Source organism: Geodermatophilus poikilotrophus, assembly GCF_900111455.1.
Taxonomy (GTDB): domain Bacteria; phylum Actinomycetota; class Actinomycetes; order Mycobacteriales; family Geodermatophilaceae; genus Geodermatophilus; species Geodermatophilus poikilotrophus.
The window spans coordinates 117,790-175,460 of sequence record NZ_FOIE01000007.1 but is presented as its reverse complement, the minus strand read 5'-3'; the positions used below and the strand labels follow the sequence as shown (position 1 = coordinate 175,460).

The window sequence follows — 57,671 nt, the reverse complement described above, 5'->3', positions numbered from 1 at the left end:
GGCTCGACGAGGTCACCGCGGCCGTGCAGACCGGCACCTATGTCGACCCTAAGCGGGCCAGGACGACCGTGGGTGAGCTGGCGGACGTCTGGCTCGCCGGGAAGATCAACCTCAAGCCCACCAGTCGCGCCCGCTACGCCGACGTCCTCAAGACACACGTCCTGCCGCGCTGGGGGAGGGTCGCCCTCATCCGGGTGACCCACGGCGACGTACAGGCCTGGCTGTCCGAGCTCTCCGACCGGGGGCTGGCCGGTGCTTCGGTTCGCAAGGCGCAGGGCGTGCTGTCCGGCATCCTCGGGCTCGCGGTGCGGGACCGGCGCCTGGCGGTCAACCCCGCGCTCGGTGTGGCCCTGCCGCCGATGCAGGAGAAGCGCCGCCGGTGCCTGACCGCCGAGCAGCTCGAGGCGCTCGCCGACGCCGCCGGGCCCGGCCGGGTCGCCGTCCTGGTGCTCGGCTACTGCGGGCTGCGCTGGTCCGAGCTGGCGGCGCTGCGGGTGCAGCACTTCGACCTGCTGCGCCGGCGGGTGCTGGTCGAGGAGGCGGTCACCGAGGTCGACGGCTCGCGCTTGGTGTGGGGCACCCCCAAGACCCACGGCCGCCGCTCGGTGCCGCTGCCGCGGTTCCTGGTCGACGAACTCGCCCGCACGGTGGTGAACCGCCCCGCCGGCGAGTTGGCCTTCCCCTCGCCGCAGGGCGCGGTGCTGCGCAACAGGAACGCCCGGTCCGCCTGGTTCGATGCCGCGGCCCGGGCCATCGGGGAGCCCGGCCTCACGCCGCACGAACTCCGGCACACCGCGGCCTCGCTGGCGATCAAGGCCGGGGCGAACGTCAAGGCGGTGCAGCGGATGCTCGGGCACGCCTCGGCGGCCATGACCCTGGACCGCTACGCCGACCTGTTCGACGACGACCTGGACGACGTGGCCGACCGGCTGGACACCTTGCGCGCCGCGTCCCGCGGACGAGTTGCGGACATTTTGCGGACTGAGCCCCCGCCGGAGGGCCCGCCCGAGCCCCTCACGGAGGTGAATCCGCAGGTCAAGCGAGTGGAGACGAGGGGAATCGAACCCCTAACCCCCGCCTTGCAAAGGCGGTGCTCTGCCAATTGAGCTACGTCCCCGGGGAGGGGAGGTGGGACCTCCCGGTGGGTCAGCGGGCCGTGGGCGTGCTGACCGCCTGGGGCCCGCGGGTGGCCTCGGCCCAGAGGTCGGCCTCGGCCCTGCCGCCCGACCGTCTGCGGACGGCCGCGAGGGCGCCGGCGGCGGCTGCCGCGAAGACCAGCTTCCTGAGCACGCGGAGTACCTCCTCGAGGGAGTCCCCCTCCTCCGGAGGGGGCCGGGAGCCCGACCCCGGGAGCGGGGTGGGCCGGTGACGCCGGGACACGGGTGGGCCTGGGAGGACTTGAACCTCCGGCCTCATCCTTATCAGGGATGCGCTCTAACCGCCTGAGCTACAGGCCCGTGGACCTCGACCAGCGTACCCGGCCCGGACGCGTCGTCCGCAGGGGGGTCATCCGCCCAGCACGGCGGGCGGACCCGTGCCCTGCGGCGTGACCGGGCCCGCAGGGTGCCGGGAGTCCTGGTTCCCCGCAGTCGGCGCCCGAACGCGCACAGGCGCCCCCTCCGTCGTCGGGAGGGGGCGCCTGCGTGCACTCGTGGGTGGGGCGGGCTCAGTCCCGCTCGGAGAGGGTGACCTCGAGGCCGCCGACCAGGTCGGAGCACATGTTGTAGATGAAGGCCGCGACCGTGCACAGCGCGGTCATCAGCACGATGTTGATGGCCCCGATGACCGCGGCCCCGCCGAAGACGATGCCCGGGGTGATGACCTCACTGCCGCCGTCGCCGCCGGAGGCACTGCCGAGCTGGCCGAACAGGTCGTTGAGGGTCTCGAAGACGCCGAGGCCGGACAGCACGCCGTAGAGCACGCCGACCGCGACCATCCAGATGAAGAACATCGCGATGGACAGGACCAGCGAGATCTTCAGCGCGGAGAACGTGTCGATGTGCCGCAGCTGCAGGCGGGCGCGGCGCGGGCCGCGGGCCGCCTTGCCGGGGGAGGCCTTCGCGGCGGCGCCGGCCGGCGAGGCACCGGCCGCAGCGGGAGCGCCGGTGGCGGACTGCGTACCGGCGGCGGGCTGGGCACCGGTGACCGGGGGGACGGCGGTCTGCGTGCCGGACGCCGGACCGGCAGCAGCCGGGGCGCTGCCGTCGGAGGAGGGCGCCTGGGCCTGGGTCCGGGCGGTGTTCGCGCCGGGGATGGACTGGGTGGCCCCCACGGACGGGGCGCCGTCCGTCGCGGGCTGCTGACCGGTCGCCGTGCCCTGTGCCGGGGCGGAATCCCCCGTGCGGGACCCGGTGCGCACCGAACCCTGTGTCCGGTCGCTCATGCGAGTCTCCCGTTCCCCAGCGGCCCTCGCCGCTGCCTCCCACCCGGGCTACCCGGCACGCGGCCGGGAGCACCCGGGCGCCGGTCAGATCCCTGGTGGCGGTGACGGAGGAGGGGGCCGCACCCGGGAGTGCGGACGCCCCACCCCGCCGTCATCGCCCTCAGCCTAGGCCGCAGGCTCGTCGTTGTCCGTCGTCCGAGCGATGGCCACGATCGACACGTCTTCCGGCAAGTTCATGAGCTTGACACCCATGGTGGCGCGGTCCTTGTTGTGCCGGACGCCGTTGACCGGGGTGCGGATGACACCGCCGCCGGAGGTGATGGCGTAGAGCTCGTCCCCGAGCCGCACCGACAGCGCCCCGACCAGGTTGCCCTTGCGCGCCTTCGGGTCGGCGGTCAGCACGCCCTTGCCGCCGCGTCCCTGGGCCGGGTAGTTCTCGATCCCGGTCCGCTTGGCGAAGCCGCGCTCGGTGGCGACGAGGACGTCGACACCCTCCTCGACCACGATCATCGACAGCAGCGAGTCGTCCGGGGACAGCGCGATGCCGCGCACGCCCTCGGTGGCCCGGCCCATCGGCCGCAGGGTCGCGTCGTCGGCCTTGAAGCGGATCGACATCGCCTTGCGGGTGACCAGCAGCAGGTCCTGGTCCGGGTCGATGAGCGCGGCGCCCACCAGCTCGTCGGTCTCCCGCAGGTTGATCGCGATGACGCCGCCGCTGCGCGGGGAGTCGAAGTCGGTCAGCCGAGTCTTCTTCACCTGCCCGTTCGCCGTGGCCAGGACCAGGTACGGGGCGACCCCGTAGTCCTTGATCTGCATGACCTGGGCGATCTTCTCGTCGGGCTGGAAGGCCAGGATGTTGGCCACGTGGGCGCCGCGGGCGGTGCGGTTGGCCTCGGGCAGCTCGTAGGCCTTGGCGCGGTACACCCGGCCCTTGTTGGTGAAGAAGAGGATCCAGTCGTGGGTGGAGCCCACGAAGAAGTGGTCGACGATGTCGTCCTGCTTCAGCGCCGCACCCATGACACCCTTGCCGCCGCGGCGCTGCGACCGGTAGAGGTCGCTCTTGGTCCGCTTGGCGTAGCCGGTGCGGGTGATGGTGACGACGACCTCCTCCTCGGCGATGAGGTCCTCCATCGACACGTCGCCGTCGTTGGCCACGAACTTCGTGCGCCGGTCGTCGCCGTACTTCTCCACGATCTCGGCGAGCTCGTCGCGGATGATCTGCCGCTGCCGCTCGGGCGAGTCGAGGATCGCCTGCAGGTCGGCGATGCGGGCCTCGAGCTCGGCGAGCTCGTCGAGGATCCGCTGCCGCTCGAGGGCGGCCAGCCGGCGCAGCTGCATGTCCAGGATCGCGGTCGCCTGGATCTCGTCGATGTCCAGCAGCTCCATCAGGCCGCTGCGGGCCGCGTCGGCCGAGGCGCTGGACCGGATGAGGGCGATGACCGCGTCGAGCTGGTCGAGTGCCTTGGCCAGACCGCGCAGGATGTGCGCGCGCTCCTCGGCCTTGCGCAGCCGGTAGCGGGTCCGCCGCTGGATGACCTCGATCTGGTGCAGCACGTAGTAGCGGATCAGCTCGTCGAGGCGCAGCGTGCGGGGGACGCCGTCGACGATGGAGAGCATGTTGCAGCCGAACGTCGTCTGCAGCTGGGTGTGCTTGTAGAGGTTGTTCAGCACGACCTTGGCCACGGCGTCCCGCCGCAGCGTGATGACCAGCCGGCGGCCGACGCGGTCGCTGGACTCGTCGGCGATCTCGCTGATGCCCTGCAGCCGGCCGTCCTTGACCGCCTCGGCGATCGCCTCGGCCAGGTTGTCGGGGTTGACCTGGTACGGCAGCTCGGTGACGACCAGCTGCACCCGGCCCCTGGCGTCCTCCTCGACGGTGACGACCGCGCGCATGCGCACCGAGCCGCGGCCGGTGCGGTAGGCCTCCTCGATGCCCTCGCGGCCGACGATCAGGCCGTGGGTCGGGAAGTCGGGCCCCTTGACCCGCTGCATGCAGGCGGTCAGCGCCTCCTCGTGCTCGGCCTCGGGGTGGTCGAGCATCCAGAAGACCGCGTCCGCGACCTCGCGGAGGTTGTGCGGCGGCATGTTGGTGGCCATGCCGACGGCGATGCCGGCCGAGCCGTTGACCAGCAGGTTGGGGATGCGCCCCGGCAGGACCAGCGGCTCCTGGTTCTTGCCGTCGTAGTTGGGCTGGAAGTCGACGGTCTCCTCGTCGATGTTGGCCAGCATCTCCATGGCCAGCGGCGTCAGCCGGGCCTCGGTGTAGCGCATGGCCGCCGCCGGGTCGTTGCCCGGGGAGCCGAAGTTGCCCTGGCCGTCGATCAACGGGTAGCGCATCGACCAGGGCTGGGCCAGCCGCACGAGGGCGTCGTAGATCGCCGAGTCGCCGTGCGGGTGGTAGTTACCCATGACCTCGCCGACGACGCGGGCGCACTTGACGTAGCTCCGGTCGGGGCGGAAGCCCTGGTCGTACATGGCGTACAGCACGCGGCGGTGCACCGGCTTGAGGCCGTCGCGGACCTCCGGCAGCGCGCGGCCGACGATGACCGACATCGCGTAGTCGATGTAGCTGCGCTGCATCTCCTGCTGGAGGTCGACCGGCTCGATGCGGTCGCGGGCGGGGGTCTCGGTCACGGTTCAGATCTCCACGGGTGAAGGACCCCGTCCTCCCCACCCTCCGCAGGCTCGGGGTGGGACCCGGGACGGGGCCGGGGTCGTGCAGGGGGGCGCACAGGAGGTGGACGGGGTCGCGGGTCAGCGGGCCGGCCCCCGGCTGCGTCCCGCCGCCGGCCCCGTCCCGAGGCTCACCCGAGCGTGCGAGGGGTGAGGGGGACGGGGCGCTTCCGCGGCGGGCCGGGGGCCTGTCTCAGACGTCGAGGAAGCGGACGTCCTTGGCGTTGCGGGTGATGAAGCTGCGGCGGGCGTCGACGTCCTCGCCCATGAGGACGCTGAACAGCTCGTCGGCGGTCGCGGCGTCCTCGAGGGTCACCTGCAGCAGGACCCGGGTCTCCGGGTTCATCGTGGTCTCCCAGAGCTCGGTGGCGTTCATCTCACCGAGGCCCTTGAACCGCTGGATCGCGTCGTCCTTGATCCTGCGGCCGGCCTCGGCACCGAGCCTGAGGGCGCCTTCCTTCTCCTTGTCGGTGTAGACGTACTCGTCTCCGACCTTGCCGCCCCATTTGATCTTGTAGAGCGGGGGCTGGGCCAGGTACACGTGCCCGGCCTCGACCAGCGGCCGCATGAAGCGGAACAGCAGGGTCAGCAGCAGCGTGCGGATGTGCTGGCCGTCGACGTCGGCGTCGGCCATCAGCACGATCTTGTGGTACCGGAGCTTCGACAGGTCGAACTCGTCGTGGATGCCGGTGCCGAAGGCCGTGATCATCGACTGGACCTCGGTGTTCTTCAGCACCCGGTCGATGCGGGCCTTCTCGACGTTGATGATCTTCCCGCGGATCGGCAGGATCGCCTGGAACATCGAGTCGCGGCCGGACTTGGCCGAGCCGCCGGCCGAGTCGCCCTCGACGATGTAGACCTCGGAGTTGCGTGGGTCCGTCGAGCGGCAGTCGGCCAGCTTGCCGGGCAGGCCGGTCGAGTTCAGCGGGTTCTTCCGGGCCAGTTGGCGGGCCTGCTGCGCGGCCCGGCGGGCGCGCGCGGCCGAGCTGGCCTTGGTGATGATCTGCTTGGCCTCGGCCGGGTTGGCCTCGAACCAGTGCCCGATCTGCTCGTTGCAGACCCGCTGCACGAAGCCCTTGACCTCGGTGTTGCCCAGCTTGGTCTTGGTCTGCCCCTCGAACTGCGGGTCGCCGAGCTTGACCGAGACGATCGCGGCCAGGCCCTCGCGGATGTCCTCGCCGGTGAGCTTCTCGTCCTTGCTCTTGAAGAGCTTCTTGTCCTCCGCGTAGCGGTTGACGATCGAGGTCAGCGCCGCGCGGAAGCCCTCCTCGTGGGTGCCGCCCTCGTGGGTGTTGATGGTGTTGGCGAAGGTGTGCACCGACTCGGAGTAGGCCTCCGACCACTGCATGGCGATGTCGACGGACATGGCCATGTCGTTCTTGCCGGTGCCCTCGGCCGAGAAGCCGACGACCGAACGGTGGATGGCGGTCTTGGTCCGGTTGATGTGGGCGACGAAGTCTCGCAGGCCGTCCTCGTAGAGGTACGTGATCTCGGTGGGCTCGAAGGCCGGCGCCTCGGCCTGCGGGGCCGGGGCCTCCTCGGCGAGCGAGATCTCCTCGGCCATGCCGGTCTCGGCCTTGCTCTGACCGGGCCGCTCGTCGCGCAGGACGATCTTCAGGCCCTGGTTGAGAAAGGCCATCTCCTGCAGCCGGCGGCTGATCGTGTCGAACGAGTAGGTCGTCGTCTCGAAGATCCCCGGGTCGGCCCAAAAGGTGATCTGGGTGCCCCGCTTGGTCGTCGGGCCGATCTTCTCCAGCGGGCCGGGCTCGCTGGCGGTGTAGTGCTGGTGCCACTCCGTGCCGTCACGCCAGATGCGGACGTCGAGCTCGGTGGACAGCGCGTTGACGACGGTGACGCCGACGCCGTGCAGACCACCGGAGACGGCGTAGCTCTTGCCGTCGAACTTGCCGCCCGCGTGCAGGATGGTCATGACGACCTCGACGGTCGGCCGCTTCTCCACCGGGTGCATGTCGACCGGGATGCCGCGGCCGTTGTCCTCCACCCGGACGCCGCCGTCGGGGAGCAGGGTGACCCGGACGGTGTCGCAGTGGCCGGCGAGGGCCTCGTCGACGGAGTTGTCGACGACCTCCCACACCATGTGGTGCAGACCCCGCTCACCGGTCGAGCCGATGTACATGCCGGGACGCTTGCGGACGGCCTCGAGACCCTCGAGGACGGTGATGGAGCTGCCGGAGTAGGCGTCAGCCTGGGCGTCGGTCTTCGGTCGAGCGACCACGTGGGGCCCTTCTGTCGCGCACCCGGCGGCGGGCACCCCGATCGCGGACAGGGGCGCAGAACGGCTCTCAGCCGGATGCTGGCGGTTTCTGTCCTCCACGATACCGGGTGATACGACAGGAATGCCGCCGTCCCGGCCCTCACGTCGTGTCTGCGCCACTCGCAGCACGTCTGCCACCACAGGTGTTGGCCCCAGGGGCGACACGCCGTCCCCGGGGCGCCTGGCGGCCCCGTCCCGGTGACGTCCTGGAACGGCCCCTCCGCAGGGTCGCACCGCGAGCCTCGTGAGGTGCCGGAACGGCCACCCTCAGGGCCCGCGCCGAGCCGGTGAGGTGCTGGAACGGCCACCCTCAGGGCCCGCGCCGAGCCGGTGAGGTGCTGGAACGGCCACCCTCAGGGGCCCGCGCCGAGCCCGCGAGGCGTGGGGGGAGGGTGGTCCTTCCTCAGTTGTGCGGACCCGTCGGGCCCTCGCCGGTCAGGTGCGCCGGGTCGAACCGGGGGACCTGGGCGCCGGTCCGCCTGTTGACGAGGACCGTCACGCTCCAGAGCACGACGCCGATCGCGAGCAGGACCCCGGCGATCCGGTACTGCTCGACCGGCCGCCCGGCCCACGGGGTGGCGAGGAAGGCGCAGGCCAGCGCGCCGACGACGGGCAGCACGGTGGGCGTGCGGAAGTGGTCGGCGTCCACCCGGTCCCTGCGCAGCACGAGGACGGCGACGTTGACCACGGTGAAGACGATCAGCAGCAGCAGCGCGGTGGTGCCGCCCAGGGCCGGCACGGCGCCCACGAACGTGATCAGCCCGAAGGCCAGCGCGGTGGTGAACAGGATCGCGGTCGTCGGCGTGCGCCGGCGGTGGTGCACCCGGCCCAGCAGCGCCGGCAGCACCCGCTCCCTGCTCAGGCCGTAGACCAGCCGGCTGGCCATCAGCATGTTGATCAGGGCGGAGTTGGCGACGGCGAACATCGTGATGACGCCGAACAGGCCCAGCGGGAAGCCGGGCGCGCCGGCCTCCACCACCTGCAGCAGCGGGGTGTCGCCCTGGCTGAGCTGCTCCGCGGGCACCAGCGCGATCGCCGAGATGGACACCAGCACGTAGATGAGCCCGGTGGCGGCCAGCCCGGCCAGCAGCACCTTGGGGAAGATCCGCCGCGGCTCCTTGCACTCCTCGGCCATGTTGACCGAGTCCTCGAAGCCGACCATCGCGAAGAAGGCCAGCCCGGTGGCGGCGATGACCCCGCCGACGACGGAGCGCTCACCAGTGTCGAACTCGGTCACCCGGGAGAAGTCGCCGCCCCCACCGCCCAGCGCCCACACGCCGACGCCGATGACGATCAGCAGGCCGGTCAGCTCCACGCAGGTGAGGACGACGTTGGCCTTGACGCTCTCGCCGACCCCGCGGAGGTTGACCAGCGCGACCAGCGTCATGAAGGCCAGCCCGACCAGGGTGATGCCGATCCCCTCGCCGAGGCCCAGGCCGGTGACGCTGACGAAGTTGGCGCTGAACGCCCGGGCGGCCGTCGAGGCGGAGGTGATGCCCGAGCTCATCACCGCGAAGGCGACCAGGAACGTCACGAAGTGGATGCCGAAGGCCTTGTGCGTGTACAGCGCGGCGCCGGCCGCCTGCGGGTACTTGGTGACCAGCTCCAGGTAGCTGAACGCGGTGACGAGGGCGACGAGGAACGCGACCAGGAAGGGCAGCCAGACCACGCCGCCCACCTGCGCGGCGACCTGGCCGGTCAGCGCGTAGATCCCGGTGCCGAGGACGTCGCCGACGATGAACAGCAGCAGCAGACCCGGGCCCATCACCCGCTTGAGCGCGGGCTGGCCGTCGGACGTGCGGTCGGTTGCAGCGGTGGTGTCGGCCATGGTGGACCCCCTGCTCGACCGGTGCCGGTGGACGCGACGCCGAAGGCCTGCGGTGACCCCGCCGATGGTGGCGGGTGGACCGGGTGTCCCGCGACCCGAGCGAGCGCGGCGATACCGCCGGACACTCGGGGCATGGCCGAGACCGACGGCACCACCAGCACCCCACCGGCGAAGACCTGCCTCGTGACGGGGGCCACCGGCTACATCGGCGGGCGGCTCGTGCCCGTGCTGCTCGCCGCCGGGCACCGGGTGCGGGTGATGACGCGCGCACCCGAGCGGCTGCGCGACCACCCCTGGGCGGGGCAGGTCGAGATCGTCCGGGCCGACGCCGGCGACGCCGAGGCGGTCGCTGCGGCGTGCGCCGGGGCCGACGTCGTCTACTACCTGATCCACGCGCTGGGCACCGGCGAGGAGTTCGAGGAGACCGACCGGCGGACGGCGCGGGTGATGGCGCGCGCCGCGCGGGAGGCGGGCGTGGGCCGGCTGGTCTACCTCGGCGGCCTGGAACCCCAGGGCGAGGAGCTGTCCCCGCACCTGCGCTCGCGGGCCGAGGTCGGCGAGATCCTGCTCGGCTCCGGCGTCCCGACCGCCGTCCTGCGGGCCGCGGTGGTGCTGGGCTCCGGGTCGGCGTCGTTCGAGATGCTGCGCTACCTGACCGAGCGGCTGCCGGTCATGGTCACGCCGCGCTGGGTGCACAGCCGCATCCAGCCGATCGCCATCCGCGACGTGCTGCGCTACCTGGTCGGCTGCGCCACGCTGCCGCGGCAGGTGCACCGGTGCTTCGACATCGGCGGCCCCGACGTCATGACCTACCTCGAGATGATGCAGCGCTTCGCCGCGGTGGCCGGGCTGTCGAGGCGACGGATCCTCCCGGTCCCGGTGCTGAGCCCGGGGCTGTCCAGCCACTGGGTGGGGCTGATCACCCCGGTGCCGGCGTCCATCGCGCGCCCGCTGGTGGAGTCGCTGCGCAACACCGTCGTCTGCACCGAGCACGACATCGCCGAGTACGTGCCCGACCCGCCCGAGGGGTTGCTGGGCTTCGACGAGGCGGTCCGGCTGGCGGTCCAGCGGGTCAAGGACGCCACCGTGGCCACCCGCTGGTCGTCGGCGTCCACACCCGGTGCGCCGTCGGACCCGCTGCCCACCGACCCCGCCTGGGCCGGCGGCACCCTCTACCTCGACGAGAAGAGCCGGGAGACCGCTGCGTCACCGGAGGCGCTGTGGCGGGTGGTCGAGGGGATCGGTGGGGAGACCGGCTGGTACTCGTTCCCGCTGGCCTGGGAGGTGCGCGGCTGGATGGACCGCGCGGTCGGCGGGGTGGGGCTGCGCCGCGGACGACGGTCGCCGTCGGACCTCTACGTCGGTGACGCCCTCGACTTCTGGCGGGTCGAGGAGCTGGAGGAGGGCCGGCTGCTGCGGCTGCGCGCCGAGATGCGGCTGCCCGGGCTGGCCTGGCTGGAGTTCCACGTGGAACAGGAGGACGGGCGCACCCGGCTGCGGCAGAAGGCGACGTTCAAGCCGAGCGGCCTCTTCGGCCACCTGTACTGGCGGGTGCTGGTGCCCTTCCACGGCCCCATCTTCGGCGGCATGGTGCGCAACATCTGCCGCGCCGCGGAGGAGGGGACCGCAGCCGCCGCGGGCCAGAGACGCACCCGCGCGGCCTGAGGGAGGACTCCGTGCCCATGGACGGAGCCACGGGCACGACCTGGAGCACTCACGGTCACACCAGCAGCTGGGCGGCGGCGAGCTCGCGGTAGAGGGGGCTGGTCTCCACCAGCTCCTCGTGGGTGCCGGCAGCGACCACCCGGCCGCCGTCGAGCACCACGATCCGGTCGCTGTCGAGCACGGTGGACAGCCGGTGCGCCACCACCAGCAGCGCCCGGTCGGCGGCCGCGGCGGCCAGGGTCTCGCGCAGCAGCGCCTCGTTGCGGGCGTCGAGGCTGGCGGTCGGCTCGTCGAGCAGCAGCAACGCCGGGCGGGCCAGCAGGGACCGGGCGATCGCCAGCCGCTGGCGCTCGCCGCCGGACAGCAGGACGCCGTCGTCCCCCACCGGGACGTCGAGTCCGCGCGGCGAGCGCTGCACCACCTCGGTCAGCCCGACGTCGGCCAGCACCGCCCACAGCTCCGGGTCGGTGGCCTGCGGCGCGGCCAGCAGCAGGTTGTCGCGCACCGACCCGGCGAGCACCGGCGCCTCCTGCTCGACGTAGCCCAGCCGGGCGCGCAGGCCGGCCCGCGGCAGGTCCCGGACGTCGGTGCCGGCCCACCGCACCGCCCCGCCTGTCAGCGGGTAGAAGCCCTCGACCAGCGCCAGCACGGTCGACTTGCCCGCCCCTGACGGCCCGACCAGCGCCACCCGGTTGCCGACCGGCACGCTCAGCGAGACCCCGCGCAGCACGTCGGTGCCGTTCGGGTAGCGGAACGAGACGTCGTCCAGCTCCAGCAGCGGGACCTCGGCGGACGGCGACGACGCGGGGACGGCGACGACCGCGCCACCCCGCTCGGGCCGCGCGTCGTCCTCCGGCTCGAGCGCGAGCACCTCCTGGACCCGCGCCAGCGCGCCGAGCCCGCTCTGCAGCTGGGTCCACGCCCCGATCGCCTGGCCCAGCGGCATGACCAGCAGGAACAGGTACAGGATGAACGCGACCAGGTCGGCGACGGCGATCGAGCCGGTCGCCACCCGGTAGCCGCCCAGCCCCAGGACAGCCAGGAAGGCCCCCTGGACGGCGACCGACCCCGCGGGGCTGACCAGCGCCTCCAGCCGGGCCACCCGCACCCCGGCCTCGTACGCCCGGCCGGCGCTGGCCGCGACGACGTCCACCTCCCGCGCCGTCGCGCCGCTGGCCCGGATGGTCCGCACGGCCGACAGCGCCCGCTCGACCGCGGCGGTCATCGCGCCGACCTCCTCCTGGGCCTGCCGGGAGAGCCGCTGCACGCCGCGGGCGACCGAGACGACCACCGCGAGGCCGACGGCGACCGAGCCCACGGTGACCAGCAGCAGCCACCCGTCGACCAGCGCCATCGCCACGACCGCGCCCACCGCGACCACCGCCGACCCGGCGACCTCGACGACCCCGGAGGTCACCGTGGCCCGCAGCAGGGTGGTGTCCGCACCGACCCGCGACATGAGGTCGCCGGTGCGCCGCCGGTCGTACTCGGCGACCGGGAGCCGGAGCAGCCGGTCGGCCAGCGTCCGCCGGGTGGAGAGGACGACGCCCTCGGCGGTGCGCTGCAGCAGGTACTCCTGCACCGCACCCAGCGCCGAGGACGCCAGCAGGACGACGACGAGCAGGCCGACGGCGGGCAGCAGCGCCCGGCCGGCGCCGACGGCCTCGATGACCCGGGCGACCAGCGCCGGCTGGGCCAGCGCGCCGGCGGCCGCGACCAGCGAGAGGACGGCGGCCGCAGCCAGGGGGCGGCGGTGCGGCCGGACCAGGGGCCACAGCTGCCGCAGTGTCGCGCGAGCCGCGGTGTCCGCGGGGGTGCTCACCTCGGCTCCGGACGGCGCGGTCTCAGAGGGCGGGGGCGAGGGCGCCGACGATCGCGGTCAGCAGCCGGGCGTGGTGCTCGATCAGCTGCGGCCGGTGGCCGTCCGGCCGGATGGCGGCCAGGTGACCTGCCGCCGTCCAGAACTCGTCGCCGTCGTCGGTACCGAGCAGCAGCCCGCGCACCGTGGCGTCCCCGACCAGCGCGCGGGCGGCCGGGCCGTCCTCGGCGGCGAGCAGCACCCAGCGGGCGTCGAAGTCGGGATCGCCGCTGGGGACCTGCACCAGTCCGCCGGTGCGGTGCTTCCAGAAACGGGCCGGGGACAGGCGCAGCGGCGGCAGCGCGCCGAGCACCGGGGCGGCGGTGACGGCGTACTCGGGGACCGCGTAGCGCCCGGAGGCGTAGAGGACGTCGAAGGCGACCAGGTCCAGCGTGCCGTAGCGGCCGCGCATCACCCCGGCCGGCCGGTGGTCCTTCGTCGCCCGGACCGGGGCGGTGCGCACCAGCTCGGCGAGGACGGCGTCCTCCGGGGCGGTGCCGTCGGAGATGGCCCAGCCCTGCTGGACCGCCCAGCCCTGGGCGCCGACGGCGTCGCCCTGGTAGGCGAAGACCTGCTCGAGCTCACTGGGCTGCCGGGGCCGCCGGCCGCCGAGGAACCCGCCGCCGACCAGGTGCTCGCCGGCGGTCTGCGGGCCGGCTGCCGGGGACTGCGCCGGGCGGTCGGGCTCGGCAGGCGGCAGGTCCCAGCCCGGCGGCTGCCACGCGGTGCTGCCGCCCGTGTCGCCCTGGGCCGGCCAGTCGGCGGGCGGCTGCTCGGCGGGCGGCTGCTCGGCCGGTGGCTGCTCCGCCCCGGACCGGTCGCCGTCCCCGCCGAGGTGGCCGGGCTCGCGCCAGCCGCTGCCCTCGTCGGGGCGCTGCTCGAAACCGTCGCGGTCGCGCGGGCTGCTCATCGCTGCATCGTCCTCCCGGAGCACCCGCACCCGGCGGGCCCTCCTATCCGTACGTGTCCCGCGGCCCGCGTCCGCGGACCGAGCGGGGGCCCTTCTTCCAGCTCGGGGCCGTCGGACCGACAACGCGCAGCCGGCTCACGACGTCCCCGCCGACCGTGGCGTGCAGCTTCGCGAGGATCGTCGGCGCCAGCAGCCGCAGCTGGGTGGCCCACGCGGTGGACTCCGCGACGACGAGCAGCTCGCCCTCGGTGAGCGTCTGCGGCGTGCAGTGCGCGGCGATCTCCGGTCCGACCAGGGCCGACCAGCGGCCGAAGACGGCGCCCACCTTGGTGTGCTCGGTCCAGTCCTGCGTCCTCACCAGCGAGTCGACCAGGCGGGCCAGCGGCTGCGGGTCGTCGTCCCCGGGCCGCGGGCCGCTCCAGGTGCGCTTCGGCCCGGCGATCCGCCGCCGGGTGGGGCGCGGCCGGGACGCCGAGGCCGCGCGGGCGGCCTCCAGCGCCGCACGGGCGATGTCGCTGGGCCGGCCGGGGCGTTCCTCGTTCACCTGACCTCCTCCCGCACTGCCCCATCCTCGGCGGCCTCCGGGTCGAGCGGTACCGCCTGCCCGCCGGCGACCTGCACCACCGTGCTCCGCAGCTCCGCGGGGACGTCGTCGAGCACGGCCGCGGTGACCAGCGACTGCTCCGCGGAGCGGGCCACGGTCGCCAGGGCCGCGCGGCGGTCGGTGTCCAGGGTGGCGAAGACGTCGTCCAGCACGAGGATCGGCTCGTCCCCGTCGGCGCGCAGCAGCGCGAAGCAGCCCAGCTTCAGCGCCAGGGCCAGCGACCAGGACTCCCCGTGGCTGGCGAACCCCTTCGCCGGCATCGACCCCAGCGAGACCACCAGGTCGTCGCGGTGCGGGCCGACCAGCGTCATGCCGCGGTCGACCTCGTCGCCGCGGCGCTCGGCCACCCGCTCGCGCAGCGCCGCGGACAGCTCGGCGGCGTCCGGCAGCGCCGTCCCCTCGGGGACCGGCTTCCCGTCGCCGGCCAGCGGCACGGTGCTGGCGTAGCCGAGCGCCGCGACGGCGGCGTCCGCGCCGGCCACCCCGGCGTAGGCGCGGGTGACGTGAGGTGCCAGGTCGGCGACCAGCCGGAGCCGGGCGGCCAGCAGCTGCCCGCCGAGGTCGACCAGGTGCCCGTCCCAGACGTCGAGCGTGGCCAGCGCGTCGCCACGGGCCATCCGGGCGGTCTTGAGCAGGGCGTTGCGCTGCTTGAGCACCCGGTCGTAGTCGCTGCGCACGCCGGCCAGCCGCGGGGTGCGGCTGACCAGCAGGTCGTCGAGGAAGCGCCGCCGCTCCGCGGGGTCGCCGCGGACCAGCACCAGGTCCTCCGGCGCGAACAGCACGGACTTGACCAGCCCGAGCAGCTCGCGGGGCCGCGGCAGCGGCGCGCGGTTGACCCGGACCCGGTTGGCCCGCCCCGGGTTGATCTCGATCTCGACGAGCAGCTCGCGGTCCTCCCGGCGCAGCGCCGCGCGGACCACCGCCTGGGACGCGCCCTGCCGGACCAGCGGGGCGTCGCCCGCGACCCGGTGACTGCCCATCGTGGCCAGGTAGCCGACCGCCTCGACCAGGTTGGTCTTGCCCTCGCCGTTGCGGCCGACGAAGACGGTCGGCCCCGGGCGCAGGGCCAGGTCCACCCGGTCCCAGTTGCGGAACGAGCCCAGCTGCAGGTGTCGCAGGTACACCCTCAGCATCCCCGCGGTGGGGTACCGGAACGGCTCCCCGGTGACCGGGTGTAACGGCCCCCTTGCAGCCGAAGGACCCCGTCCTCCCCACCCTTCGCAGGCTCAGGGCGGGACCCGGGACGGGGCCGGCGAGCCTGCGGGTGGGGGTCCTCCATCATGCGGGGCGCTCGGCCTCCTGCTCGCGGACGGCGTGCACCGCGTGGCCGCCGAACTGCTGGCGCAGCGCCGCGACGGCCTTCATGGTCGGGGAGTCCTCCTGCCGGGAGGAGAAGCGCGCGAACAGCGAGGCGGCGATGGCCGGCATGGGGACGGCGTTCTCGATGGCCTGCTCGACGGTCCACCGGCCCTCGCCGGAGTCCTCCGCGTAGCCGCTGATCTTCTCGAGGGACGGGTCCTCCTCGAGCGCCCGCACCAGCAGGTCCAGCAGCCAGGAGCGGATGACGGTGCCCTGGGTCCAGGACTTCACGACGCCGGGGACGTCCTCGATCAGGTCGACGGCGGCCAGCAGCTCGTAGCCCTCGCCGTAGGCCTGCATCATCGCGTACTCGATGCCGTTGTGGACCATCTTGGAGAAGTGCCCGGCGCCGACCGGCCCGGCGTGCACGAAGCCGGCGCCCGGCAGCTCCTGACCGGACTCGTCCTTGGGGGACGGCGGCTTGAGCGCGTCGAACACCGGCTGGACCTTGGCGACGTCCTCCCGGGTGCCGCCCACCATCAGCGCGTAGCCGTTCTCCAGCCCCCAGACCCCGCCGGAGACGCCGGCGTCGACGTAGCCGATGCCCTTCTCGCGGCACATCACGTCGTGGATCTGGTCGTCGGTGTACTTGGAGTTGCCGCCGTCGACGATCACGTCGCCGGGCTCGAGCACCTCGGAGAGCTCCTTGACCGTGGCCCGGGTGGCCTCACCCGCCGGCACCATCACCCAGACCACCCGCGGCGCCGACAGCGCCTCCTTCAGCGCCGGCAGGCTGTCGACGTCCCGCTTCTCCGGGTGGTGGTCGAAACCGACGACCTCATGACCGGCGCGGCGCAGCCGCTCGGCCATGTTGCCGCCCATCTTGCCCAGCCCGATCAGCCCCAGCTGCACGACGCAGTCCTCTCCTCGCAGGTGCCCGGCCGGACCGACTGGCGGTTCCGGCTCGTCTCCGCCGCCCATCGTGCTCGGTCCTGCCGGTCACCGCCGCACGGACCCCGCTGCGGCCCCGTCCAGGGCACCGCCCCGAGCGTGCGCGGAGTGGGGAGGACGGGGTCCTCTCAGCCGGGCAGGCGCACCGGCATGATCAGGTACCGGTAGCTGCCGGGGCGCTCGGCCGGGCGGGAGGCCGCCTCGTCGTCGGTCGCCGGCTCCGGCACCCCGGAGAGGACAGCGGGCTTGAGCGGGCTGGTGAAGTCCATCCGCGCGCGGGGGGTGTGCACGGCGGCGAGGCCGTCGAGCAGGAACGTCGGGTTGAAGCCGATGGTCAGCGGATCGCCCTCGAACTCGACGTCGCAGCGCTCCTCGGCCTGGCCCTCGTCGTCGGTTCCGCCGGCCCGCAGGGTGACCTGGCCGGGGGTGAACTCACAGCGCAGCGGCGTGCCGCGCTCGGCGACCAGGGCGACGCGCTTGGCAGCGTCGGTGAACAGCCCGACCGGCAGCGTGGCGTTGCTCGCCGACTCGTTGGGCATGATCGCCCGGTACTTGACGAACTCGGCGTCCAGCAGCCGGGTGGTAGTCTGCCGGTCCTTGCCGGAGAGGCCCAGGATGCCCTCCCCGGAGCTGCCCGAGGACAGCGACAGGGTGATCTCCGGGCCGCTGGTCAGCGTCTTCGCCGCGTCGGCCAGCGTGCGGGCGGGCACGAGCACCGCCGCGGTGAGGCCGGGGGTGTCCGGCCGCCAGGCGAACTCGCGGACGGCGAGCCGGTAGCGGTCGGTCGCGGCCAGGGTCACCAAGTCGTCCTCGATCTCCAACCGGACACCGGTGAGCATCGGCAGGGTGTCGTCGCGCCCGGCGGCCACCGCCACCTGACCGACGGCCTCGGCGAAGACGTCGCTCTCGACGACGCCGGCCGACGACGGCATGGCCGGCAGGGACGGGTAGTCCTCGACCGGGAGCGTCGGCAGGCTGAAGCGCGCGTTCCCGCAGGAGATCGACAGCCGCGGCCCCTCCGCGGTGAGGTCCACCGGGTGGGGCGGCAGCGCCCGGGTGATCTCGGCGAGCAGCCGGCCCGGCACGAGCACCCGACCGCTCTCGGTGGCCTGCACGTCGACCTCAGCACGCGCGGAGACCTCGTAGTCGAAACCGGACACCGACAGCTGGCTGCCGTCGACCTCGAGCAGGATCCCGGCCAGGACCGGCACCGACGGCCGTGGCGGCAGGCTGCGTGCCGTCCACGCGACGGCATCGGCGAGCACCTCTCGTGCCACCCGGAACTTCATGACCTGATCCACCCCAGCTGTCGTCGGTGTCCTCCAGTGCGGTGCTCATCGTGCCCTCTGGGGGAGACATCGGGGTAACCGCTGTCCTCGATCAGGTCCCCCGCAGCGCAGCTTCCCCACCCTGAGTGTGGTTCGAGAAGATCCGATCTACATCCCTCATCTTCGTCATCACCGGTGTGGAACCTGGGGATCGAGGCCGTCCGTGCAGGTCGACGCCCGAGTCGACATGTTGGCCGACTGTGGGTGGACGTGCGCACTCCTGTGTCGACACGTGGACATCTCGACGGTTGCGCACACCGGTGGCCGTCTCTCCACCCCCTGTCCCCCGCTTCCCCCACCGTCCGTCCCCAGTCCGTGCCCAGGTGCGGGGCCGGGGTGCCCCGACGGCGGCCGTCCGACCAGCGCCGATGCGGTGGACCCGCAGCTCAGGACGACGGCGAGCGCGATCCCCAGGGGTGGGTGAGGATGTGGGCACGCCGGGCCGGTCGTGACGACGTGTGAGCGGACGAGGAGAGATCTCCCCAACCTGTGCACATCGCTGGGGACAACTCGTCGACCAGTCGACCCCGGTCACCGGTGCGGGTGTCCTGCGCAGCGCGCCGGGCGCGGGGACGACGACCGCCCGCCGACCCACAGGACTGTGGACAGCGACGTCCGTCGGCTCCACGTGGAACACGAGCCGTCCGCCCGGGTGCCGCTCGGGTGGTCCCGGTGGGGAGCGCCGGGCGGGTCAGCTGCGCGCGCGGCTCTTGATGCGGGCGGTCAGCTCGGTGACCTGCGTGTACGTGGCCCGCCGCTCGCTCATCAGGTTGGTGATCTTCTTGACCGCGTGCATGACCGTGGTGTGGTCCTTGCCGCCGAAGGAGGCCCCGATCCGCGGCAGCGACAGCTCGGTGAGCTCCCGGCACAGGTACATGGCGATCTGGCGGGCGTTGACCAGCGTGCGGCTGCGGTTGGCGCCCTGCAGCTCCTCCATCGTCACGGAGAAGTACTCGGCGGTGGCCGCCATGATGATCGCCGCAGTGATCTGCGGGCCCTGCTCGTCGCTGATCAGGTCCTTGAGCACGAGCTCGGCCAGCGGCAGGTCGACCTGCTGCTTGTTCAGCGACGCGAACGCGGTGACCCGGATCAGCGCGCCCTCGAGCTCGCGGATGTTGGTCTGCACCTTGCTGGCGATGAACTCCAGCACCGGGTCGGGCACCTGCAGCCGCTCGCCGTAGGCCTTCTTGCGCAGGATCGCGATGCGGGTCTCCAGGTCCGGCGCCTGGACGTCGGTGATCAGCCCCCACTCGAAGCGGGTGCGCAGCCGGTCCTCGAGCGTCGTCAGCTTCTTCGGCGCCCGGTCGGAGGTGATGACGATCTGCTTGCTGGCGTTGTGCAGCGTGTTGAAGGTGTGGAAGAACTCCTCCTGCGTCCGCTCGGCGCGCTCCAGGAACTGGATGTCGTCGATGAGCAGGAAGTCGATGTCCCGGTAGCGGCGCCGGAAGTCCTCGGCCCGGCCGGAGTGCACCAGGTTGATGAACTCGTTGGTGAACTCCTCAGTGCTCACGTAGCGCACCCGGACGTTGGGGAACATCCGCGCCGCGTAGTGGCCGATGGCGTGCAGCAGGTGGGTCTTGCCCAGCCCAGAGTCGCCGTAGATGAACAGCGGGTTGTAGGCGCGGGCCGGCGCCTCGGCCACGGCGACCGCCGCGGCGTGGGCGAACCGGTTGCTGTTGCCGATGACGAAGCTGTCGAAGACGTACTTGGGGTTCAGCCCCGGGTCCTGCGCGCCGGTCGGGGCACGGCGGTCACCGAACAGCGGGACGGCGTCGCCGCCACCGCGGGACCCGCCGCGGCGGCCGCGGGGCGCCGGCGCGGGCGGCTCGGGGGCGTCCCCGGCGTCCAGGTCGAACGGCAGCACCGCCACGCCGTCCTCGTCGAGGTCGGTGCCGCCCCAGTCGCGGTCGGCCGCACGGGTGCCGCGGCCGGTCGGGCGCCGGGCCGGCGGGCTCCAGTCGGTGGGGGCCCACTCCTCGGCGTCCCGCTCGGCGGGGCGTGCGTCGGGGGTGGTGGCGCCGTCGTCCTCCCAGGCGGGCCGGACGTCGGCGCGCACACCGAAGGCGCTGCGCCCGTCGTCGGTGCGGTCGCGGGTCTCCCGGTCCTCCTCGGCGCGCTGCGCCTCGACCACCGACCAGGGACGGCGGGTCGGCACCTCCGGCGCGGGGGCGGCGGGCGGGGCGGCCGGGCTGTCCTCCACCTGGACGGCGACGCGGATGTCCCGCCCCAGGTGCTCGGACAGCGCCTCGGCCAGCACCCGGCGCATCCGGGACTCCAGCACGGTCTGGGTGAACTCGTTGGGCGCCGACAGCACCGCGGTGTCCTCGAAGACCCCGACCGGGCGGGTGAGGTTCAGCATCGCGTTCTGCTGCGGGGACAGGCTGGTCGCCAGCCGCTCGCGGATCTGGTCCCAGACCGTCGCCAGGTCCACCGTGGCATCGGCCATGGCCCTCGTCCTCCCAGGTTCCCGTGTGTCGTCGGCCCCCGCCGCGGCCGCCCGCTGCCGGGGTCCGTCGTCCCCCGGTCGATCCCCCACTGTGGACATCCGGACACACGGCGTCCACACCGGTGTCCACAGGCTGTGCACGATCGACGACGCAGACGCACCGGCGTCCGTACGTGCGGGCCGGGCGGAGGCATCATCGCTGGTCAAGGACGAGTCGTCGCGGTTCTCCGGGGGGCGTGGTGGTCGGTCGACACCAGCGGGGCGGCTCCCGCGCCGGACGTCGGTGTCCGGTGTGGAGCGACGGCGACGCTAACAGCCCCGTCCACAGCCCGGCAACGAGCCCGGGGCGGGCTCTCGGCGCGCCGCGGGGCGTGTCGCCCGGGCGGAACGGCGCGGCACTCCCCGCGGCGCGTGCGGTCGGGGGACCATCGGGAGTCCGCGTCCGGCCGGGCCGCCGGTCCCCGCGCTCCCTCGGTTATGCTGGGCCGAGATCCGTGGACGGGAACCGGCTCGCGCCGTGTGCCCGTCCCTGTCGCGTGCGCCCGCCTCCCGGTGGGCGCGCCCCGTCGATGTCGTGTCGTAGGAGTACCTCGTGAGCAAGCGCACGTTCCAGCCGAACAACCGTCGCCGGTCCAAGACCCACGGCTTCCGGCTGCGGATGCGCACCCGCGCGGGCCGGGCGATCGTCGCCGGCCGTCGGCGCAAGGGTCGCGAGAAGCTCTCCGCCTGAGGTGCTGCCCGCGCAGGCACGCCTGCGCCGGCGTCCGGATTTCACCGCGGTCGTCCGGTCCGGCAGGCGTGCCGGACGGCCGACCATGGTGCTCCACTACCTCCCCGAACGGCCCGTGACCCCGACCCCCGGCGATGCCGGGACGGTCGGTGGTCCACGGGCCGGCTTCGTGGTGGGCAGGACCGTGGGCAACTCCGTGGTGCGCCACCGCGTCACCCGGCGGCTGCGCGCGGTCGTGCTCGACCAGCTCGACCGGCTGCCTCCCACCGCGGACCTGGTGGTGCGCGCCCGGCCGGAGGCGGCCACGGCCACCTCGGTGGACCTGACCCGCGACCTCATCGCCGGGCTCGACCGCCTGCTCACGTCCCGGACCCGGAACCCGTGAGCACCGACCCGGGCACCGAGGTCCCCGGCCGGCCGGCCGCCGAGCACGGCCGGCGTCGTCCGGTGGCCCGGGCGCTGCTGGCCGTCGTCGGCTTCTACCAGCGGGCGATCAGCCCGGCGCTCCCGCCGCGGTGCCGCTTCCAGCCCACCTGCAGCGCCTACGCCGCCGAGGCGCTCGCCGTCCACGGCGCGGGGCGGGGCAGCTGGCTGGCGCTGTGCCGGCTGCTCAAGTGCGCGCCCTGGCACCCTGGTGGCCTCGACCTGGTGCCGCCGGCCCGCACACCCGAACCCGGAACCGCCCGACCCGTCCCGTCGGCACCCCGCCGGGCCCCGCAGGAGGAGTCCCCCCGTGCTTGACTGGCTGTACACCGCCATCTCGTGGGTCATGGCGCAGTGGCACGCGCTGTGGAGCCTCGTCTTCGACGACCCCGAGGCCGGGACCGGGCTGTCGGGTCTGGCGTGGGCGCTGTCGATCGTCTTCCTCGTCGTGACCGTGCGGGTGATCCTCTTCCCGCTGTTCGTCAAGCAGGTCAAGTCCCAGCGGGCGATGCAGGAGCTCCAGCCGGAGATCGCGCGGCTGCGCAAGCAGTACGGCAGCGACCGGCAGGGTTTCAGCGAGGCGATGCTCAAGATGCAGCGCGAGCGCGGGGTCAGCCCGCTGGCCGGCTGCCTGCCGATCCTGCCGCAGATCCCGATCTTCCTGTCGCTCTTCCACGTGCTGCGGCGGCTGGCCCCCGACGCCCAGGGCCTCTACAGCTGGAGTGCCGAGCTCACCGACGAGGCCGCGCGGGCGCCGTTCTTCGGGGCCCCGATCTCGTCGTCGTTCTTCATGAGCGGGGCCAAGGAAGACGCGATCATCGCGATCACCGGGGACTACACCCAGATCCGGGTGGTCGGGTTCCTGCTCATCGTGATCATGAGCTTCACGACCTTCTTCACGCAGAAGCAGATCATGCGGCGCTCCGGCCCGGTCGAGGGTCAGGCCGCGATGGTGCAGAAGATGCTGCTGTACGTGATGCCGCTGGGCCTGTTCGTCTCCGGCTTCCTCTTCCCGATCGGCGTCCTGCTGTACTGGTTCACCAACAACCTGTGGACGCTGGGCCAGCAGTTCTTCATCCTGCGCAAGATGCCGCCGCCCGGCTCCGACGCCGCCAAGGCCAAGGCGGCCGCGGACAAGCCGGCCGTCGACCCGAAGGCGCTGGCCCCCCGGCCCGGCGCCAAGCCGGTCCGCCCGAAGAGCGGCCGCACCACCGCCCCGGCCTCCACGGTCGAGGTGGCCAACCCGACCGGTGACACCGCGGCCGACAGCGCTGGGCCCGGCACCCCTGCGGACGACGGCGCCGCCACCCCCACCGGTGCCACCGCCTCCGGTGCCACCGCTGCCGGCTCCGACGGCCCGTCGTCGGCCGCCCGCCCGTCGGGCGGCCGTCCGCGGAGCGGCGCGGGACGCGGAAGCCAGGGCCCGACCAACCGCGGCAAGCGCAAGCGCCGCTGACCCGGCGCGCGCGGCGTCCCCGTCAGGCGCCCGCGCCGGCCACCGACCACCGGGGCTGACCCCGGACGCCCGCACCCACTCGGAGGACACGCCATGAGCGCCCCACAGCACCCCACCGAGCCGGCCGGCCTCACCAGCGAGGCCACCTCCGGCGCGGTCCTGAGCCCGGTGCCCGTCGACGCCGGGGTCCCGGCGCAGCCGGACCTGCCCGATCCCGACGACGACGGCGCGGACGCCGTGGTCGAGCCGGCGGACGTGGTCGGAGACGACGACGGAGCCGACGACCTGCTGGTCCGCGAGGGCGACGTCGCCGGTGACTACCTGGAGCGGCTGCTCGACATCCTCGACGTGGACGGGGACATCGACCTGGACGTCGAGGGCGACCGGGCGTCGGTGGCGATCGTCGGCGGCGACCTCGCGGACCTGGTGGGCACCGACGGTGCGGTCCTCGAGGCGCTGCAGGAGCTCACCCGGCTCGCCGTCGCCCAGTCCACCGGCGTGCGCAGCCGGCTGATGCTCGACATCAGCGGCTTCCGTGCCCGGCGCCGGGCCGACCTGACCTCACTGGCCGCCGAGACGGCCCGCCGGGTCGCGAGCAGCGGGCAGCCGGAGCGGCTCTCGGCGATGAACCCGTTCGAGCGCAAGGTCGTGCACGACGTCATCGCCGGGATCTCCGGCGTGCACAGCGAGTCGGAGGGCGAGGAGCCCAACCGCCGCGTCGTGGTGCTGCCGGATCGGTGACCGAGCCCGCCTCGCCTGACACGGGCGCCCCGGCCGTCCCACCGGCCCCGGAGGTCGCCCGGTCGGTGTTCGGGCCCGGGCTGGCCGACGCCGAGCGCTACGTCGCCCGGCTGGCCACCGACGGCGTCACCCGCGGGCTGATCGGCCCGCGGGAGGTGCCCCGGCTGTGGGAGCGGCACGTGCTGAACAGCGCCGCCGTCGCCGATGCCGTCCCGCCTGGGGCCCGGGTGGTGGACGTCGGCAGCGGCGCCGGGCTGCCCGGCATCCCGCTGGCGCTGGCCCGGCCGGACCTCCGGCTGACCCTCGTCGAGCCGATGGCCCGGCGGGTGGAGTTCCTCGAGGAGGTCGTCGCCGAGCTGGGCGCCCCCTGGCAGGTCGTCCGTGGCCGGGCCGAGGAGCGCTCGGTGCGCGCTGCGGTGGGGGCGGTGGACGTCGTCACGGCGCGGGCGGTGGCCGCGCTCCCCCGGCTGGTGTCCTGGTGCCGCGGGCTGCTGCGCCCGGGCGCCCAGCTCGTCGCCCTCGTCGGGTCCCGCGCCGTGGAGGAGCTGCCGTCCCTGGTGCCCGAACTGGAGGCGGCCGGGATGCGGGACGTCCACGCGCGGGCTGTCGGCGCGGGGCTGGGAGAGGCTGCCACTACCGTGGTGGTCATGACGCGTGGAGCGCGGTGAGCGTTCCACGTGGAACCCGTACGACTTCCCGCGTCCGTTCCACGTGAAACGGACCGGCAGGAAGGACCTGAGATGACCGACCCGGGCCAGCGGCTGCGGAGCAGTCTCACGGCCGAGCAGTCGGCCTCTGCCGTCGAGTTCGACAGCCCCATCGCCATGGAGGCCCTGCGGGCCACCCAGGTCCTGCACGCCGCCGACCAGGAGCCGTTCCCGGTGCCGGGCCGCATCCGGGTCATCACCATCGCCAACCAGAAGGGCGGCGTCGGCAAGACCACGTCGTCGGTCAACCTCGGCGTCGCCCTGGCGCTGTACGGGCTGCGGACGCTGGTCATCGACCTCGACCCGCAGGGGAACACCAGCACGGCGCTGGGCGTCCCGCACAGCGTCGGGACGCCGTCGGTCTACGACGCGCTGGTCGGCGACAGTTCGCTGGCCGAGGTCGTGCACCCGACGACGGCCACGCCGCTGCTCTCCTGCGTGCCGGCGACCATCGACCTGGCCGGCGCGGAGATCGAGCTCGTCTCCGTCGTCGCCCGCGAGTACCGGCTGCGCCGGGCCATCGAGATCTACCTGCAGGAGCTCCCGCCGGAGCAGCGCCCGCACTACGTGCTCATCGACTGCCCGCCGTCCCTGGGGCTGCTCACCCTCAACGCCCTCGTGGCCGGCGACGAGGTGCTCATCCCCATCCAGTGCGAGTACTACGCGCTCGAGGGCCTGGGCCAGCTGCTCAACAACATCGACCTGGTCCGCCGGCACCTCAACCCGGGGATCGCCGTCCGGACGATCCTGCTGACGATGTACGACGGGCGGACGAAGCTCGCCGACCAGGTCGCCGAGGAGGTGCGCAACCACTTCGGCAGCCTCGTGCTGGACGCCGTCATCCCACGGAACGTGCGAGTCTCGGAAGCTCCGGGCTACGGCCAGTCGGTGGTCACCTACGACCCCGGATCCCGCGGCTCGACCAGCTACGTCGAGGCCGCCCGGGAGCTGGCGCACCGGGGCGTCGCGCTGCCGCCGCTGCCCTCGCGCCCGACCCCCGGCTCCCCCGTCGCCGCTCCCGTGGGCTCCGCAACCACCGTCATGGCGTTCCCCGACACCGACGCGGCCACCGTCCCCGTCCCCCCGTCCTCTGAGGAGAACAAGGCATGAGCAAGCGTGGCGGTCTGGGCCGGGGTCTGGCGGCGCTGATCCCCACCAGCGCGCCGGACGACGAGCAGCCCACCCTGCCCGGCGCCGAGACGGAAGCCGCTGGTCAGAGCGCTGGTGCGGACGCCGCACCGGCTGCGCCCGCCGCTCCCCCGGTCCACCTCCTGCCGCCGGCCGCCCAGGCGGCGGCGACGGTGGCCGCGCAGGCCGAGGCGGCCGTCGGCGTCCCCGGCGCGCAGCTGCGCGAGGTCGCGGTGGTCGACGTCGTCCCCAACCCCAAGCAACCCCGCCAGGTCTTCGACGACGAGGCGCTGGAGGAGCTCACGTACTCCGTGCGCGAGTTCGGCCTGCTGCAGCCCATCGTCGTGCGCGAGCGCGCAGAGGGCGGCTACGAGCTCATCATGGGCGAGCGCCGGCTGCGTGCCGCTCGCGCCGCCGACCTCAAGTTCGTGCCGGCGATCATCCGCGACACCACCGACGACGCCCTGCTGCGCGACGCCCTGCTGGAGAACATCCACCGGGTCCAGCTCAACCCGCTGGAGGAGGCCGCGGCCTACCAGCAGCTGCTGGAGGAGTTCGGCGCCACCCACGAGGAGCTGGCCACCAGGATCGGCCGCTCCCGCTCGCAGGTCACCAACACCATCCGGCTGCTCAAGCTGCCCGTGAAGGTGCAGACCCGGGTCGCCGCCGGCGTCATCTCCGCCGGCCACGCCCGGGCGCTGCTCGGCCTGCCGGACGCCGAGAAGCAGGAGGCGCTGGCCGCACGCATCGTCGCCGAGGGCATGTCGGTGCGGGCCACCGAGGAGGCCGTTGCGCTGGCCGTCGCCGAGGAGCCGGCGGCCAAGCGCCGGCCGCGGAGGTTCAACGCGCCGGGCGTGGAGGACCTCGCCGGCCGCCTGTCGGACGCCTTCGAGACCAAGGTCAAGATCCAGATCGGCCGGGCGAAGGGGCGCATCGTCGTCGAGTTCGGCTCGGTCGACGACCTGCAGCGCATCATCGGCCAGATGGCCCCGGACATCACCGGCCGCCGTCCCGAGGAGTGATCACACAGCGGCCCCGTTCCGTCACCGACGGAACCGGGCCGCTGTGGTGAGCGACTGGTGGCCACACCATCAGCGAGGGGTGGCGGCCCGCCGGGTCAGCAGCCGGGCGAGGACGTCGCCCAGCGAGGAGCCGGACGCCTCGACGGCCATCGGGAACATCGAGGTCCGGGTCAGTCCGGGCGAGACGTTCACCTCGAGGAAGTGCACCTTGCCGTCCGGGCTGACGATCGCGTCGGTGCGGGAGAGGTCGGCCAGACCGAGGACCCGGTGCACCCGGACGGCGAGCTCTGCCGCCGTCCGGGCCACCTCGTCGGAGACGCGGGCCGGGGAGTGGTACTCGGTGAGGCCGGGCGTGTAGCGGGAGGTGTAGTCGAACACCCCCGACTCCGGGGCGATCTCCACCGCTGGGAGCGCCTGCGGGCCCTCGCCGAGGTCCACCACCGACAGCGCCAGCTCCACGCCGTCCACGAAGCGCTCCACCATGACCGTGTCGCCGTAGGCGAAGCAGCTGACCATCGCGGCCGGCAGGTCCTCGACCCGGCTGACCTTCTGCACGCCCAGCGCGGAGCCACCCGACGCGGGCTTGACCATGAGCGGCAGGCCGAGGCGGGCGACGATCAGGTCCAGCACCGCACCGGCGCCCAGCTCCCGGAAGGTGCTGTGCGGCAGGGCCACCCAGTCCGGCGTGGTGACACCGGCGGAGCGCACGACGGACTTCGCGGCCGGCTTGTCCCAGGCCAGCCGGCAGGCCGCGGCCGGGGAGCCGACGTAGGGGACGCCGGCCAGGTCCAGGACCGCTCGCAGCGCGCCGTCCTCGCCCGTGGCGCCGTGCAGGGCGATGAAGACGGCGTCCGCGGGAGCGGCGGCGAGACCGGGCAGCAGCTCGGCGTCGGCGTCGCGCAGCTCGGCCTCCACGCCGGCGCGGCCGAGCTCCTCGGCCACCTGGGTGCCGGAGGAGAGGCTGACCTCCCGCTCGACGTTCAGTCCACCGGCCAGGACGACGGCGCGCAGCGCGTGCGGCGCGGCCTCCGACCCGGTCGCGGGTACGGGTGCGGGGTCGGTCACTTCGGCTCCTCGCTGGCGCTCGTCGCCTTCGCGACCGGCGGTGCGGTGTCTCTCGCTGACCTCGCGCGCTCGGTCATCCGAGGTCCTCGTACCGGTCGCTGTTGGCCGGGCCGACGATGCCCTCGACACCTCGCCCGCTCGGGCCCTGCGGCCCGGACACGGCCCGGAAGGTGCCGGTGTCCACGCGGTCGAACGTGGAGTGCAGGTCCAGCTCGGCCTCGATGACGCGGGCGAGCCGGCGCACCCCCTCGCGGATCTGGTCCGGCTCGGGGTAGCAGTAGGACAGCCGCATGTACTCTCGGCCTGCACCGTCGGCGTAGAAGCCGATGCCGGGCACGTAGGCCACGTGCGCGTTCACCGCGCGGGGCTGCATCAGCTTGGCGTCGAGCCCGGAGGGCAGCTTCAGCCACACGTAGAAGCCGCCGTCCGGCCGCGTCCACGTCGTGCCCGCCGGCATCAGTGCTTCGAGCGACTCGAGGGTGGCGTCGCGCCGCTCCCGGTACAGCTCGACGAAGTGCTTGATCTGCTCACGCCAGGGCTGGGTGTCCAGGTACCGGGCGACGGCGTACTGGGTCAGCGAGGGCGGGCAGAGCACCTGCGCCTCGGTGGCCAGCACCAGCTTCTCCCGGACCGCCAACGGGGCGAGCACCCAGCCCACCCGCAGGCCCGGCGAGAACGTCTTGGAGAACGAGCCGAGGTAGATGACCCGGCGGTCGTCCCGGGCCCGCAGCGCGCGCATCGGCTCGCGGTCGAAGCCGAGCAGGCCGTAGGGGTTGTCCTCGATGACCAGGAGGTCGTAGCGGTCGGCGATCTCCATGACCGCCTGCCGCCGCGGCTCGGACAGGGTGACGCCGGCCGGGTTGTGGTAGTTCGGCACGGTGTAGAGGAACTTCACCCGGTCGCCGGCGGCCCGGCACTCCAGCAGCGTCTGCTCCAGGGCCTCGGGGATCAGCCCGTCGTCGTCCATGGGGACGTGCCGGACGCGCGCCTCGGCCGCCTGGAAGACGCCGAGCGCGCCGACGTAGGAGGGCCCCTCGGCCAGGATCACGTCGCCGGGGTCGCAGAAGACGCGGGTCACCAGGTCCAGCCCCTGCTGGGAGCCGACGGTGACGACGACCTCGCTGGGCGAGGCGTCGGTGATGCCCTCGAGGGCCATGACGTCGCAGATCCGCTCGCGCAGCCGCGGGTCTCCCTGACCCGAGCCGTACTGCAGCGTCTGCGCGCCCATCCCGGACACCAGCTCGCCGATCATCGAGCCGACCGCGTCCAGCGGCAGCGCGGTGACCGCGGGCATCCCGCCGGCCAGCGAGACGACCTCGGGGCGGCTGACGACGGAGAACAGCGCACGGATCTCCGAGGCCTTCATCCCGTGCGTGCGTGCTGCGTACCGGTCCGCCAGCGGGTCCAGCCGCGGGTGCCGCGGAGCGGGGTGGTGCACACCGGGGCCCGGGGGTGTTCCGGGCTGGAGATCGGCCACATCCCGAGTGTAGGGAGGCGATGAGCGCACCCCGCCGGGGACACGGCGAGCGGACGGACTGGTCCCGTCCCGACCGTCACACCCGTCGCGACACCCCGGCGAGATCGCCGGTCCCGCCGCTGATCGGTCAGCTGCGTCCGGGCAGCACGAAGGTGCCGGTGGGCGGGTCGGCCTCGGCGGGCAGGAACAGCCGCTGGACGGCGGCGAGGACGGCGCTGGCGACGGTGCTGCGCAGCCGGGCGTCGAGCAGCAGCAGCCGGTCGACCGGGTGGGACAGGTAGCCACAGTCGAGCCGGACGGCGGGCATCCGGGTCGTCCGCAGCAGGTCCCAGGTCTTGGGGTGCGAGCCCAGGTCGAGCATGCCGGTGCGGGCCACCACCTCGCGGCGCACCAGGTTGGCGAACTGCTCCCCCACGGTCGACGAGGCCCCCGAGCCGGTGCCGTAGTAGTAGCTGGCCACCCCGCGGGCGTGCTCGGAGCTGTGCGCGTCGGTGTGCAGCGAGAGGAACAGGTCGGCGCGCGCGTGGTTGGCGAACCCCGTCCGTTCGGCCGGGGTGGGGTCCTGGTGACGACCGCGGGTCAGGTAGACCGTCGCGCCGGCCGCGGCGAGCCGGCCCTCGATGCGCGAGGCGAGGTCGAGCACCAGGTCGGCCTCGGTGGTCTCCCCCGCGGTGAAGCCGGTGTCGGTGCCGCCGTGGCCGGGGTCGACGACGATGCGCCGGCCGATCAGGTGCGGGCCGCTCTCGACGAAGCTGGCGCTCTGCCGCAGCAGCTGCGGCCGCCCCCCGGTGACCTTGCGGCCGAGCTGGCGGAGCGCGCGGAGGGTGGCCGGCCCGCAGGTGCCGTCGGAGGTCAGGCCGTAGTCGCGCTGGAAGGCCCGCAGCCCGGCCTCGGTCTCCGCGCCGAAGACGCCGTCGACCGGGCCGGCGTCGTAGCCGAGCTCGTGCAGCCGGTCCTGCAGGTTGGTGACGTCGTCCCCGCGCATGGGCCGGACCGGGTCGTGGTGCAGCAGCCGGTCACCGAGCGACCAGCGGGCCTCGGACAGGGCGCGGTAGGTCTCCTCGCCGACGCGGCCGTCGACGGTGAGCCCGCGCACCTGCTGGAAGTGGCGGACGGCGAGCTCGGTGGCCGGGTCGTAGGCCGCCTCGTCCAGCGACGCCTCCTCCGCGGACCCCGCTGCCGGCAGGAGGGTGAGGGCGCGCAGGGCGGCGTGCACGTCGGCCACGGCGGGGCCACGGTCTCCCGGGCCCAGGGGCTGCATGCTGCTGTCGGTTCCCATCGTGGGTGATTGTGGTCCCCGGGCCGGCTCACGGCCCGATGGGCCCCCCGACGTGCGAGGGCCTCCCCCGCCAGTGGCGGAGGAGGCCCCAGTGGTGCGTGTGGTCCGGCCCCGTCCAGAGGCTCGCCGCGAGCGGGCGAGCGGTGAGGGGGACGGGGTCCTCAGAGGTAGTCGGCGAGGTCGGAGAGGATCGCGCCCTTCGGCTTGGCGCCGATGATGCTCTTCACCGGCTTGCCACCCTGGAACACCGTCATGGTCGGGATCGACATGACCTGGTAGTCGCGGGCGATCTGCGGGTTCTCGTCGATGTTGAGCTTGGCGATCGTCAGCTTGTCGCTGTGCTCGGCGGCGATCTCCTCGAGGACCGGGGCGACCATCTTGCACGGCCCGCACCACTCGGCCCAGAAGTCGACGAGGACGGGCTTGTCGCTGCCCAGCACGTCGTCGGCGAAGGTCGCGTCGGTGACCGTCACGGTGTTGCCTGCCATGGTCGTTCTCCTCGTGGCTCGTTGAGGGTCGGAGCGCAGGGGCTCCGACCACGTCGTTCTGTCAGGGACAACCCGCGGAACGGCGGGTGTATGCCCGCGTCAGGCGGCCCTACCGCAGGGGCTCAGCGCTCGCCGAAGGTGGCGGCCAGCCAGCGCTCGGCGTCGATGGCCGCCGCGGCGCCGGTGCCGGCCGAGGTGATGGCCTGCCGGTAGATGTGGTCGACGACGTCACCGCAGGCGAAGACGCCCTCGATGTTGGTCCGGGTGGTCGGGTGCTCGACCTGCACGTAGCCCTCGTCGTCCAGCTTGAGCTGGCCGGCGAACAGCTCGCTGCGCGGGTCGTGGCCGATGGCCACGAAGACACCCGAGACCGGCAGCTCCTCGGTGGTGCCGGTGCCGACGTCGGTCAGCTGGACGCCGGAGACGGTCTGCTCGCCCAGGACGTCGGTGACCTGCTTGCCGAGCGCCCAGCGGATCTTCTCGTTCTCCTGCGCCCGCTTCTGCATGATCTTAGAGGCGCGCAGCTCCTCCCGCCGGTGGACGACGGTCACCGTCTTGGCGAAGCGGGTGAGGAAGGTGGCCTCCTCCATCGCCGAGTCACCGCCACCGACCACGACGATGTCCTGGTCGCGGAAGAAGAAGCCGTCGCAGGTGGCGCAGGCCGAGACGCCACGGCCGAGCAGGCGGGCCTCGTTGTCCAGGCCGAGGTACCGGTACTTCGAGCCGGTGGCGACGATGACGGCGTGCGCGCGGTGCACCTCGTCGCCGACCTTGACGATCTTCGGCTCGGCGGTGAGGTCGACCTCGCTGACGTCGCGGGCGACCAGCTCGGCGCCGAAGCGCTCGGCCTGCGTGCGCATGTCGTCCATGAGCTGGGGGCCCTGGACGCCCTCGGCGAAGCCGGGGAAGTTCTCGACCTCGGTCGTGGTCATCAGCGCGCCGCCGAACTGCGAGCCCTCGAACACCAGCGGGTGCAGGTTCGCGCGGGCGGCGTAGATCGCGGCCGTGTAGCCGGCCGGGCCCGACCCGATGATGATCAGGTCACGGACGCCGTCGTGCTCCGCGGGCGGGATGGCGGGCTCCACGGGCGCCTCCGTCACCGCGGGGCCTGGGGTCGGGTGGTTCGTCGTCACGCGCGGCACAACGAGGATCGTAGGTCCCGCATTCCTGGTCAACGGCCCCGCCGGAGGGTGTCGACACCCCCGTGGCGGGTCTCGGTCCCGTCCGGGGGCTCGCCGCCGGCCCCGTCCCGGGTCCCGCCCCGAGCTCGGGAGGGGTGGGGAGGACGGGCCCCTCCACGGTGGGGGGCAGGGGGTCCTCCCTCAGCTCGCCGGCGTGAGGGTGACCTCGGCGACCGCGGCGGAGAACCCGCCGTCCGACGGCGCCAGCCCGGTCAGCCACAGCAGCACGTAGCGGGTGGTCACCGGCTCGTCGAAGGACAGGTCCGCCGAGTCGCCGAGCTCGCCGTCGGCGACCGGGTCGAAGGAGTCCAGGTCGCCCTCGGCCTGGTCGCCGACCCGCACCTCCACCGTGGCGCCGGCGGTACCGCTGACGCCCAGGCCCGCCAGGGCCTGCTCGGAGCCGAGGTCGTAGACGATCCCGATGCCGTCCTTGAGGTTGCCGAACGCCGGCGACCCCCGGTAGGTGACCGTCGACCAGGCGGTGGCCGGGTCGCCGTCGAAGGACAGCGGGACGTCGTCGGGGTTGTCCGGGTCGCCGTCGCCGAACGGGTCGTACACGCTCGCGCCGGCGATGCTCAGCGCCGGGCTGTCGCCGGGGGCGGGCGTCTGCCCGGCGGGGGGCGCGCTGGTCGCCGGCGCGCTCGACACGGGGGACGGGTCGGTGGCGACGTCGTCGGGCGAGATCAGGTTGCCCAGGTAGACCGCCAGGGCGATCACCACGACCAGCGCTGCCAGCGGCAGGCCCACGACGAGCAGCCGTCGCCGTCCCGCCTGCGCGGCCTCGTCGTCACGCAGGTCCCCGTCCGCGGGACCGGCCGACAGCGGCAGCAGGTCGTCGCCGTCCTCGTCGTCCTCGTCCCACCGGCCGGGGACCGGCGGGAGCCCGCGGGCCTCCGGTGGCGGGAACGCGGTCCCGGAGGCGTCCCGGGTCGGTGCGGGGTCGACCGCGACGCCGTCCCCGGAGCCCTCGCCGCGGTCCTCCTCGCGGCGCTCGCGCAGCCGGCGCAGCCACCCGCTGTCCGACTCGTCCGGCGCGCGCCCCGGATCGGCGGTCTGCCCGGTGCGGGGGCGCTCGGCGAGCAGCGCGGCCATCGCGGCGACGCTGGAGAGCCCGGCGCCGGGCTCGGTGGAGCGGGCGCGGCGCACGAGCGCGGCGAGGTCCGGCGGCATCCCCGGTGCCCGGCCGGCGGGGGCCGTGCCCGGGCGGCGGCCGGTGAGGCAGTACTCCAGCAGCTCCCCGAGGGCGGCGACGTCGCCCTGGACGGTGCCGCTGGCGGCGGGCACCGAGCGCAGTCCGACCATGCCGTTCGGCCGCAGGACGACGGTCTCCGGGGTGAGCCCGCCGACGGCCAGCCCGACCCGGTGGGCCGCGGCGACGCCCTCGGCGAGCCGGCGCAGCACGGTGCGCGCCTCCCGTTCGGGCATCGGGCCGGCAGCCAGGCTCTCGGCGAGGGTGCGCCCCTCGATCCACTCGTTGACGACGTAGGCCGCGCCACCCGGCGCCTGCACGTCGCCGTTGCCCTCCGCGGCGTCGTAGACCATCGCCAGCGCGGGCGTCGCGAGCCCCCCGGCGGTCAGCGCGCGGGTGATCCACTCGCGGGCGGCCGGCCCGCCCGGGGTGTGCACCCGGATGGCCACGTCGCGGTTGAGGATCCGGTCCTTGGCCCGCCAGCAGTGGATGACCCCGGTCGCGGTGGTCTCGGTCGGGCCGACCTCGTCCAGCGGGCGGTAGCGGTCGGGGAGCCCGGTGGTCGTGGACGTCATCGGTGCGCCCGGCCCCCCGTCCCCTCCCGGCCGGCGGCTCGGTTGCCCCGGCGGCGGCGCCACGCTGCTCACCCGCGCCGCCCCAGCCGGGCCCGAACAGCTGCCAGGGGTTCCCGGACCTCGGGGACGCGGGCGACCACGAACCCGAGCAGGGTCGCGACGCCGATGACCACGGTACCCAGCAGCACGGTGCCGAGCGAGCCTGCCACCGATGCACCCAGCGCGCCATCGGCCAGGGACACCGCGAGCCAGCCGAGCAGGCCCGCGACGAGGGCGACCGCGGCGGTCCGCAGCACCGGGAGCAGCGTCGCCCGGGTCTCCAGCACCCCGAGCCGGCGGCGCAGCACGACGTGACCGAGCACCCAGCCGGCCACGTAGGTGAGGCTGGTGACCAGCATCAGGCCGGCCACCACCAGGTCCTCCGACACCACGACCGGGACGAGCAGCAGCAGCGGCACCCGGACGGCGACCATGCCCACCTGGATGAGCGTGGGGGTCCGGGCGTCCTTCGTGGCGTAGAAGACCCGCAGCTGCAGCAGGGTCACCGCCATCGGGAGCAACCCGAAGGCGCCGACGGCGAGCGCGATCCCGATGGCCCGGGCGTCGTCGACGCCGGTGTTGCCGCGCCCGAAGGCCACCACCGCCAGCGGCGGGCCCAGCACGGTCAGCGCCGCGCTGACCGGCAGCAGCCCGAGAGCGGACAGCCGGGTGCCGAGGGAGAGGTCGCGCACCACGCCGGGGACGTCGGAGCGGGCGGCGGCCCGGCTCATCCGCGGCACCAGCGCGGTCAGCAGGGCGACGCCGATGATCCCGTAGGGCATCTGGAACAGCAGGCTGGCGTTGGCGAAGCCGATCGAGCCCAGCCCGCCCTCGCGGCCGGCGGCGTTGGCGATCCGGGTGGCCACCACGACGCCGACCTGGCTGATCGCGACGTAGCCGACCACCCAGAGGCCCAGCGTGCCCGCCTCGCCCAGCCCGGTGTCGCGCAGCCCCCAGCGGGGGCGCAGCGGGACGCCGGCCCGGCGCAGCAGCGGCAGCAGCACCAGCGCCTGCACGGCGATGCCCAGCGTGGTGCCGACGCCGAGCAGCCAGACCTGGGTGTCGGTGATGGTCAGCGGGGTGAGGTCGCCGGGGCCGCTCGCGGCGACGAAGAGCACGCCGGTGGCGATGACGACCACGTTGTTGAGCACCGGCGCCCAGGCCGGCGGGCCGAACACCCCGCGGGAGTTGAGGATCGCCTGCGCCAGGGCGCCGATGCCGTAGAAGACGATCTCCACGAGCAGGATCCGGGCCAGCCAGGTGGCCAGCTCGTACTGCGCGGGGTCCTCGTCGAGGCCGTACAGCGCGGTCAGCAGCGGTGCGGCCAGCACGGCCAGCCCGGTGACGACGACGAGCCCGCCGATGGCGACCGTGGCCAGCCGCTGGGCGTAGGCGGCGCCGCCGTCGTCGTCCCGCTCCTGGGCGCGCACGAGCAGCGGGACGACGACCGAGGTCAGCACGCCGCCGAGCAGCAGCTCGTAGACGATGTTGGGCAGCGTGTTCGAGGTGTTGTAGGCGTCGCCGACCAGGCCGACGCCGAGCGCCGCCGTCAGCACCATCGTGCGCAGCAGCCCGGTGATGCGGGAGACCAGCGTCGCCACCGCCATCGTCCCGGCGGCCCGCAGGATGCCGCGGCTGGCGCCGGGACGGCCCTCGCGGGCCTCGACCTCCTCCTCGGTCTCGTCCACCGGGCGCGGCACCGCGGGCAGGACCGGGATCAGCTGGGTGTCGTCGGGCCCCGGCACCCACCGCGAGGCGCGGCGCGGGGGCGGCACCGGGGGGAGATCGCGCACGCGCGGCGCCGGTGGCGGGACCGGCGGCAGCGGCCGGCCGCCCGGCGGCGCCTTGGGGTAGGGCGGCGGGGGCAGCGGCAGGGCCGGCGGGGTCCCCGGACCGGCCACGGGCGGTGGCTCCCGGCGTGCCCGCTCGCCGGGCCGGGACGCCGGGGAACGGTCCTCGATCGGCCGGCGGGTGGCGGGGGGTGGCGGCACGGGGGGCAGCGGGCGGTGCTCCTCCACGGGGCGGTCGGTCACGAGCCCCCCTCGCCGGCGCCGGGGCAGCCCGCGACCGGAGCTGCCGTGGTCGTCGGTGAGCTCGCGACCTCGCTCACACCGGGCTCCGCGTCGGGGGCAGCGGCACCGCCGCGCCCTCGGGTGCCGGGCCGCCCGGCAGCCCGCCGTCCCCGTCGGTGGGGGTGCCGCGGCGGCGGCGCAGCAGGTAGCGCACCAGCCGGCGCAGGAAGAGCAGCCCGAGCAGCGCGGCCGCGCCGATGGTGATGATCACCGAGATCGACCCGTACGCGGTGCTCTGCACCTGCAGCTCCACGGGGTCGCCCAGCGGCGTGCCGTCCGGGGTGGTGAGCGTGGCCGCGACGCCGAAGCGGCCGGACTGGCGCACCTCGGTCGGGACCGTCAGCGTCGTCCGCTGCTCGGGCCCGAGGACCTCGTCGCCGAGGTCGCCCACCGACAGCGCGTTGCCGCGGGTCTGCACCCGCAGCTGCACGCGCAGGGCGAAGGGCAGGTCGTTGCGGACGGTGAGCACGAGCGGTGAGTCGCTGGAGGCGAGGCTGTAGGTGCCGGCGGCCGGGGCGAGCAGGGTGACCCGCCCGAGCAGCCGGCGCATCGTCGTCCGCAGGTCCGCGGCGGCCGCGGCGAACGCCGCGGGGTCGTCCCGCCAGGCGGCCGAGGTGGCGCGCGCGATCGCGGCGTCCCAGGGGGCGAGCACCGCATCGGCGTCCCCGAGGACCGCGCCGGCGAGCTGGTCGCGGACGGCGACCGCAGCGGTGACGTCGGTCAGGCCGGCCGGTTCCAGCCCGCCCGGGTCGGCCGGGGCGACCAGCTCGCCGGCGTCGGTGGCCGGCCCGTCGCCGAGCTGGGCCACGGTGGCCGGCCGCAGCCCCGGCAGCTGTGCCGCTGCGGCCATCATGGCGCTCACCGCGGCGGGGTCGGCGTCGACCTCGCGGGGCGGAGCCACCAGCACGCTCTGCCCTGCGGCCGCGTCGCCCGGCCGGAGGGTGAGGAGCGCGAGCTCGGCGACGGTGCGCTGCTCGGCGGCGCGGCGGCCCCCCGGGACCTGCGCGGCGTTCCCTGCGAGCTGGCCGAGCGCGGGATCGGCGACCAGGACGTCGACGGCACCGTCCTCGGTGGGCACGGTCGTCCGCGCCGCGGCCGGACCGTCCAGGCCGAGCGCGGCCGCCCCGTCGGTGAGCCCGCCGGGGGCCAGCACGACCTCCTGGACGCCGCCGTCCTGCAGGACGGCGAGCGTCTCGGGGCGCAGCGAGCCACCGACCGCCCAGGCGAGGTCGGTGCGTGCGTCCACGCCCAGGACCTCCCGGAGGACGTCCGCGCCGGCGGTGCCCCCGGTCCCGGTGGGCGCTGCGGTCGGCGGGGCGGTGGGGGCGTCGGGATCGTCCTGCGCCGTCCCCTCGGGGCTGCCGGGCAGGCTGCGGGTGACGACCGCCGACAGGCCGGCCGCGGTCAGGGCGTCGGCGTCGACGTCGCCGTAGGGCAGCGCGACGACCGGGTGGTCGGCGGCGACGGCGCGCAGCCGCCCCAGGAAGGCGGCGGCCTCGTCGGTGCCCGCCCCGGCGCCCTCGTCGCCGGCGACGGCGTAGGGGCCGTCGGCCATGACCTGCAGCTCCTCGACCAGTGCGGGGTCCACGGCGAGGGTCACCGGGACCACCGGTGTCGGCTCGCCGCCCCCGGGCGGCACGGTCTCGGGCAGCTGCTCCACGGCGGCCAGCGCCCGGTCCAGCCGGCCGCCGGTGGACACCTCGCCGGTCAGCCCGTCGTCGACGAAGGCGCCGGACGCGTCGCGGTGGGTGCGCTCGACCAGCGGCCACAGCCAGGCGACGCCGGCCGACGTGGGCGGCAGCACCGACGGCTGGACGAGGTAGGTGGTCAGCTCCCCCACGCGGCTGCGGTCCCCGTCGGACCCGGCGCCGTTGAGGTTGAGCAGCACCGGGTAGACGCCCTCCCGGTCGATGGCCAGCGCGTCGCTGGTCGTGGTGAGGGTGAAGGACGCCGAGGCGCCGGGGCGCAGCTCTGCGGCGACGTCCTGGAACGGCGTGACGGCGACGGCCGTCAGGTCGCGGGCGCCGTCGACCGCCTGCAGCTCGGCGCGGGTGCCCAGCGGCTGGCCGCGCTGCAGCCGCACGTCGAGGTCCTCGATCGTCTCCGTGCCGGTGTTGGTCAGCTCGCCGGCGATGGTGACCGGGACGCCGGGGGCGAGCGTGCGGGGCTCCAGCCGGGTGAGCTCGATGCTCACGGAGCGGTCGTCGGCGACCCCTTCGGCGGCAGCCGGGTCCTCCGGGGCGGCGGCCGCGGACGGCGCCAGCACGACGAGGGGAGCCGTGAGCGTCCCGGCCAGGGCGACGCCGACCGTCGTCCCCCGAGCGGTGCGGCGGGGGGAGGACGCTGCGGACCGGCCGCCGGCGCCCCCGGCAGCCGACCGCCGGCTCACGACAGCTCCTCGCCGGCGCCTGTCGGCCCGGTGAGGCGGCCGTCCGCGCTGTCTACCGGTGAGCTCGCCGCCCCGCTCACGCGCTGTCGGCGAGGAGCGCGGGCGCCCGCTCGACCAGTGCTCGCTCGTCGGCGTAGGCGAGCCGGGCACCGAGCTCGTCCAGGGGCACCCAGGCCACCTCGGTCACCTCGATGTCGGCGTCGGACAGGGCTCCCCCGATGGCGCGGAGCAGGAAGTGGTGCACGGTCTTGTGCACCCGGCGGCCGTCGGCGACGAACCAGAAGTCGATGATGCCGAGCGGAGCGACGACCTCGCCGATGATCCCGGTCTCCTCGGCGACCTCCCGGACGGCGGTGTCCTCCGGGGTCTCGCCCTCCTCGATGTGCCCCTTGGGCAACGACCAGAGCAGCCGCCCGCGACGGTCGGTGCGCCCGATGAGGGCGGCGCGCGGTCCCGTGATGGGGTCGTCGGCCACCACCAGGCCCCCGGCGGAGGTCTCGTCGACCCGGCGCAACCGGCGGCCGGGGCGCCCTCGCCCGCCCGTCCCAGCCATGCCAGGAGGGTAGCGCGCGGCACGCCACTACCCTGGATCGTCGTGTCCGGTGAGCCTCTCGTTCCGACGGCAGCTGCTGCGTCCGTGCCGCCCGCCGTCCAGGAGACGGTGCGCGAGCTCGTCGACCTCTCCCCCGTGCTGACCCGGCTCGGTGCGCGGTTCACCGCCGCGGGTTTCGAGGTGCACCTCGTGGGGGGCTCGGTCCGCGACGCGCTGCTCGCCGCGGGCTCCGGGGGTGGGCGGGGGACCGGCGTGGTCCCCGGCGACCTCGACGTCACCACCGACGCCCGGCCCGAACAGGTGCTCGGCCTGCTGCGCGGGTTCGCCAGTTCCACGTGGAACACCGGCATCGCGTTCGGCACGGTGGGCGCCGAGGTGGACGGCGTCCGGCTGGAGATCACGACCTTCCGTGCCGACCGCTACGACCGGGAGTCGCGCAACCCCGAGGTGGCCTGGGGGGACTCGCTCGTCGACGACCTCGCGCGCCGGGACTTCACCGTCAACGCGATGGCCGTGTCGCTCGGCCCCGACCGCACCGTCACCGACCCCTACGGCGGCCTGGGCGACCTGCTGGCCGGCCGGCTGCGGACGCCGGGCGCCGCGGTGGAGTCCTTCGCCGACGACCCGCTGCGGATGCTGCGCGCGGTGCGGTTCGTCGCCCAGCTCGGCCTGACCCCGGTCGACGAGGTGGTGGAGGCGATGACCTCGCTGGCCCCCGAGCTCGGCCGGATCACCCCGGAGCGGGTGCAGGTGGAGCTGTCGAAGACGCTGCTGCAGCACTCCCCCCGGGCGGCCCTGGAGCTGTTCGTCGCCACCGGGCTGGCCGACGTCGTCCTGCCCGAGCTCTCGGCGCTGCGGATGGAGATCGACGAGCACCACCAGCACAAGGACGTCTACACCCACTCGCTGACGGTGCTGGACCGGGCGATCGCGCTGGAGGAGGCGGATCCGGACGCGGAGTCGCCGGACCTGGTGCTCCGGCTGGCCGCGCTGCTGCACGACATCGGCAAGCCGGCCACCCGCCGGCACGAGCCGCGGGGCCGGGTCTCCTTCCACCACCACGAGGTGGTCGGGGCCAAGCTGGTGCGCAAGCGGCTGCAGGCGCTGCGGTACTCCAAGGACGTCGTGGAGTCGGTCGCCCGGCTGACCTTCCTGCACCTGCGCTTCCACGGCTACGGCCGCGGCGAGTGGACCGACTCCGCCGTCCGCCGCTACGTCACCGACGCCGGCGACCTGCTGCCCCGGCTGCACAAGCTGGTGCGCTCGGACTGCACGACGCGCAACAAGCGGCGGGCCGCGGCGCTGTCGGCCACCTACGACTCGCTGGAACGGCGGATCGCCGAGCTGTCGGCGGCCGAGGACCTCGCGCGGGTGCGCCCGGACCTCGACGGCAACGCGATCATGGAGATCCTCGGCATCCCGCCCGGTCGCGAGGTCGGCGAGGCCTGGAAGCACCTCAAGGACCTGCGGCTCGAGCGCGGCCCGCTGGCACCGGAGGAGGCCGAGGCCGAGCTGCGCAGCTGGTGGGCCGCCCGCACCGGGACCTGACCGGGCTGCAGGCGGAGCTCCCTGCTGCCGACAGGAGAGACGTGCCAGAACAGCGACCCGGCCCGGACCCGGGCTCCCGGCTGCCCACCTCGCCCAGCGGGCGCACGCCGCAGTGGGTGGTGGACGAGGCGCTCGGCCTCCCCGTCCAGCCGGTTCCGTGGCGGGCCCCCGGGCCGCCCGCCCGCCGGCGCCGCGGGTCGGGCCTCCTCGGACTGCTCGCCGTCCTGCTGGTCGTCGGCGGCTCGCTGGGGGCCGCCGTCCTCACCGGAGCCGTGCCGTGGCCCTGGGACCGCGCCGCGCCGGCCGGCCTGGCCCCGGACCGCAGCGTCCCGCTGGCTGCCCCGACGGACCGTCCGTCCCCCGGGGTGGAGGCGAGCCGGTCGCCACGGGGCAACCCCGCACCGGCGCCGGGAGCCGGTGGGCCGCACGCCTTCTCGCTGGTCCAGGCCGACGGGGCCACGCCGGTGGCCTACGACCCGTGCCGGGTCGTGCACTACGCGATCCGGCCCGATGGCGCCCCTCCGGGCGGGGAGGAGTTGGTGCACGCGGCCGTGGCCCGGATCGCGCAGGTGACCGGCCTGGTGTTCGTCCACGACGGACCGACCGACGAGGTCCCCGCCGCCGAGCGGGAGGTGTTCCAGCCCGACCGCTACGGGGACCGCTGGGCTCCGGTGCTCGTCGCCTGGGAGACCGAGGCGGAGAACCCGGACCTCGCGGGCGACACCGTGGGCCGGGCCGGCAGCCTGGCGGTCTCGCTGGGTGAGGGGACGCGGGTCTACGTCACCGGCACGGTGTCGCTCGACGCCGACCAGTTCCCCGAGATCCTGGCCCAGCGGGACGGCGAGGCCACGGCCTCGGGGATCGTCCTGCACGAGCTGGCGCACCTGGTGGGCCTGGACCACGTCGACGACGAGTCCCAGCTGCTGTACCCGCAGACGGTGCCGGGCGTCACCGACTTCGCCGACGGGGACCTCACCGGGCTCGCCCGCCTGGGGCGAGGAGCCTGCGTCCCCGAGCTCTGACCCGCTCAGCGGGGCAGCGCGGACCGGGCGGCGACGCCGGCGGCGAGGACGTAGGCGGCGCCGACGGCGACCATCGCGGGCGGGGAGACGCCGTCCGGCGGCAGCAGGTGCGCCGCTCCCAGCAGGGCGGCCACGTAGCCGACGTTGACCAGCATGTCGTAGACGGAGAACACCCGGCCGCGGACGTCGTCGTCCACCACCTGCTGCAGCGTGGCGTCCACGCAGATCTTCACGCCCTGCCCGAGGAAGCCGAGCACGGCGCCGGTCAGGACGACGGTCGCCGGGAGGAACGGCAGGCCCAGCGCTGCCAGCAGCAGACCCCCGGCACCCAGCAGCAGGGTCACCCACCGCGCCGTCCCGAGGCGGCGCACGGCCGCCGGCGTCACCGCGGCCGCCAGCAACGTGCCGCACGCCCCCGCGGCCAGCGCCACCCCAGCTCCCAGCAGCCCCTCCCCGGACGGCGAGGCACCGCGGAAGAAGAGCAGCGTGACCAGCGTGACCAGCCCGAAGCACAGCCGGTGCACGGTGATCAGGGCCAGGGCGGTGGCCGCGGGCGGGCGGGCGCGCACGTGCCGCGCGCCGGCCACCATCCCGGCGACCACCTGCCGCGCGGACGGCCGAGCGGCGCCCTGGTCCGGGCCCAGGGCGCCGCGGGCGAACCCGGCGGCGAGCGCCGCGGCGAGCAGGTAGGGGACGGCCGCCCCCAGGGTCAGCGCGGCGTACCCGGCGTCCCCCGTGGTCCCCGCGACCTGCTGCAGCGCGACCGCCACCGCCCCGCCGGCCACGGTGGCCACCGCGCCGGACGTCGTCGACAGCGCGTTGGCCGGCACCAGGTCGGGAGCCGTGTGCGGGAGGGACGCCGACAGCGCGGAGAGCACGAAGCGCGCGACGGAGAAGAGCACCAGCCCGGTGAGCAGGAACGGCGCGCCGGCCGACCCGCCCACCACGAGCAGCGCCAGGACGGCGACCAGCACGGCGCGCAGCAGGTCGGCGTGCACCAGCACCTGCCGCCGGCTCCACCGGTCCAGCCAGACACCGGCGAACGGCCCCACCAGCGACCAGGGCAGCAGCAGGACGGCGAACGCGGCGGCGACCTCGACCGGGTCGGCCGCGCGCTGCGGGTTGAACAGGACGGTGCCGGCCAGGGCCGCCTGCAGCACGCCGTCGCCGAACTGCGCGGACAGCCGGGTGGCGAGCAGCCGGCGGAAGTCGCCGCGGGCCAGGAGGGAGCGCACGGTCGTCCCCGCCTGCCGCACCCGGTCACCCTACGGTGGCCACCCCTCCCCACAGGGTCGACGACGGGCCGGGAGGCCGTCCGGCGGAGGCGCGGCCGCTCCCTCCAGGTGGCGTTCCGGTGGGGCACACTGGGAGCGATGACTCCCCCGTCCTCGCCCGATCCCGAGTCGGGGCCGCCGGCCCGGCCCGCGACGGGCCGACGTCGCCCGGACGCGGTCCCCGCGCTCTCGACGGGCTGCCTGGACGACGTGCGGCCCGGGTCGCTGCTCGTGGCGATGCCGAGCCTGACCGACCCGACCTTCGCGGGCACCGTCGTCTTCGTGCTCGACCACAACGACAGCGGCACGCTGGGCGTGGTGCTGGGCCGGCCGAGCCAGGTGGAGATCCGCGACGTGCTCCCCGGCTGGTGCGACCTCGCCGTCGACCCGGTCGTGTTCCACGTGGGCGGGCCCTGCGAGACCGACACGGCCCTGTGCCTCGCCGTCTGCGACCCGGCCCTCGGCGCGTCCCCGGACGAGGACTGCGGCCTGCGACCGGTGGCCGGCGACGTGCACCTGGTCGACCTGGACGCCGACCCCGAGGAGCTGGTCGGCCGGGTCCGGGGGCTGCGGGTGTTCGCCGGCTACGCGGGCTGGTCGCCCGGCCAGCTGGCCGCAGAGGTCGCCGAGGGCGCCTGGGCCTGCGTGCCGGGCAGCCCGGACGACGTGCTGAGCGAGCTGGCCGGCCCGGAGTTGTGGCGCCGGGTGATGGGCCGCCAGACCGGGCGCCTGGCGGTGCTGTCGACGGCACCGGCCGACCCGTCCGCGAACTGACCCCGCGCGTCCCCCGTGCGCTGGGGCGCGGCATCTGGTAGGAACTCCCCCGGGAGGGGCGGTCTGGGGAAGAGGCCGCCCCTTCCGCACGTCCCGGCCCCATCCAGGGGCTCACCCCGAGCCTGCGAGGGGTGAGGGGACGGGGTCCCTCCGCTACAGACCGACGGTCGCCGCCACCTCGGGGTGCGCCGACCCGTCCACGGACTCCCCCTCGGCCGGCAGCGTGATCTCCCGCGGGCCGTGGTCCGACAGCGTCACCGTCACCTCGAACTCCTGGCCGGGCAACGACGTGCGGTACTGCACCAGCAGGTCGGTGGACCGGTCGACCGCGACCGACCAGCCGGCCTCCGAGGCGTAGAGCTGCGCGAGCTCGCCGTCGATCGAGCGGTCGCCCTCCCACGTGTAGCCGGCGCCGCGGAAGTCCCCGCCGTCGTCCGGCTCCTCGGCGGAGAGGTTGAGCACCACCGTGGTGAGGACGTCGACCAGCGGCGCCTCCTCCCCCAGCGCCACCGGACGGTGCACGTAGGAGGCCTCGGGCAGCCCCTCGGCACCCAGCACGGCGGCCAGGCCCGGGACCTCGCCGAACCAGAGTCCGTCGGCGGTGAAGAACAGCGTGCGGGTCTCGTCGGGCCGGCCGTCGCCGTACGAGGTGACCGCGTGCGCGCGACCGGCGCCACCGGCGAGGTCGACCTCGCCGGTGAGGGTCAGCACGGTGTCCTCGCCGTAGGGGGCGGTGACCACGAAGTCGGCACCGCCCCGTTCGTGGTTGTCGGCGAGCAGCTGCGCGAGGAGGTCGGCCTCCTCAGCGGTGACCGGCGCGCCCTCCGCGCGCTCGCCGGCGCCGGAGCAGCCGGCCAGGACCGCCATCGCCAGCCCCAGCGCCGGCAGCAGCGGAGGACGGCGCGCGGACATGCGGGCAGCCTAGGCAGCCGGGCAGGTCGTCGATCGCGTCCCACGCGGACGCCCGGCATGCGCCGGGGCCCGCGATCCGTGCGGACCGCGGGCCCCGGTCGGTACCTCGGCCCCGTCGAGGGGCCCACCGCGGGCTAGCGAGCGGTGGGGGCGACGGGGTCCTCCCCGTCGCCCCTGATGAAGGCCTCGACGGCGTCGCGGGCCTCGCTGTCGCTGTACTGCACCGGCGGGCTCTTCATGAAGTAGGACGACGCGGAGAGGATGGGGCCGCCGATGCCGCGGTCCTTGGCGATCTTCGCGGCGCGGACGGCGTCGATGATGATCCCGGCGGAGTTTGGGGAGTCCCAGACCTCGAGCTTGTACTCCAGGTTCAGCGGGACGTCGCCGAACGCGCGGCCCTCGAGGCGCACGTAGGCCCACTTGCGATCCGACAGCCACGGCACGTGGTCCGACGGGCCGATGTGCACGTTGTCGGTGCCCATGTCCCGGTCGACCTGGCTGGTCACGGCCTGCGTCTTGGAGATCTTCTTGGACTCCAGCCGCTCGCGCTCGAGCATGTTCTTGAAGTCCATGTTGCCGCCGACGTTGAGCTGCATCGTGCGGTCGAGCTGCACGCCGCGGTCCTCGAAGAGCTTGGCCAGCACCCGGTGGGTGATGGTGGCGCCGACCTGGCTCTTGATGTCGTCGCCGACGATCGGGACCCCGGCGGCGGTGAACTTCTCGGCCCACTCCGGCGTCCCGGCGATGAAGACCGGCAGCGCGTTGACGAAGGCCACGCCGGCGTCCAGCGCGCACTGGGCGTAGAACTCGGCGGCCTGCTGCGAGCCGACCGGCAGGTAGCAGACCAGCACGTCGGCGCCGGACTCGCGCAGCGCCGCGACGACGTCCACCGGCTCCTCGTCGGACTCCTCGATCGTCGCCCGGTAGTACTTGCCGAGGCCGTCGAGGGTGGTGCCGCGCTGCACCGTCACGCCCAGCGGCGGGACGTCGCAGATCCTGATGGTGTTGTTCTCGCTGGCCACGATCGCCTCGGAGAGGTCGCGGCCGACCTTCTTGGCGTCGACGTCGAACGCCGCGACGAACTCCACGTCGCGGACGTGGTACTCGCCGAAGCGGACGTGCATCAGGCCCGGCACCGACGTCGTCTCGTCGGCGTCGCGGTAGTAGTGGACACCCTGCACCAGCGAGGCGGCGCAGTTGCCGACGCCGACGATGGCGACCTTGACGGATCCCATGGACATCTCCTTCTTCACTGACCGCCTGCGGTCGGTGGACACGGACCGTGGACGGTCCTGCTCGGGGTGACGGGCGCGGAGCTCTCCCGTCCGCTCATCGGGAGGTGTTGGTCAGGGCCCGGGGGGCGCCTGTGCCGGCGGGTCCCCCGGGGTGGCGCCGTCGTCTCGACGCCCCTGACCGTCGGTCAGCTCGCGGTCGATGAGCTCCGCCAGCCAGCGGACCTCGCGGTCGACCGATTCCAGGCCGTGGCGCTGGAGTTCGAGGGTGTAGCGGTCCAGGCGCTCCCGGGTCCGGCTCAGCGAGGCCCGCAGGCCCTCGCGCTGCCGTTCGACGGTGCGGCGGCGACCCTCGAGGATGCGCAGCCGGACGTCCGCGGCGGTGTGCCGAAAGAACGCCAGGCGGACGCCGAAGAGCCCGTCGTCGTCGTACGTCTCGGGACCGGCCTGGCCGACCAGCTCGTGGAAGCGCTCCTTGCCCTCGGCGGTGATCGTGTAGACCACCTTGCCGCGCCGGCCGGTCAGCGGCGGTGCGTCGGCCGGCAGAGGGGCGCGGGGGTCCGGCTCGTCGGTGGTGACGTACCCGGCCGCGTGCAGCCGCTTGAGCGCGGGGTAGAGCGACCCGTAGGAGATGCTGCGCAGCCCGCCGAGCACCTGGGCGAGCTGCTTGCGCAGCTCGTAGCCGTGCATCGGCGACTGGTGGAGCAGGCCCAGGATGGCGAACTCGAGCACGTCGCCTCCCTCGTCGTCCTGCGGATCGATGTATCGAGACGATACATCGGCAGGTGCGCGGCAGGACAGCTCGGGCCGACCCGACAGACCCTCCGGACGTGGTCGGACACCTCCCCGTGCCCGCCGCGGTGCGTACATTGGCGCAGTGCCCGGACGTCGATCCGTCGTGGACTACTCGCTGCAGCGGCGAGCCGTCCTCGCCGACGTGTACGCCGGTCGCACGGGGCTCTTCGAGGTCTGCGACGCCAGTCCGTACCTCACCCGGGCGGCCAAGTACCACGGCGAGGCGACCGACGTCACCTGCCCGGTGTGCCGCAAGGAGCGGCTCACGCTGGTGAGCTACGTCTACGGGGAGCACCTCGGCCCCACGGCCGGCCAGGCGAAGACGCAGGCCGAGCTCGCCCGGATGGACCGCGCGCAGGAGGAGTTCTCCGTCTACGCCGTCCAGGTGTGCCGCGGGTGCGGGTGGAACCACCTGGACTGCTCGTACGTCCTGGGGGCCGAGCCGGATCCGGGTCGCCAGCCCCGGCGCACGAGGCGGCGGACGGCCACCGAGCAGTTGTAGTACCCGTCACACGGGGAACACGGAGTGCCCCGCGTGGTCGTTGAGACACCGAGGCGTCGCTGCGCCGCGGGTCGTCCTCGCTCGCACAGCTCAAGACACCACTCTGGGTGCCGGACGCGGTCGTCCTGCGCGCCCACCGAGACCTGAACCAGAGAGGGGCCCCTGCGTGCCTCCCCACGACGAGACCTCACCGGTCGGGCCGCGCGGCGGCTCGGTCCGCCGTCCGCCGTCCGGTCGCACCGCCGGCGGGACCGGCGGAGGCGACCGGCCCCCGGCAGGCAGGGGCCGGCCACCGGCAGGCCGCGGCGGCCGGACGACGGCCTCGCGGCCCGGCCCGGCCGCACGGGGCACCCGTCCCGCCGGCAAGAGCACCCGCGCCGGGCAGCAGCGCCGCCGACGCCGGTTCAAGGCCCTGCTCGGCGTGCTGGCGGGCGCGTTCGTGCTGCTCGGCGTCTTCGTGGGCGTCGTGTACGCGACGACCGACGTGCCCGACCCGAGCTCGGTGCAGAACGCGCAGACGACGGTCGTCCACTACGCCGACGGCACCACCGAGATGGCCCGGCTGGGCGCGGAGAACCGCACCAACGTGCCGCTCGCCGAGGTCTCGGAGCCCGCGCGCGAGGCGATCCTGGCGGCCGAGAACCGCAGCTTCTACACCGACCCCGGCATCTCCGCGACGGGCATCGTGCGCGCCGCGTGGAACAACCTGACCGGCGGCTCCACGCAGGGTGGCTCGACCATCACCCAGCAGTACGTCAAGAACGCCTTCCTGACGTCGGAGCAGACGTTCAGCCGGAAGTTCCAGGAGCTCTTCCTCGCCGTCAAGCTCGACAACGAGTACGAGAAGGACGAGATCCTCGAGAACTACCTGAACACCATCTACTTCGGCCGCGGCGCCTACGGCATCGAGACGGCGGCCAACACCTACTTCGGCGTGCCGGCCAGCCAGCTGACCGCCCAGCAGGGCGCGGTGCTCGCCGTCCTCGTCCGCAGCCCCTCCTCCTACGACCCGGAGTCCAACCCCGAGGGGTCGCAGGACCGCTGGGGCCTGGTGCTCGACGCGATGGTCGACGAGGGCTGGCTGACCCAGCAGGAGCGGGACGCCTCGGTCTTCCCGCCCGTCCTCCCGCGGACGGGCTCCAACCTGGGCATCCCCAGCGAGTCGCAGGGGCTGGTCGTCCAGCGCGTCATCGCCGAGCTCGAGGCCAAGGGCTACGACGAGCAGCAGATCCGGGCCGGCGGCCTGCGCATCACCACCACGGTCGACAAGCGCTACCAGGACGCCGCCGTGTCCGCTGTCGACGAGGTGATGGACGGGCAGCCGGAGAACCTGCGCGAGGCGCTGGTGTCCATCGACCCGAACACCGGTGCCGTGCGGGCCTACTACGGCGGTCCGATCGGCGCCGGTGACGGCGCGGTCGACTACGCGCAGGCCCTGCGCCAGCCCGGCTCGTCGGTGAAGCCGTACGTGCTGGCCACCGCGCTGGAGGACGGCATCAGCGTCAACGCCCGGCGCGACGGCTCCTCGCCGCAGGAGTTCGCCGACCGCCCGGGCCTGCCGGTCCGCAACTCCGGCGGCGCCTCGTGCGGCTCCTGCACGCTCAGGGAGTCGCTGACCCGCTCCCTGAACACCACCTTCTACGGGCTGGCCTACGAGGTCGGCGCCGAGCGGGTCCGGCAGAACACCCTCGAGGCCACCGGCCTGCCCGAGGCGTGGCCGGACGACCCTGCCTACGGCCTGCTCGCCGGCGGCAACACGCTGGCCGACAGGGAGACCGGCGCTGCCGGCGGCTCGATCGGCATCGGCCAGTACGAGATGCGCCCGATCGACCAGGCGCACGGCTTCGCCACCCTGGCCACCGGCGTCGAGCACGAGCCGTACTTCGTCGCCCGGGTGACCGACAGCGAGGGCGCGGTGCTGCTCGACTACAACGGCGACGCCGGCGACCGGGTCTTCGAGGACGACGTGGTCAACGACGTCACCTACGCCATGACCGACGTCGCCGCCTACTCGCGGCGCTCGCTCGACGGTGGCCGCGAGGTCGCCAGCAAGACCGGTACGCAGGGTCAGGGCGAGGACAACTCCGACGCGTGGATGGTCGGCTTCACGCCGTCCATCTCCACCGCGGTCTGGATGGGCAACGACTCGCCGGCCCAGCCGATCGAGGACGTCAACGGCCGGATCATCTACGGCTCGGGCCTGCCCGGCGCCATCTGGCAGGAGTACATGAACACCGTGCTGGACGGGACGCCGGAGGAGGACCTGCCCGACCGGGCGCTCATCCGCGGCGACACCGGCAACGGCGTGCCCGCGCCGGAGCCCGAGACGCCGACGCAGGCGCAGGCGCCCGCACCGGTGACCACCCAGCCCACCCAGCCCGCTCAGCCGCAGGAGACCGTGCAGGAGCAGGTCACCGAGGACACCGTCACCGACGACACCGCTGGCACCGGCGGCACCGAGACCGGCGGGAACGGCAGCGACACCGGCAACCAGGGCGGCCCCGGTCCCAGCACCGGCCCCGTCCCGCCGGTCACCGGTCCGCCGGGCGGCGGCCCCCCCAGTACGGGCGCCGGTCAGCAGGCCGAGGAGCCGGCGGGCCAGGAGCAGTAGCGGGCCGGCCGACCTCCGGCGGGCAGACTGACCGCATGAGCACGATCCCGACGGGCCCGTCCGCACCAGCGGACGGGCCCGCGGCCTGTCCGGAGCCGGACCGCGTCGTCCCCACCTGGACCGACCCGGTCGTGGCGCAGGCCAGCGAGGCGGTGGGTGGCCCCTGGGGCCGCCACGCGCCCGTCGGGCGGGCCTCGTTCTGGACCCCGCTGCGCGTGTGCCTGCTGTTCACCACGACCGTGCTGGCGCTCGCCTGGCTCAAGCAGGCCCCGTGCTCGGACGGCGACTGGACCGGCTCCCTGCAGTACACCCACCTCTGCTACTCCGACCCGGTGCCGCTGTTCGGCGTGTACGGGCAGGGCGAGGGGGCGCTGCCCTACCTCGACGCGCGGGTGGAGTACCCGGTGCTCACCGGGGCGGCGATGGCGCTCGCCGCGCTGTTCTCCGGCTGGTACGACGGGCTGGCGGCCGCGGTCGGCGGGCTCCCGGCGGTCCCGCCGGTGCAGAGCTACACCGTCGTCACGGCGCTGCTCATGTCGGTGTGCGCGGTGGGAGTCACCCGGGCCGTCCTGCCGCTGACCGGTCGGCGGCCGTGGGACACCGCCATGGTGGCGCTGTCGCCGGTGCTGCTGGTCTACGCGTTCAACAACTGGGACCTGCTGGCCGTCGCCCTCGCCACCCTCGGGATGTGGGCGTGGGCCCGGCAGCGGGCGGTGCTCGCGGGGGCGCTGCTCGGGCTCGGCGTGGCCGCCAAGCTCTACCCGGTGCTCGTGCTGGGCGCGCTGTTCCTGCTCTGCCTGCGGGCCGGTGCGCTGCGGGTCTGGCTGCGGGCGGCGTTCGCCGCGGCCGCTGCCTGGCTGGCGGTGAACCTGCCGGTGGCCCTGCTGGCACCGGAGAACTGGGGCTGGTTCTTCGCCTTCAGCCGCCAGCGCCCGGCCAACCCGGAGTCGATCTGGAACGTGCTGCTGACGGTCACGGGCAACCGCGTCCTCGACGGCCCCCTCGCCGACGGGCAGACGCCGGTGGTGCTCAACGCGGTCGTGGCCGTGCTGCTGCTCGCGCTGGCGGCCTGGGTCGCCTGGCTGGTGCTGAGCGCCCCGGTGCGGCCGCGGGTGGCGCAGGTGGCCTTCCTGCTGGTGGCCGGCTTCCTGCTGCTCAACAAGGTCTACAGCCCGCAGTACGCGCTGTGGCTGCTGCCGCTGGCGGTCCTGGCCCGGCCCCGGTGGCGCTCGCTGCTGGTCTGGCAGGTCAGCGAGGCCCTGGTGTGGGTCCTGACGATGCTCTACTACCTCGGCACCGAGAACCGCGGCGTCGAGGTGGAGTGGTTCTTCCTCGCCGTCCTGGTGCGCGATGCCGTCCTGGTGGCGCTCGTGGTGCTCGTCGCCCGGGAGGTGCGGCGACCGGACGACGACGTCGTCCGCACCAGCTGGCCCGGCGTCGACGACCCCGCCGGAGGCCCGTTGAACGGAGCACCTGACGTGGTGACCCTCGGCGGCCGAGGACCAGTCCTGTCGCCGGGTGGGGCCCGGGGGGTCCCGCGGGGAGTGACGCAGCAGCTCGGCCCACCCGGGGACGGCACCTGGCCGCGGTGCGACGCGGGGCGTCGCAGCGTCACCGCTCCACGTGGAACACCGGCCGGGTTCAGGTCAGGGCCTGCCGGAGCAGGGTGATCTCCTCGGCGTGCGAGGCGGCGTCGCCGGGGGTCTCCAGGACGACCGGGCAGTCGGCCGCCCGGGCGACCTCGACCAGCAACCCGGTCGGGATCTCGCCGTCGGTCAGCGGGGCGTGCCGGTCACGGCTGGAGCCCTGCGGGTCGCGGCTGTTGTTGAGGTGCACCAGGTCGACGCGGCCGGTGATCGCCCGGACGTCGTCCACCGCGGTCGCGAGGTCCCAGCCGGCGGCCCACGCGTGGCAGGTGTCGAGCACGAAGCCGGCGCCGAACTCGCCGACGGCGTCCCACAGCCGGGCCAGGGCGTCCAGGTCGCGGGCCATGGCGTTGCCGCCGCCGGCCGTGTTCTCGATGAGCAGCGGCAGGGGGAAGCCGCCGTCCTCGGCCTGCCGGGCGAAGGTCTTGCGCCAGTTGTCGACGCCGGCGGCCGGGTCGTCGGTCCCCAGTACGTGACCGCCGTGCACGACCATGCCGCGGGCACCGATCGCCGCGGCGACCTGGGCGTGCTGGCCGAGCGTCTTGCGGCTCGGGATGCGGATGCGGTTGTTCGTCGACGCCACGTTGAGGACGTAGGGCGCGTGCACGACCAGGAGCAGGTCACCGGAGAGGGCGGACTGCACGTCGGCGGACAGCCGCGGCGCCTTCCACCCCTGCGGATCACCCAGGAAGACCTGCACGCCGTCGGCGTCCATCTCCGCCGCCCGGGCCAGCGGGCCGCCGTGCTCCATCCCGCCGTCCTGGGTCAGACCTGGGCCGACGTGTACGCCGATCGGGTGAGCTGACACCCGGCCGACCTTAGAAGGACCTCCTGCCCCCCGCCGCTCGCAGCCTCGCGGCGGGACCCTGCAGGAGGCCGACGGGCGCCGTCCCCGTGGACGACGGCCGGCGGGCAGCTCGCCGCTGGTACGCTCGACGGAGCGCGTTCCACCGGTGGCTGTCACCGGGCGGGGCGCGCGACGCGTGTACGACCCTCCTGCTGCAGACCGACTGCAGCCGCTCAGACCAGAGGAGGTGGGGTTCTCCGTGCGTCGCTACGAACTGATGGTCATCCTCGACCCCGACCTGGAGGAGCGCACGATCGCTCCCTCCCTCGACCGGTTCCTCACCGTCGTCACCAACTCCGGTGGCACCGTGAAGACCGAGATCTGGGGCCGCCGCCGGCTGGCCTACGAGATCAAGAAGCAGGTCGAGGGCATCTACGCCATCGTCGACATCCAGGCCACGCCCGCCGCGGTGGCCGAGCTCGACCGGCAGCTGAACCTCAACGAGTCGGTCCTGCGCACGAAGCTGATGCGGCCCGAGGTCCACTGACCATGGCCGGCGAGACCGTCATCACCGTCATCGGCAACCTGACGTCGGACCCGGAGCTGCGCTTCACGCCCTCCGGTGCCGCGGTCGCCAACTTCACCGTGGCCTCCACGCCGCGGACCTTCGACCGCCAGTCGCAGGAGTGGAAGGACGGCGAGGCGCTCTTCCTGCGCTGCAACGTCTGGCGGCAGGCGGCGGAGAACGTCGCCGAGTCGCTGACCCGCGGGTCGCGGGTGATCGTCTCCGGCCGGCTCAAGCAGCGGTCGTTCGAGACCAAGGAAGGCGAGAAGCGCACCGTCGTCGAGCTCGAGGTCGACGAGATCGGCCCGTCGCTCCGCTACGCCACCGCGAAGGTCACCAAGGCCTCCCGCGGTGAGGGCGGCGGCGGCGGCTTCGGCGGCGGTGGCGGTGGCGGCTTCGGTGGTGGCGGCGGGTCCAGCGACCCGTGGTCGACCCCGGCTCCGCCGTCCGACGAGCCGCCCTTCTGAGAAAGGACCCCTCGCCCCCACGCCTCGCTGACGCTCGGCGTAGGCCCGGCGAGGGGGCCGTTCCATCCCCTCACTCTCTGGAGAACCCCGGTGGCCAAGCCCCCCGTTCGCAAGCCCAAGAAGAAGGTCTGCCAGTTCTGCAAGGACAAGGCGACCTACATCGACTACAAGGACACGACCCTGCTGCGGAAGTTCATCTCCGACCGCGGCAAGATCCGTGCCCGCCGCGTGAGCGGCAACTGCAGCCAGCACCAGCGGGACGTCGCCACGGCCGTCAAGAACAGCCGTGAGATGGCCCTGCTGCCCTACACCTCGACGGCGCGCTGACCATGAGCACCCAGAAGCTGATCCTGACGCAGGAGGTCACCGGTCTCGGGTCCTCCGGTGACACGGTGGAGGTCAAGGGCGGGTACGCCCGCAACTACCTCCTGCCCCGCGGCCTGGCCATCCAGGCCACCCGCGGTGCCGAGAAGCAGGTCGAGTCGCTGCGCCGGGCGCGTGCCACCCGCGAGGTGCGGTCGCTCGAGGAGGCCCAGGCCGTGGCCGGGCGCCTCTCGGGCCTGACCGTCCAGGTGCCGGCGCGCGCCGGTGAGGGTGGTCGCCTGTTCGGCCGCATCACCACCGCTGACGTCGTGAACGCCGTGACCGCCGCCGGCGGCCCCACGCTCGACCGGCGCCGGGTGGAGCTGCCCAGCAGCATCAAGACGACCGGCCAGCACACGGTGACCGTGCGGGTGCACCCCGAGGTCACCTCCCCGCTGACCATCGAGGTCGTCCCCGGCTGACCACTCGGTCGTCGCTGTACCGCCCGCGAGGGGCGTCGGACCCCGGTCCGGCGCCCCTCGCGGCGTTCCGGAGCCGTGACCGCACGCACGGTCGTCGCCGCCCGTCGCCCGGCGGCTGCCGGTGTCGACCTGTGGACGTGTGACCGCTGGGACGCCTGCGCCGGCTACTCCGACACGCCGGGCGACGACACCCGGATTTCTCCCGACTTTCTCCCATCCACACCCGGTGGGTCGTCTCCCCGCAGGTCAGGGCCGGGATACGGGGGACGGCGCCGCGGCGTCCCCCGCTGTCTCCACATGTCGACACGGCTGTGTCCACCGACTTGTCCACAAGTTGTGCAGAAGCGCACCCACACCGGTGTTGGACTGGTCCGTCCGCACTTCCTAACGTCCTCCTCGACCCCGTGACCGCCCGAACTGTCGGTGCCCCGGGGTACGAACGTCTCGAACGCCTGTTCGAGTCAGGTGCGCAGCGTACTGGTGCTCCCCCACCAGGCCCCGGCGATCCCGCCGGGGCCTGTGCGCGGGTGCGCCGTGAGTGGATGGAGGACCTGCCGTGGCGGTGGCCGACGACTTCAGCCGACCGACCCCGACGGCGCCGCAGTACGACCGGCAGCCGCCGCAGGACGTCGCGGCGGAGCAGTCGGTGCTCGGCGGCATGCTGCTGAGCAAGGACGCGATCGCCGACGTCGTCGAGGTGCTGGCGGGCCCGGACTTCTACCGTCCGGCCCACCAGGTGATCTTCGACTGCATCCTCGACCTGTACGGGCGGGGCGAGCCGGCCGACGCGATCACCGTCGCCGCCGAGCTCAACCGCACCGACCAGCTGTCGAAGATGGGCGGTGCGGTCTACCTGCACACCCTCATCCAGTCGACCCCGACGGCGGCCAACGCCGGCTACTACGCCGCGATCGTCGCCGAGCAGGCGGTGCTGCGCCGGCTGGTCGAGGCCGGCACACGCGTCGTCCAGCTGGGCTACGGCGCGGCCGGCGGCAAGGGCGACGTCGACGACATCGTCGACCGCGCCCAGCAGGAGATCTACGACGTCACCGAGAAGCGCATGAGCGAGGACTACTCACGCCTCGAGGACGTCCTGCAGCCGACGATGGACGAGCTGGACGCCATCGCGTCCCGCGGCGGCACCGCCCGCGGCGTCCCGACCGGTATCCGCGATCTCGACGAATTGACCAACGGGCTGCAGGCCGGCCAGATGGTCGTGATCGCGGCCAGGCCTGGAGTTGGCAAAAGTACCCTGGGATTGGACATTGCGCGTTCTGCGACGGTTAAACACCATCTGGCCACCTGCATCTTCTCGCTCGAGATGAGCAAGCACGAGATCACCATGCGTCTGCTCTCGGCCGAGGCGAAGGTGCCGCTGCACCACATGCGCGCCGGCACGCTGTCGGACGAGGACTGGTCCAAGCTGGCCCGCCGCATGGGCGAGATCGCCGACGCGCCGCTCTACATCGACGACTCCCCCAACATGACGATGATGGAGATCCGGGCCAAGGCGCGGCGGCTCAAGCAGCGCAACGACCTCAAGCTCGTGGTCATCGACTACCTCCAGCTCATGACGTCCGGCAAGCGCGTCGAGAGCCGTCAGCAGGAGGTCTCGGAGTTCTCCCGTGCCCTCAAGCTGCTGGCCAAGGAGCTCGAGGTCCCGGTCATCGCGATGTCGCAGCTCAACCGTGGCTCCGAGCAGCGTCAGGACAAGAAGCCGATGCTCTCCGACCTCCGCGAATCGGGCTGCCTGCCGGCCGAGACCCGCATCTTGCGGGCCGACACCGGCGCCGAGACGACGATGGGTGAGATCTTCGAGAGCGGGGCCACCGACGTCCCCGTGTGGGCCCTGGACGACAACCTGCGATACGTCCGCCGGCATCTCACCCATGTCTTCTCGACCGGCCGGAAGCCGGTGCTGCAGCTGACGACCTCGTCGGGCAAGACGATCCGGGCGACGGCCAACCACCCGTTCCTTACCTACGACGGCTTCCGGCCGCTCGGGGAGCTGGCCCCCGGCGACCGCATCGCCGTGCCACGGCACGTGCCGGCGCCGGACCGAATGACGGTCTGGGCGGACGAGAAGGTGGTCCTGCTGGCCCACCTGATCGGTGACGGCAGCTTCGTGAAGCGCCAGCCGCTGCGCTACGCCTCCATCGACGAGGAGAACCTGCGCGCGGTCACCACCGCGGCGCTCCACTTCGGCGTCGTGGCCGTACGTGACGAGTACGCGGCCGCCCGCTGCACCAGCCTGCGGTTGCGCGCGCCGTTCCCGTTGACGCACGGTCGCTGGAACCCGGTCGCCGCCTGGCTCGACGAGCTCGGCCTCTTCGGGTTGCGCAGCCACGAGAAGTTCGTGCCCCAGGCGGTGTATTCGCTGCCCAAGAAGCAGATCGCGCTCTTCCTGCGCCACCTGTGGGCCACCGACGGTTCCGTCACGGTCAACAAGAACGGCCGTGGTGGCCGGGTCTACTACGCCTCGACCAGCCGGCAGCTCGTCGACGACCTCTCGCGGCTGCTGCTGCGCTTCGGCATCTCCTGCCGCATCCGCCGGGTGCGGAAGCCCGGCTACCGCGACGGCTGGACGCTCGACATCAGCGGCTGTGATGACCAGCGCCGGTTCCTCGGGGAGATCGGTGTCCACGGCGCCCGCGGTGCGGCGGCCGAGCAGCTGCTGGGGATCGTCCGGGAGCTGTCGGGCAACCCCAACGTCGACACCGTGCCCGTGCAGGTGTGGGAGCGCGTGCGGGCGGTGCTGGAGGAGAAGGGCATGAGCCACCGGGCGTTCGCCGCTGCCATGGGCTCGGCCTTCAACGGCAGCGGGATGTGGAAGCACGCCCCCAGCCGTGAGCGGCTCGGCCGGATCGCGGCTGTCCTCGACGACGCCGAACTCGAGATCCAGGCGGTCAACGACGTCCTGTGGGACGAGGTCGTCTCCATCGAGCAGGGAACCGAGGAGGAGGTCTACGACGCCACGGTGCTCGGAGGACACAACTTCGTCGCCGAGGGGATCGCGGTCCACAACTCGATCGAGCAGGACGCCGACATGGTCATGATGATCCACCGCGAGGACATGTACGAAAAGGAGAGCCCGCGGGCCGGCGAGGCCGACATCATGCTGGTGAAGCACCGCAACGGCCCCACCGCGAACGTCACGGTCGCCTTCCAGGGCCACTACAGCCGCTTCGTGGACATGGCGAACTGACCCAGCACGCAGCACACGCGAGAGGCCCGGAGCGCACGGTGCTCCGGGCCTCTCTGTGTCTCGAGCTCGGTCGGCGAGTTCATGTGACAGCCGGCTGAGAGCTGCACAGGTCACGCATCCCGTGACTGCGCCGCCACCGACGGCCTGCTCGACCTGCGCCGCCGGACTGTCCCGGAGTGACCTGGGCGGTGCCGATCAGCGACGGGGCCTGCTGCTGCCTCTGCACCACCCCAGCGCCGGCTACGCGGCCGTGACCCGCCGGAGCACGGAGACGCGGAGGCCCGGGACGGACGACGTCCCGGACCTCCGCTCCGTTGTTCCACGTGGAGCAGGCCGGCTCAGGTGACCAGGACGAGCGCCAGGCTCTGCGCGCGGAACCGCAGCTCGCCGCGCGCCACGTTCACCGTCCCGGTGAAGCCGTACACCGTGGAGTTGAGCGCCTGCAACTCCGGCGCCGCGGTGCGCAGCACGACCGAGCCGTGCATCGGCAGCTCGGCGTCGGGCCAGGTGAAGGCCGGGTCGGCGACCTCCTCGAGCGGGGGCACGGGCGACGGCGCCGCGACGTAGCCGTGGACCTCCGCGGCGACCGTCCGCCCGCCCTCACCGGACAACACCTGCCGGACGTCGATCACCCCGACGCCGTCCCGTCGCAGCAGGAAGTAGTCGACGCCGTCGACGGTGTCCCCGGTCAGCGGCCCCTCGGTGATCCGTCCCTGGTAGTACGCGTTGAGCCGCAGCCCCTCGGGCACCAGCCCGATCGGGACCACCCGGGTCATCGTGGCCTCGAAGGCGTAACCGTCCACGGCGCTGCT

General features: G+C 73.9%; 46 protein-coding genes, 2 tRNA genes and 2 pseudogenes (1 of these 50 running past the window's edge). 21 read left to right on the top strand and 29 right to left on the bottom strand.

The genetic code is table 11. The features are described from left to right. Positions 1-839: pseudogene (locus BMW27_RS16720) on the top strand (tyrosine-type recombinase/integrase); its annotated part reaches 109 nt to the left of the window's first position; the annotation flags it as partial. Between the two features lie 205 nt (positions 840-1,044). Here the strand turns inward: BMW27_RS16720 and BMW27_RS16715 are convergent. The 7 genes from BMW27_RS16715 to BMW27_RS16690 form a co-directional block, all read right to left on the bottom strand. Continuing rightward, a tRNA-Ala gene (locus BMW27_RS16715) sits at positions 1,045-1,117 on the bottom strand. A 29-nt stretch (positions 1,118-1,146) separates the two neighbouring features. Continuing rightward, a complete protein-coding gene (locus tag BMW27_RS23475; RefSeq protein WP_012946266.1) occupies positions 1,147-1,290 on the bottom strand; it encodes a DLW-39 family protein in 144 nt (47 codons plus the stop codon). 93 nt (positions 1,291-1,383) lie between these two features. Then, positions 1,384-1,457, bottom strand: a tRNA-Ile gene (locus tag BMW27_RS16710). A gap of 209 nt (positions 1,458-1,666) precedes the next feature. Then, complete coding sequence (locus BMW27_RS16705; protein WP_091446057.1) at positions 1,667-2,383, bottom strand: DUF3566 domain-containing protein; 717 nt, start codon at positions 2,381-2,383, stop codon at positions 1,667-1,669. Positions 2,384-2,548: 165 nt separating this feature from the next. Beyond that, entirely contained in the window at positions 2,549-5,017 is a 2,469-nt protein-coding gene (gyrA, locus tag BMW27_RS16700; RefSeq protein WP_091446055.1) for a DNA gyrase subunit A, read from the bottom strand. A 232-nt stretch (positions 5,018-5,249) separates the two neighbouring features. Beyond that, complete coding sequence (gene gyrB, locus BMW27_RS16695) at positions 5,250-7,292, bottom strand: DNA topoisomerase (ATP-hydrolyzing) subunit B (protein WP_091446053.1); 2,043 nt, start codon at positions 7,290-7,292, stop codon at positions 5,250-5,252. 442 nt (positions 7,293-7,734) lie between these two features. Further along, positions 7,735-9,159: an APC family permease gene (locus BMW27_RS16690; RefSeq protein ID WP_091446051.1), complete on the bottom strand. Its 1,425-nt coding sequence runs from the start codon at positions 9,157-9,159 to the stop codon at positions 7,735-7,737. A 132-nt stretch (positions 9,160-9,291) separates the two neighbouring features. Between BMW27_RS16690 and BMW27_RS16685 the strand changes: the two genes are divergently transcribed. Beyond that, entirely contained in the window at positions 9,292-10,824 is a 1,533-nt protein-coding gene (locus BMW27_RS16685) for an SDR family oxidoreductase (RefSeq protein ID WP_091446050.1), read from the top strand. A 55-nt stretch (positions 10,825-10,879) separates the two neighbouring features. Here BMW27_RS16685 and BMW27_RS16680 read toward each other — a convergent pair whose 3' ends face one another. The 7 genes from BMW27_RS16680 to dnaA form a co-directional block, all read right to left on the bottom strand. Then, positions 10,880-12,646 (bottom strand): ABC transporter ATP-binding protein, encoded by a 1,767-nt coding sequence (locus tag BMW27_RS16680; RefSeq protein WP_091446048.1) that lies wholly within the window; start codon positions 12,644-12,646, stop codon positions 10,880-10,882. A 22-nt stretch (positions 12,647-12,668) separates the two neighbouring features. Further along, positions 12,669-13,592, bottom strand: a complete 924-nt coding sequence (locus BMW27_RS16675; RefSeq protein WP_091446046.1) for a hypothetical protein — start codon at positions 13,590-13,592, stop codon at positions 12,669-12,671. Positions 13,593-13,635: 43 nt separating this feature from the next. Then, on the bottom strand, positions 13,636-14,136 hold the full coding sequence (locus tag BMW27_RS16670) for a DciA family protein (protein WP_091446044.1): 501 nt from the start codon (positions 14,134-14,136) through the stop codon (positions 13,636-13,638). Next, positions 14,133-15,329, bottom strand: coding sequence for a DNA replication/repair protein RecF (gene recF, locus BMW27_RS16665; protein WP_245743654.1), 1,197 nt, complete (start codon positions 15,327-15,329; stop codon positions 14,133-14,135). The genes BMW27_RS16670 and recF overlap by 4 nt, the downstream gene beginning before the upstream one ends. A gap of 145 nt (positions 15,330-15,474) precedes the next feature. Beyond that, complete coding sequence (gnd, locus tag BMW27_RS16660; protein WP_091446043.1) at positions 15,475-16,407, bottom strand: phosphogluconate dehydrogenase (NAD(+)-dependent, decarboxylating); 933 nt, start codon at positions 16,405-16,407, stop codon at positions 15,475-15,477. 167 nt (positions 16,408-16,574) lie between these two features. Further along, positions 16,575-17,735, bottom strand: a complete 1,161-nt coding sequence (dnaN, locus tag BMW27_RS16655; protein ID WP_091446369.1) for a DNA polymerase III subunit beta — start codon at positions 17,733-17,735, stop codon at positions 16,575-16,577. Between the two features lie 730 nt (positions 17,736-18,465). Continuing rightward, positions 18,466-20,220, bottom strand: coding sequence for a chromosomal replication initiator protein DnaA (gene dnaA, locus BMW27_RS16650; protein WP_091446041.1), 1,755 nt, complete (start codon positions 20,218-20,220; stop codon positions 18,466-18,468). Positions 20,221-20,812: 592 nt separating this feature from the next. On the opposite strand from dnaA, the gene rpmH reads away from it, so the two are divergent. From rpmH to BMW27_RS16610, 8 genes are all read left to right on the top strand, one after another. After that, on the top strand, positions 20,813-20,950 hold the full coding sequence (gene rpmH / locus BMW27_RS16645) for a 50S ribosomal protein L34 (protein ID WP_012951046.1): 138 nt from the start codon (positions 20,813-20,815) through the stop codon (positions 20,948-20,950). Between the two features lies 1 nt (position 20,951). After that, the gene (gene rnpA, locus BMW27_RS16640; RefSeq protein WP_091446039.1) at positions 20,952-21,335 is read left to right on the top strand and encodes a ribonuclease P protein component; all 384 of its coding nucleotides are present in this window, start codon (positions 20,952-20,954) and stop codon (positions 21,333-21,335) included. Beyond that, positions 21,332-21,691, top strand: a complete 360-nt coding sequence (gene yidD / locus BMW27_RS16635; protein ID WP_245743652.1) for a membrane protein insertion efficiency factor YidD — start codon at positions 21,332-21,334, stop codon at positions 21,689-21,691. Before rnpA ends, yidD begins: the two co-directional genes overlap by 4 nt. Then, complete coding sequence (gene yidC, locus BMW27_RS16630; RefSeq protein WP_091446037.1) at positions 21,684-22,829, top strand: membrane protein insertase YidC; 1,146 nt, start codon at positions 21,684-21,686, stop codon at positions 22,827-22,829. The genes yidD and yidC overlap by 8 nt, the downstream gene beginning before the upstream one ends. 93 nt (positions 22,830-22,922) lie before the next feature. Continuing rightward, positions 22,923-23,570, top strand: coding sequence for a Jag family protein (locus BMW27_RS16625; protein WP_091446036.1), 648 nt, complete (start codon positions 22,923-22,925; stop codon positions 23,568-23,570). Beyond that, entirely contained in the window at positions 23,567-24,238 is a 672-nt protein-coding gene (gene rsmG / locus BMW27_RS16620; RefSeq protein ID WP_091446034.1) for a 16S rRNA (guanine(527)-N(7))-methyltransferase RsmG, read from the top strand. Before BMW27_RS16625 ends, rsmG begins: the two co-directional genes overlap by 4 nt. A gap of 72 nt (positions 24,239-24,310) precedes the next feature. After that, positions 24,311-25,387, top strand: coding sequence for a ParA family protein (locus BMW27_RS16615; protein WP_091446032.1), 1,077 nt, complete (start codon positions 24,311-24,313; stop codon positions 25,385-25,387). Then, the gene (locus tag BMW27_RS16610) at positions 25,384-26,427 is read left to right on the top strand and encodes a ParB/RepB/Spo0J family partition protein (protein WP_091446031.1); all 1,044 of its coding nucleotides are present in this window, start codon (positions 25,384-25,386) and stop codon (positions 26,425-26,427) included. Before BMW27_RS16615 ends, BMW27_RS16610 begins: the two co-directional genes overlap by 4 nt. 69 nt (positions 26,428-26,496) lie before the next feature. Here the strand turns inward: BMW27_RS16610 and BMW27_RS16605 are convergent, their stop codons facing one another. The 9 genes and pseudogenes from BMW27_RS16605 to BMW27_RS16565 form a co-directional block, all read right to left on the bottom strand. Continuing rightward, complete coding sequence (locus tag BMW27_RS16605) at positions 26,497-27,492, bottom strand: D-alanine--D-alanine ligase family protein (protein WP_091446029.1); 996 nt, start codon at positions 27,490-27,492, stop codon at positions 26,497-26,499. A gap of 73 nt (positions 27,493-27,565) precedes the next feature. Further along, on the bottom strand, positions 27,566-28,969 hold the full coding sequence (locus BMW27_RS16600) for an aminotransferase-like domain-containing protein (RefSeq protein ID WP_245743651.1): 1,404 nt from the start codon (positions 28,967-28,969) through the stop codon (positions 27,566-27,568). 127 nt (positions 28,970-29,096) lie between these two features. Then, a complete protein-coding gene (locus BMW27_RS16595) occupies positions 29,097-30,248 on the bottom strand; it encodes an N-acetylmuramoyl-L-alanine amidase (RefSeq protein WP_245743649.1) in 1,152 nt (383 codons plus the stop codon). 161 nt (positions 30,249-30,409) lie between these two features. Beyond that, positions 30,410-30,778, bottom strand: a pseudogene (gene trxA, locus BMW27_RS16590) (thioredoxin); the annotation flags it as partial. Positions 30,779-30,858: 80 nt separating this feature from the next. Then, on the bottom strand, positions 30,859-31,821 hold the full coding sequence (trxB, locus tag BMW27_RS16585) for a thioredoxin-disulfide reductase (protein WP_245743648.1): 963 nt from the start codon (positions 31,819-31,821) through the stop codon (positions 30,859-30,861). A 237-nt stretch (positions 31,822-32,058) separates the two neighbouring features. Then, positions 32,059-33,681, bottom strand: coding sequence for a protein kinase family protein (locus tag BMW27_RS16580; RefSeq protein WP_091446021.1), 1,623 nt, complete (start codon positions 33,679-33,681; stop codon positions 32,059-32,061). A gap of 68 nt (positions 33,682-33,749) precedes the next feature. Further along, positions 33,750-35,753, bottom strand: coding sequence for a murein biosynthesis integral membrane protein MurJ (gene murJ / locus BMW27_RS16575; RefSeq protein ID WP_091446019.1), 2,004 nt, complete (start codon positions 35,751-35,753; stop codon positions 33,750-33,752). A gap of 73 nt (positions 35,754-35,826) precedes the next feature. After that, the gene (locus BMW27_RS16570; RefSeq protein ID WP_091446017.1) at positions 35,827-38,181 is read right to left on the bottom strand and encodes a DUF6049 family protein; all 2,355 of its coding nucleotides are present in this window, start codon (positions 38,179-38,181) and stop codon (positions 35,827-35,829) included. Positions 38,182-38,257: 76 nt separating this feature from the next. Further along, the gene (locus BMW27_RS16565; RefSeq protein ID WP_091220955.1) at positions 38,258-38,734 is read right to left on the bottom strand and encodes an NUDIX hydrolase; all 477 of its coding nucleotides are present in this window, start codon (positions 38,732-38,734) and stop codon (positions 38,258-38,260) included. A 108-nt stretch (positions 38,735-38,842) separates the two neighbouring features. Between BMW27_RS16565 and BMW27_RS16560 the strand changes: the two genes are divergently transcribed. Then, on the top strand, positions 38,843-40,282 hold the full coding sequence (locus BMW27_RS16560) for a CCA tRNA nucleotidyltransferase (protein WP_245743646.1): 1,440 nt from the start codon (positions 38,843-38,845) through the stop codon (positions 40,280-40,282). Between the two features lie 41 nt (positions 40,283-40,323). Further along, on the top strand, positions 40,324-41,304 hold the full coding sequence (locus tag BMW27_RS16555; protein ID WP_091446362.1) for a matrixin family metalloprotease: 981 nt from the start codon (positions 40,324-40,326) through the stop codon (positions 41,302-41,304). A gap of 5 nt (positions 41,305-41,309) precedes the next feature. On the opposite strand, the gene BMW27_RS16550 is transcribed toward BMW27_RS16555, so the two are convergent. Next, on the bottom strand, positions 41,310-42,560 hold the full coding sequence (locus tag BMW27_RS16550; protein WP_091446013.1) for an MFS transporter: 1,251 nt from the start codon (positions 42,558-42,560) through the stop codon (positions 41,310-41,312). Positions 42,561-42,677: 117 nt separating this feature from the next. Here BMW27_RS16550 and BMW27_RS16545 point away from each other — a divergent pair, with 117 nt between their 5' ends. Next, positions 42,678-43,352: a YqgE/AlgH family protein gene (locus tag BMW27_RS16545; RefSeq protein WP_245743644.1), complete on the top strand. Its 675-nt coding sequence runs from the start codon at positions 42,678-42,680 to the stop codon at positions 43,350-43,352. A 153-nt stretch (positions 43,353-43,505) separates the two neighbouring features. Here BMW27_RS16545 and BMW27_RS16540 read toward each other — a convergent pair whose 3' ends face one another. The 3 genes from BMW27_RS16540 to BMW27_RS16530 form a co-directional block, all read right to left on the bottom strand. Continuing rightward, positions 43,506-44,264, bottom strand: coding sequence for a hypothetical protein (locus BMW27_RS16540; RefSeq protein ID WP_091446011.1), 759 nt, complete (start codon positions 44,262-44,264; stop codon positions 43,506-43,508). Positions 44,265-44,398: 134 nt separating this feature from the next. After that, the gene (locus BMW27_RS16535; RefSeq protein WP_091446010.1) at positions 44,399-45,499 is read right to left on the bottom strand and encodes an inositol-3-phosphate synthase; all 1,101 of its coding nucleotides are present in this window, start codon (positions 45,497-45,499) and stop codon (positions 44,399-44,401) included. Positions 45,500-45,610: 111 nt separating this feature from the next. Next, a complete protein-coding gene (locus BMW27_RS16530) occupies positions 45,611-46,228 on the bottom strand; it encodes a PadR family transcriptional regulator (RefSeq protein WP_091446008.1) in 618 nt (205 codons plus the stop codon). A 145-nt stretch (positions 46,229-46,373) separates the two neighbouring features. Here BMW27_RS16530 and BMW27_RS16525 point away from each other — a divergent pair, with 145 nt between their 5' ends. From BMW27_RS16525 to BMW27_RS16515, 3 genes are all read left to right on the top strand, one after another. Next, positions 46,374-46,793 carry a DUF5318 family protein gene (locus BMW27_RS16525; RefSeq protein WP_091446006.1) on the top strand — a complete coding sequence of 140 codons (420 nt, stop codon included), beginning with the start codon at positions 46,374-46,376 and terminating at the stop codon, positions 46,791-46,793. A gap of 166 nt (positions 46,794-46,959) precedes the next feature. Then, positions 46,960-49,404, top strand: coding sequence for a transglycosylase domain-containing protein (locus BMW27_RS16520; protein ID WP_245743642.1), 2,445 nt, complete (start codon positions 46,960-46,962; stop codon positions 49,402-49,404). 35 nt (positions 49,405-49,439) lie between these two features. Beyond that, positions 49,440-51,074, top strand: coding sequence for a glycosyltransferase family 87 protein (locus BMW27_RS16515; RefSeq protein WP_245743641.1), 1,635 nt, complete (start codon positions 49,440-49,442; stop codon positions 51,072-51,074). On the opposite strand, the gene BMW27_RS16510 is transcribed toward BMW27_RS16515, so the two are convergent. Then, on the bottom strand, positions 51,046-51,858 hold the full coding sequence (locus BMW27_RS16510; protein ID WP_091446004.1) for a deoxyribonuclease IV: 813 nt from the start codon (positions 51,856-51,858) through the stop codon (positions 51,046-51,048). The two genes, BMW27_RS16515 and BMW27_RS16510, sit on opposite strands and share 29 nt — an antisense overlap. A gap of 238 nt (positions 51,859-52,096) precedes the next feature. Between BMW27_RS16510 and rpsF the strand changes: the two genes are divergently transcribed. From rpsF to BMW27_RS16485, 5 genes are all read left to right on the top strand, one after another. Further along, positions 52,097-52,384 (top strand): 30S ribosomal protein S6, encoded by a 288-nt coding sequence (rpsF, locus tag BMW27_RS16505; RefSeq protein WP_072920562.1) that lies wholly within the window; start codon positions 52,097-52,099, stop codon positions 52,382-52,384. A 2-nt stretch (positions 52,385-52,386) separates the two neighbouring features. Then, positions 52,387-52,869 (top strand): single-stranded DNA-binding protein, encoded by a 483-nt coding sequence (locus BMW27_RS16500; RefSeq protein ID WP_091377888.1) that lies wholly within the window; start codon positions 52,387-52,389, stop codon positions 52,867-52,869. Positions 52,870-52,959: 90 nt separating this feature from the next. Next, on the top strand, positions 52,960-53,196 hold the full coding sequence (rpsR, locus tag BMW27_RS16495; protein ID WP_012951016.1) for a 30S ribosomal protein S18: 237 nt from the start codon (positions 52,960-52,962) through the stop codon (positions 53,194-53,196). Between the two features lie 2 nt (positions 53,197-53,198). After that, positions 53,199-53,654 carry a 50S ribosomal protein L9 gene (gene rplI / locus BMW27_RS16490; RefSeq protein WP_091446002.1) on the top strand — a complete coding sequence of 152 codons (456 nt, stop codon included), beginning with the start codon at positions 53,199-53,201 and terminating at the stop codon, positions 53,652-53,654. A gap of 556 nt (positions 53,655-54,210) precedes the next feature. Beyond that, positions 54,211-56,859 carry a replicative DNA helicase gene (locus tag BMW27_RS16485; RefSeq protein ID WP_091446000.1) on the top strand — a complete coding sequence of 883 codons (2,649 nt, stop codon included), beginning with the start codon at positions 54,211-54,213 and terminating at the stop codon, positions 56,857-56,859. Positions 56,860-57,197: 338 nt separating this feature from the next. On the opposite strand, the gene BMW27_RS16480 is transcribed toward BMW27_RS16485, so the two are convergent. After that, entirely contained in the window at positions 57,198-57,662 is a 465-nt protein-coding gene (locus BMW27_RS16480) for a DUF3237 family protein (protein ID WP_091445998.1), read from the bottom strand. Between the last annotated feature and the right edge of the window lie 9 nt (positions 57,663-57,671).

What these genes read in the sequence shown, in the direction of transcription:
- BMW27_RS16705 (WP_091446057.1), bottom strand. Translation starts at nt 2,383, where the DNA reads ATGAGCGACCGGACACAGGGTTCGGTGCGCACCGGGTCCCGCACGGGG.
- BMW27_RS16690 (WP_091446051.1), bottom strand. Translation starts at nt 9,159, where the DNA reads ATGGCCGACACCACCGCTGCAACCGACCGCACGTCCGACGGCCAGCCC.
- BMW27_RS16685 (WP_091446050.1), top strand. Translation starts at nt 9,292, where the DNA reads ATGGCCGAGACCGACGGCACCACCAGCACCCCACCGGCGAAGACCTGC.
- BMW27_RS16675 (WP_091446046.1), bottom strand. Translation starts at nt 13,592, where the DNA reads ATGAGCAGCCCGCGCGACCGCGACGGTTTCGAGCAGCGCCCCGACGAG.
- recF (WP_245743654.1), bottom strand. Translation starts at nt 15,329, where the DNA reads ATGCTGAGGGTGTACCTGCGACACCTGCAGCTGGGCTCGTTCCGCAAC.
- dnaN (WP_091446369.1), bottom strand. Translation starts at nt 17,735, where the DNA reads ATGAAGTTCCGGGTGGCACGAGAGGTGCTCGCCGATGCCGTCGCGTGG.
- dnaA (WP_091446041.1), bottom strand. Translation starts at nt 20,220, where the DNA reads ATGGCCGATGCCACGGTGGACCTGGCGACGGTCTGGGACCAGATCCGC.
- BMW27_RS16625 (WP_091446036.1), top strand. Translation starts at nt 22,923, where the DNA reads ATGAGCGCCCCACAGCACCCCACCGAGCCGGCCGGCCTCACCAGCGAG.
- BMW27_RS16615 (WP_091446032.1), top strand. Translation starts at nt 24,311, where the DNA reads ATGACCGACCCGGGCCAGCGGCTGCGGAGCAGTCTCACGGCCGAGCAG.
- BMW27_RS16610 (WP_091446031.1), top strand. Translation starts at nt 25,384, where the DNA reads ATGAGCAAGCGTGGCGGTCTGGGCCGGGGTCTGGCGGCGCTGATCCCC.
- BMW27_RS16595 (WP_245743649.1), bottom strand. Translation starts at nt 30,248, where the DNA reads ATGGGAACCGACAGCAGCATGCAGCCCCTGGGCCCGGGAGACCGTGGC.
- BMW27_RS16580 (WP_091446021.1), bottom strand. Translation starts at nt 33,681, where the DNA reads ATGACGTCCACGACCACCGGGCTCCCCGACCGCTACCGCCCGCTGGAC.
- BMW27_RS16565 (WP_091220955.1), bottom strand. Translation starts at nt 38,734, where the DNA reads ATGGCTGGGACGGGCGGGCGAGGGCGCCCCGGCCGCCGGTTGCGCCGG.
- BMW27_RS16545 (WP_245743644.1), top strand. Translation starts at nt 42,678, where the DNA reads ATGACTCCCCCGTCCTCGCCCGATCCCGAGTCGGGGCCGCCGGCCCGG.
- BMW27_RS16540 (WP_091446011.1), bottom strand. Translation starts at nt 44,264, where the DNA reads ATGTCCGCGCGCCGTCCTCCGCTGCTGCCGGCGCTGGGGCTGGCGATG.
- BMW27_RS16535 (WP_091446010.1), bottom strand. Translation starts at nt 45,499, where the DNA reads ATGGGATCCGTCAAGGTCGCCATCGTCGGCGTCGGCAACTGCGCCGCC.
- BMW27_RS16515 (WP_245743641.1), top strand. Translation starts at nt 49,440, where the DNA reads ATGAGCACGATCCCGACGGGCCCGTCCGCACCAGCGGACGGGCCCGCG.
- BMW27_RS16500 (WP_091377888.1), top strand. Translation starts at nt 52,387, where the DNA reads ATGGCCGGCGAGACCGTCATCACCGTCATCGGCAACCTGACGTCGGAC.
- rplI (WP_091446002.1), top strand. Translation starts at nt 53,199, where the DNA reads ATGAGCACCCAGAAGCTGATCCTGACGCAGGAGGTCACCGGTCTCGGG.